Below are 54,741 nucleotides of genomic sequence, written 5' to 3'. Positions count from 1 at the left end.
GGGGAGCGGCGTAGGGAACACCGAGGAACTCCTGTGCTCCGTCCCGTGATTGACCGCGCAGGCCGCCTTGCGCCACGGTGACGACAGGGCGCGGTGAGCCGGCGGCGACCGACGCCGAGGGTGAGGGCGCGGAGGCCGCTGCCGGAAGCGCCGAGGCGAGCAGGGTCACCAGTGCGAGGGCCGTACCGAGCAGGGGTCTTGCCGAAGACAGCCGGTTGCCGGGCCTCTTCATCCGTCCTCCTGGAGTCGTGCGGGGTGAGTGCGTGCGTATGTACGTGTGTGCGGGGCGGGGCGGGGCCCGGGCGTGTGGTGGGGGGCCGGGGGCGGAGCGTCGGGCGCGCGCCGCCCCCGGCCGGTCCGCGGGTCCTACGGACGCAGCCCGGCGATCAGGGCCGAGGTCACGGCGTGGTCCACCGGTCCGGTGTTCCAGTCCGAGTTCATCGGGCTGACGGCGATCTTGCCGGCGGCCACCGCCTCGATGTCACCGCCCTTGGCGGCGGGCTTGAGGGCCACCTTCACGCCCACCTTCCAGGTGCCGTCACCCGCATCGGTGAAGTCCGGCTCCAGGAAGTTCTGCGGGTCCTGGAAGGTCGTGGCCACACCGGCGGCCGTACCCTTGCCGTCGGCGCCGACGATCGGGTGGTTGACGTTCAGGCCGACGCCCTGGGGCAGCAGGGGGCCGGAGCGTGCCCGGACCCGCAGCCGGTCGATGAGCTTGACCGCGAAATCGAGCGTGGGGCCCATGGCGTTGACCGTGGTGACCGGGTCGGGCGCGCTCAGGCCGCCGGTGCTCAGGGCGATGGCCGGCACGCCGCTCTCCAGAGCGGCGACGGCGCCGCCGACCGTACCGGAGTGGGTGGCCAGCCCGGCGACGTTCGGGCCGAAGTTGGTGCCGGAGACGACCAGGTCGGGAGCCTTGCCGGCGAACACCTCGGCCAGCCCGAAGGCGACGGAGTCGCCCGGAGTGCCGTCGACGGCCCAGACCTTCGGCTCGGGGTGCTTCACCGAGATCGTGGGGGCACCGCTCATCATCTTGGTGCCGGTACCGCTCTGGTTGGTGAGCGGGGCGACGATCGTGACGTCGTGCCCGGCGGCGGTCAGCCGCTCGAAGGCCTTGCGGATGCCGGGCGCGTTGTAGCCGTCGTCGTTGGTGAGCAGGATCCGCAGCGGACCGGCGGGCGCGGCCGCCGGCTGCGCGGCGGGCGCGGTCTGCGGCGCGGCGACCGCGGGTGCCGTGCCGGCCAGGGCCGGCGTGCACAGCATCAGGGCGGCCAACGGCAGAACTCGCTTGCGTCTCACAGAGTGCTCCTTCAGAGCGGAGGGAGGTGAGGGTGGGCGGAGGCGGTGCTGACCGGCGGGCGCGCGACCCTCGGCGCGCGCCCGCCGGAGTTGAGGCCGGGCCCGCCCGGTCCCACGGGACGGGGCAGGGGGCCCGGGAGAGGGGTCCCGGAGGGAGGGTCAGCGCACGCTGCGGATCGGGAGGATGGCGAGCGCGCCGATCAGGGAGAGGGCTCCGCCGACCAGGAAGAGCGGGGTGTAGCCGCCCAGCGTGGTGACGACGGCCGAGGCGACGAAGGGGGCGATGATCTGCGGTCCAGCGTTCGCGATGTTGAGGACGCCCATGTCGCGGGCGGCGTCCTCGGCCCTCGGGAGCACCAGGGTGACGAGTGCGGTGTCGACGGCCATGAAGCAGCCGAAGGCGAGACCGTTGAGCGCGCTGAAGACGAGCATGCCGGTCCAGGTCGGGCTGACCACGGGGACCACCATGACCAGGCCGGCGAGGGCGGCCGATACGCCGACGAACACCTTGCGGCGGTCCAGGCGGTCGGACAGCAGCCCGCCGAGCACGGTGGAGAGGGCCATCGCGACCATCGACACCGGGGTGAGGATGGCCATCGCGGCGGGCGGGGTGAGTCCGCCGGGCAGTGTGATGTGGTCGTCGAGGATGTACAGCTGGTACCCGACGACGGCGAAGTAGCCGAGAACCATCAGGGCGCGGCCGATGAAGGCCCAGCGGAAGTCGTGGTTGGCCAAGGCCGAGAGAAAGGCGGCCAGTTGGGCGCGCTTGGGCGCGGCCGACGCCTCGGCGGCGGGCTCGGTGCGCGGGACGTCCCGGCAGAAACCGGTGAGCAGCAGCGCGGATACGGCGACGATCGCGCCGAGGATCAGATAGCCGGTGAGCAGGTGCTCGGCGGTGTTCGAGGCGACGAGCACGCCGACCGTGCCGCCGATGGGCAGACCGAGTCCCACCAGCGCGGACGCGGTGCCGCGACGGGCGGCGGGGATCCGGTCCGGGACGATCGCGGTGACCGCGGCCTGGTAGATGTTCATGGTCGCCTGGATCAGGCACCAGCCGATGCCGACGAGCAGCGCGGTGTTCACGCTGCCGAGCAGGCCCAGAAAGACGAGCGAGGCCAGGCCGCCGCCCAGGATCCAGGGGTTGCGGCGGCCGCTGCGGTCGGAGAGGGCTCCGGCGATCGGGTTGAAGGCGGTGGCGAAGATCGCGCTGATGCCGCCGATCAGTCCGAGGACGGCGACCTTGTCATCGGGGGCGATCGCGGCGATCTGGGTGGGGAGCAGGACGGAGCCGACACCCATGTAGACGGCCATCAGTGCGGAGTTGGCGACCAGCAGCAGGGGCAGGAGCCCCCGCTGGCGGACGGGTTCCGGCTTCGGGGGTACGGGTGTATCTACGGCTTCGGGCGTGGCCATGACGACTCCTCGGGGGACGGAGCGGGGAGGTGGCGGTGCGTGGGGGGAGAGGGGCGCCCCGCGAGCGGAGGCCGGGCGGCGGTGTCACCGGGGGTGGGGCGGACGACCGCGGTTTACTTGATGTTGTTACACGTGTCACCAAGTGCGCTGGAGACTGTGTAGCACCCATTTCCGGGCTCCGCCAGAGGCTGCGGCGGGTCGTTGCGCAGATCGTGACCGACGGCGGGGCGGTGGTGAGATGACGTGTAACCACCGCGTTGAGGTCACTGCGCAGGGCCGATGTGTCGAAAAACCCTCTTGCACTTGTGGCGGCCGTCACGCATCGGCAATACTCCGTGCCGCACCGCGACGACCCCGTCGCCGGAGGGCGTCCTGCCCCGAGAGCGGGGCGCGGCTTCTGTGCAACGCCACAGCCCGTACGGCCCCACTCGCCCGCCGCGGCGAGCCGGCCGGCCCCCGGGACACCCTCCGGAGCCGCCCGCCGCGAGGCCCGTCGGCGCGGGCGTCCCCGGCTACAGCCGGGGCCCCGGCACGCCCCTCGGCCGTCGACGTCCCCGGCTACCGCTGGGAAGCGCCGCTCTGTGCCAGTTCGCTCGTCTGCCACGTGATCCCTGGGCCGGGTCACTCCTTGAACGCGGCCCGGCTGGCAGGGAGCCGCTTGGGTCGCGCCTCAAGGCGGGGTGCGCCCTTGGCGCATACGGCATACGGCCTACGGCATACGGCCTCCCGCATTCCGGCTTCCGCCTTCCCGGTTCCCGCCCGCCTGTTCGTCCTTCCGCTCTTCCCTCCCGTGCTGCTCTCCGTGCGGCCCCACCGCGCGGGGAGGTGGCCGTGAAAGGCTTGCCATGTTTTCCTCGCCGTCCGTCGTGCCGCCGTCCCGGCCGCCCCGTCCGTCCCCTCCGCCCCGGCATCACCTCCCTGCTGCCCCGCCGCGCCACGCGCTCGCCTTCGGGATCGGCCTGTTGCTCCTCGCGTTCCTGGTCGCGCTGCTGCTCCGGATGGACCAGCAGCCCTTCTTCCAGGAGCTCGACGACCGCTGGGCCGCCTCGGTGAACGATTCCGCCGCCGAGGGATCCGGCGGATCGGAGGGGTTCGGCGGGTTCGCCCTCTTCCTCGACCGGCTCGGCGGCCCGTTCGGCCTCGTCCTGCCGCTCGCGCTGATCGGCTGCCTCTGCGTCTACGGGCGCTGGCGCTCGGGGCTGTTCGTCCTCACGGCAGCCGTGGTCACCAACGTCTTCCTCGTCCTGCCGCTCAAGGCGCTGGCCGACCGCCCGCGCCCGCCGCACCCGTGGGTCCTGGTCAACGACGGCTCGTACCCCTCCGGCCAGGTGTTCACCTCGGTGACGCTCGTGATCGTGGTCGCGGTGGTGGTGTTCCCGCCGCGTGCGCGACGCTGGTGGTGGGCGATCGGCGCCTCGTACGTCCTCGCCATGATGGGGAGCCGTACCTGGCTGCACGCCCAGTGGCTCAGCGACACCTTCGCCGGCGTTCTCCTCGGCGCGGGAGCCTGCCTCGTGCTGTGGCGGGTCTTCGCGCCCTTGCTCAACGTGGAAGCGGAGCGAATGGCCTCGGACAGCCTGTGGACGTGAGGAGCAGCCCCGAGAGGCGTCTCAGTATATTGCGCAGTGTTGACGGGCGTTAAATTCACGCCATAATCTCGCTGTCATCGCGCATCCGGTGCGCCGCACTCAGGAAGGAACGGCACATGCCCCACTCCCCAGGTCAGGACCAGACGACGGTGGTGGACCTCCCCGCGGGGCGCCTGCGCGGCGCGACCGAGCGCGGGGTCGCCGTCTTCCGGGCCGTGCCCTACGCCGCACCTCCCGTCGGCGACCTGCGCTGGCGGCCCGCGCAGCCGCACACGGGATGGAGCGGTACGCGGGACGCCACCGCCGACGGCCCGAGCGCACCGCAGATGTACGTGGAAGGCGGCGACCCGGTGCTCGGTGGGCACGGGTCGCCGCCGTTCGACGAGGACTGCCTGACCCTCAACGTCTGGACGCCCGCTGCCGACGGCGCTCGACGTCCGGTACTCGTCTGGATCCACGGCGGCGGCTTCGTGTCCGGCTCCGGCTCCCTGCCCGGCTACTCCGGCGAGACCTTCGCGCGCGACGGCGACCTCGTCGTCGTGAGCATCAACTACCGCATCGGGCCGCTGGGTTACCTCTACACCGGCGAGCAGGGGGAGCGGGGGGAGGAAGGGGAGCAGGGTGAGGAAGGCGGAGGTGGCAACCCCTGGCTCTCCGACCAGCTCGCCGCCCTGCGCTGGGTGAAGGAGAACATCGCCTCCTTCGGCGGCGACCCGGACCTCATCACGGTCGCCGGCCAGTCGGGCGGCGCGGTCTCCACCGCCGCCCTCGCCGGACATCCCGAGACCCGGGGGCTGATCCGGCGGGTGATCCTGCAGAGCCCGCCCTTCGGCCTGGACCTTCCCGACCCCGCCGCCTACACGGAGCGCACCGCCGCCTACCTGGAGCTGGCCGGCGCCAAGGACCTGGCCGAGCTGCGCACCCTGCCCTGGCAGCAGCTGATCGGGGCGGCCGGCGGGCTCTTTGCGCAGACGATGCGGTGGGGGTACTGGCCGACGCCCTTCCTGCCGGTCGTCGACGGGGTCACCCTCAGGACCCACCCGGCGCAGGCGCTGCTGGACGGAGCGGCCGCCGGCATCGACGTCATGATCGGCTGGACGAGGGAGGAGGCCAACTTCGGGTTCGCCCTCGACGAGGGGTACGCCGCCGCCACCCGGGAGCAGGTGACCGACCGGATCGCGGAGACCTTCGGGAGCGAAGCCGCCGCCGAGGTGTACGCGGCGTACGAGCGCGCCCGGCCCGGGGCCCGTCCGGCCGACGTGCTGATGGACCTCATCACGGACGAGCTCTTCCGGGTCCCCGCCGTCCGGCTGGCCGAGGCCAGGGCCGCGGCGGGCCACCCCGTGTGGGCGTACCAGTTCGACCTGCCCACCCCCGCCTACGAGGGCCGGCTCGGCGCCGCGCACTGCCTCGAACTGCCCTTCGTCTTCGACAACTTCGACCAGTGGGCGCACGCACCCTTCCTGGCCGGACTCGCTCCCGCCGTCCGCGACGGCCTCGCGTACGCCATGCACCGGGCCTGGATCTCCTTCGTCCGCACCGGCGACCCGAACCATCCGGACCTGCCGCACTGGCAGCCGTACGACACCGGCCGGCGCACGACGATGCGCTTCGACTCCGTCGTCACCGCCCTCGACGACCTGGCGGGAGCCTCCCGCCTCCTGCACGGCCCCGCGCGCACGTCTGGGCGCACCTCCGCTCCCTTGACCTAACTCGTGTAACCTGAAAGGAAGGAGCAAGCAGCGCACAAGGAGCATCGAGGGACGTCATGGCCAAAGACACTCACGTCCCCACGTCGATCACCAGCGCCGACGTGGCCCGCCTCGCCGGGGTGTCGCGCGCCACGGTCTCCTTCGTGCTCAACGACACCCAGGGCCACCGGGTCAGCGCGAGCACCCGGGCCCGGGTGCTCGACGCGGCGCGGCAGCTCGGCTACGTGCCGCACGCCGCCGCCCGGTCCCTGCGCGCCGGCCGCAGCAACCTCGTCCTGATGCCCGCGTCGATCTCCGCGATCGGCCGCCTCGTCAGCGACTGGGTCGACGACCTGCACAGCGAGCTCGACCAGCTCGGCTACACGGCCGTGCTCCACGCGGGCCGCTTCGCCGACCCCGTCGACGCCGCCCGTGCCTGGGCCGAGCTGCGCCCCGCGGCCGTCGTCGCCCTGGACGGGGACCGCTTCACCCCGCAGGCGGCCGAGCTGTTGGGCCGCGCCGGAGTGCGCGGGCTGCTGGCCTTCGCGTCCCACCCCGTCGACGGCGTGCACACCATCGGTTTCGACCACAGCCACATCGGCGCCGCCGCCGCCGAGCACCTCATCGAGCGCGGCCGGACCAGGATCGGCGTGGTCATGCCGCAGGAGAGGGGCCTCGGCACCCTCGCGCAGCCGCGCCTCGCGGGCGCCGAGTCGGTCGCGGCCCGGCGCATGGCGACCGTCACCCCGGTGGAACTGGCCTATACGCGGGAGTCCGCGCGGGCCCTCGCCCAACGCTGGCCGAGCCTCGGGCTGGACGCCGTCTTCGCGTACAACGACGAGTACGCGGCGCTGCTGCTGCACGCGCTCCAGGCCGAAGGCATCGCCGTACCGGACGAGGTCGCGCTCGTCGGCTGCGACGACCTCGTCCTCTCCGCGCTCCAGCAGCCCGCGCTCACCACGATCCGCCTGGACATGCCGTCCGCGGCACGGATCGCGGACGCCGTCCACGAGCTGATCGAGACGGGGACGGCGACGCCGGTTTCGGCGGTGGAGGCCGTCCTGGTACCCCGCCTGACCTCGTGATCGAGGGGCACCCGGAGAAGCGGAGCCCCGGCCGGGGGTCAGACCTGCTGGTCGGACGGTGCGGTGGTGCTGCCGTGCGTTCGGCGTACGTGTTCCCGGGCGAGGGCGGGCTGGAAGAGCCACCAGACCAGCAGGCCGGCGCCCGCGCCCGCGGCGGCGCCGGCCACCGTGTCGGTGAGCCAGTGCGCGTGCAGCCAGGTACGGCTCCACATCATGGCCAGGGTGAACGCCGCGCCCCCGAACCACCAGGCCCGCCGCCGGGCGGCCGGGACCAGGAGCACGCCGACGGTGACGACGAGCAGCGCCGCCGTGGCCGCGTGCCCGGACGGGAAGGAGCCGTGATCGACGCGGACCAGGGGGTCGGCGGGGCGCGGCCGGTCCACCAGGTGCTTGAGCCCCTGGATGACGAGCATGTTGCCGCCGAGGTAGCCGACGAGCAGGAAACCGGCCGACGCCCAGCGCCTGCGGACGAGCAGCACGATCAGCAGGGTGAGCGGGAGGACGGCGCCGACCGGGCCGCCGAACCAGTTCAGGGCCGTGGCGGCGGCCAGGTACGGCCCCTCGTGGGGGCCGCCCATCCAGACCAGCCAGCGGTCGTCGAGCCCTTGGAAGGGCGGATGCGTGACGTCGGAGCGGACCACGAGGGCCGGTACCACGGCGGCCGCCAGGAGCAGGAGGGCCGCGACGAGGACTCCGCGGTCGCGGCGCGGGGGTGAGCCTGTTCCGGCGCGGCGGGCGGCTGCGCGGGAGCCGTCCGGTCTGTCGGGTCTGTCGTTCGGGGCGATGACCGGAGTGTTGGGCATGGCGGTGCCTCTCGCGGCCGCGGGAGTGCCCGCGGCCGTGTGTGCTCTTGAGGGAGGGGGGGGAGTGGTGGGAACGCGGGGGGTGCGGTCGGGCCGCACCCCCCGCGGTGGAACGCGTGCGCGGGACCGGCCGTCAGGCGCCCGCGCCGAGGTGCCGGGCCAGGAACGCCACGCTCTCCTCGACGATCGGCGTGATGTCCGGGGCCCCGAGGAAGATGTGGTCGGCGCCGTCCACGGGCTGCAGGGTGACCTCGCCCCCGGCGCCCCGCAGGGCCTCGGCGAGGACCTCGCTCTGGCTGTACGGGACCAGGCCGTCCCGGGTCCCGTGCACCAGCAGGAAGGGCGGCGGGGTCGAGTCCGCGGCGTACGTCACCGGGCTCGCCGTCCGGGCGGCCTCCGGGTTCTCCGCCACGGAGGCGCCCAGCAGGGCCTCGTAGGGATCGGGGAATTCTGTCCCGGACGGCATGGCCGGCATCGGGTGCGCGGCCAGGGCGACCAGGTCGGAGACGCCGTACCAGTCGACGACCGCGAGGACCCCGGTGTCGCCGGAGCCGACGCCGTGCGCGCCCTCCAGCGCCGCTGCCTGCGGGCTGTGGGGACCGACGAGTCCGGCGAGCGCCGCCAGGTGGCCGCCCGCTGACTCGCCCCAGACGCCGATCCGGTCCGGGTCGATGCCGAGGGTGTCGGCGAACCGGCGGACGTAGCGGATCGCGGCCTTCACATCGTGCAGCTGGGCCGGGAAGGGCGCTTCGAGGCTGTGCCGGTAGTCGATGGAGACGAGCGCGAGGCCGGCCGCCAGGACCGCCCCGTGCAGGAGGGCGGCGGGCACGGTCGGCGGCGGGTAGCGGCGGTCGCCGTCCAGCCAGCCGCCGCCGTGGATCCAGACGACCGCCGGGAACGGCCCCTCGCCCGCGGGCACCTGGACGTCGAGCAGGCGGGGACGGTAGCCGGGGGTGGTCGCGTACGTGATCCCGTCGAAGCGGCGCACGCCGTCCGCGCCCGTCACGGGCGGTACGGGGGACTGGTACGGCGGGGGCGGCCAGGTCATGTCGGCGATGTCGAACTCGGCGGGTGGGGATTGCGTCATTGCGGCCCTTCCAAATGCGGCGGTCCCGGCGGGGGCGGCGTGCAGGCTTCGCGTTGTATGTCCGAAATGCTTGCGCGAGTCACCGGGGGAGGCGTAGCTTGTTACACGTGTAATCAAGACTCTAGCGACGCATTTCCGCTGACTACAAGCCCAGGAGCGATCCGACTTCTGGAGCAGTGGCACGAGATACACCAGTGGACGCGCCGCCTTCCCCCTCCGGGAGTACGTCATGCTCACCACCGCCGGCTGTTCCGCCCCTCCCGCGGTCCGGAGCTTCGTCCACTGGGTCGCCGACCCCGTCGCCGCGAGCGTTCCGCAGGTCAGGGCCCGGGTGCGCGCCACTCTCGAAGGGTGGCGGGTCCCGTGCGGCGCGGCCGACGTCCTGTTGCTGGCCGTCAGTGAACTGGTCGGCAACGTCGTCCGGCACGCCGGAGTCGGCCGGATGCGGGTCGGGGTGGCCGTCGGCGGGGGCTGGCTTCGGCTGGAGGTCGCGGACCGGGGTGCGGGGCTGCCCCGGCTGCCCGCTCCGCGCGCCGAGATCGATCCGGACTCCGAAGGTGGGCGGGGGCTGCTGATCGTGCAGCTGATGACGGCCGAGCTGGGTGGCGAACTCTCCGTCATGGTCCACGAGTTCGGGAAGTCGGTCCGGGTGCGGATACCCGCGGCCTGAGCACGCCTTCGCGCGCGGTGTGCAGGGCGGTGGGCGGTACGACGACCCGGCGTCAACGGCGTCACCAAGCAGAAGTCGAACACCCGCCACATGCTCTTCCCCATCGCCCGCCTCATCGCCGACATCAGCTCCTGCATGACCCTGGAACCCGGCGACGTCATCGCGACGGGCTCGCCCTCCGGTGTCGGCGCCGGCATGGTCCCGCCGGAGTTCCTCACCCCCGGTGACACGGTGGAAGCCACCGTCGAGCTGATCGGCACCCTGACCAACCCCGTCGTCGACGCCCGCTGAGGAGCACCCCGTGGCACCCCGCACCTACCGCATCGGCCAGATCGTGCCGAGCTCCAACGTCACCATGGAAACCGAGGTCCCGGCGATCCTCCGGGCCCGCCAGGCCATCGCACCCGACGAGCGCTTCACCTTCCACTCCAGCCGGATGCGCATGACCCACGTGACCCCGGAACAGCTCAGGACCATGGACGCGGACTCCGACCGCTGCGCCCTGGAACTGTCCGACGCCCGGGTCGACGTACTCGGCTACGCCTGCCTGGTCGCCATCATGAGCATGGGCCTCGGCTACCACCGGACCTCCGAGCAGCGGTTGCACACCCGCACCGTCGAGAACGGCGCCCCCGCCCCCGTCGTCACCAGCGCCGGCGCCCCCGCCCCCGTCGTCACCAGCGCCGGCGCCCTCGTCCACGGACTGCACACCATCGGAGCCAAGAAGATCGCGCTGCTGGCCCCCTACATGCGCCCGCTCACGCGGACCGTCGTGGACTACCTCACGCACGAGGGCATCGAGGTCCTCGACTACGAGGCCCTCGAAATCCCGGACAACCTCGACGTCGCCGCCCACGACCCGGCCCGGCTGCCGGGCCTCGCGCGGGCGCTGGAGTACGCGGACGCCGACGCCGTGGTGCTCTCGGCCTGCGTGCAGATGCCGTCCCTGGGCGCCATCGAGGAGGCCGAACAGCTCCTGGGCAAGCCGGTCGTCTCCGCGGCGGTCTGCACCGCCCACCAGTTGCTCCGGGCCCTGGACCTGGACGCCGTGGCCCCGGGGGCGGGCCACCTGCTGTCGGGCAAGTACGCGCGGGCCCCCCTGCCGGGGTAGCCGACTCCGCCGCCGGGGCGGGGCTCAGCCCCGCGCCCCCGATCCCGGCAGGATGATCGTGACCCCGGCTCCCGCGGCCGAGCCCATCGCGGACAGGGCGGCAGGAGCCGCGTCCAGCGAGATCGTCGAGGTGACCAGCAGGTCCGGGCGCAGCGCCCCGCCCCGGACCAGCTCCATCATCGGCGGATACGCGTGCGCCGCCATGCCGTGGCTCCCGAGGACCTCCAGCTCCCAGCCGATCACCCGGTCCATCGGCAGGACCGCCGGGCCGGCCGCCGCCGGCAGCAGCCCCACCTGCACGTGCCGGCCCCGGCGGCGCAGGCCGCTCACCGAGGCCGCGGCCGTCACCGGGGACCCCAGCGCGTCGAGCGAGAGGTGAGCGCCGCCGCCGGTCAACTCCCGTACGACGGCGGCGGTGTCGGGGTGGGCCGTGGCGTCCACGCCGTGGACGGCACCGAACTTCCGTGCCAGCTCCAGCGCCCCCGGCGCCGTGTCGACGGCGATCACCCGCGCCCCGGCCGCCGCCGCGATCATCACCGCGGAGAGGCCCACCCCGCCGCAGCCGTACACGCTGACCCACTCGCCCGCCGCGAGCCTGCCCTGTGCCACCACCGCCCGGAAGGCCGTCGCGAACCGGCAGCCGAGCCCGGCCGCCGTGGCGTAGGAGAGTTCTTCGGGGACGGCCACCAGGTTCACGTCGGCGTGGTCCAGGGCCACGTACTCGGCGAAGGACCCCCAGTGGGTGAACCCGGGCTGTGTCTGCCGCGCGCAGACCTGCTGGTCACCCGCCGCGCAGTCGGCGCAGCTTCCGCAGGCGCACACGAACGGCGCCGTGACGCGGTCGCCGACCCGCCAGTTCGAGACGCCGGCCCCCACCGCCTCGACCACACCCGCCAGTTCGTGCCCGGGGACGTGCGGCAGCACGATGTCCGGGTCGTGCCCCATCCAGCCGTGCCAGTCGCTGCGGCACAGCCCGGTGGCCTCCACCCGCACCACCACCCCGCCCGCCGCCGGCCGGGGCTCCGGCACGTCCCTGACCTCGGCCTGCTCGCCGTACCGCTCGAAGACCACCGCTCGCATGGCTCCCGCCCTCCGCTCGACTGACCGGCACGCTACCCGTCCTCAGGGCGCTCCGTCCCCGGCCTTCGCGAGGGCCAGCACCCCCGTGCAGATCAGGGCGATGCCCAGCAGCTGGGGGAGCAACCACCAGCCCGATCGCAGGTGTTCCTCGTACAGGATCACGCCCAGCGCGATGCTGATGCTCGCGTCGCCGAGGGTCAGCGCGGGCTGCGAGGCGACCAGCGGCCCGCCCTGCATGGCGTGTTCGAGCAGCAGCAGGGCGCAGATCCCGCTCGCGCCGAAGGCGTACGTCTCCCAGGAGGTCAGGAACGTGCCGAGGCCGTCGTCGTCGAGGACGTGCACCGAGGACTTCATCAGGGCGGCGGTGAGCGCGTAGCAGACGGCGGTGGCCGCGCCGAGGCAGCCGGCCCGCGCGCGGCCGGGCGGGCGGCGCAGCCCGGCCGCGGCCAGCAGGGCCACGACGACGGCGCAGGCCGTCAGGGCCACCGCCCACCGCGCGGCCGGCACGTCCGTACGGTTGCCCTGGGGCGAGGCGGACACCAGCGCGATCCCGAGCCCCGCCACCACCCCCGCAACGGCCAGCCACAGCGCCCCCGGCAGCCGTTGACGCGTCACCAGCGAGGCGATCAGCAGGGCCAGCGGCAGCTCCAGCACGAACAGCGGCTGTACGAGGGCCAGCGCACCCGTGGCCAGCGCGAGGGCCTGCCCGACCCCGGCCGCGATCACGGCCAGGATCCCGCCGACCCACACGGGCCGTCGCAGCAGGTCGAGGACCAGGCCGAAGCGGAAGCCGTCGCTCTGCGGCACGGTGAGCGCCGCCCGCCGCTGGAGCACGGTGGCGAGCGCGTTGCTGAGCGCCGCGAACAGCGCGAAGAGGACCGGCAGGACGACGCCCATGCCCCGATCCTCACCGCGCCCCCTCCCGACCCCCGCCACGACACCGGCCCGGGCTCGTCCCACCCCGCGCATTCCCCCGTCCGGCCGCGCGCGTCCGCCCCGATCGTGCGCGGTCGGACCTACCAGGCCCGGTGCAGGCTCAACGGTGGCGGCGGTGGAGCTCCAGGGCGGCGACGACCGCCACGCCGAGGGTGATGTGCATGAGGGCCAGGGCGACGACGGTGCCGCCGTCGGCACCGGACGACAACGGGCCGGCAACCGACAACAGCGCCAGCCCGCCGCCCACGAACTGCGCGATCCGCAGGAAGACCGGCTTCCACAGGGCCAGCAGGAGGGCGGCGCCGGATCCGATGAGCAGCGGGACGACGGAGGCGCCGATGACGCCCCCGACCGTGATCGCGTGCTCTTCGCCGCCGTCGACGACGACGAGCGAGGCACCGGCCAGCTTGGCGACGGCAAGAACGATCAGATTGACCACGGCCGCGCCGGCCGCGCCGGTGGCCAACGCCTTCCACCAGACGAGGCCGGAGCGGCGGACCGAGGATGCGGTGGGAACGGCGGGGCCGGAGTTCGGAACGGCACTGCTCGACATGGGACTTCCTCCAACGTGTGAAGTGCCGCGCTGCCGTACGGCCGGCGGCATACGCAGAAGCCTCCAACCTGAACCTCACTTGAGGTCAAGCCGCGCCCGTCCCCCCGCTACAAGCCCAGCACGTACCACTGCTTCGCGGTTCGCCCCTGCACGTAGAGGTTCCGCCCCCGACCGACGCGCTCAGACGCGCGGTCGGCGGTGGTCCGCCGCTCGGCGCAGGGTCAGGGACGCGAGGGCCGCCGGGGCCTCCGCCTGGCCGCGGACGCCGGGGAAGGCGTTGATGTCGACGATCAGCGGGGTGCCGCCGCCGGTGTCGATGATGTCCACGCCGAAGACGTCCAGTGCGAACACCTCGCCCACCTCGCGCACCAGGTCGGCCCATCCGGGCGGCAGTTCCTCCAGGGACAGCGGCAGGTTGGGTCCCTGCCCGCCGGGGGAGAGCTCGGAGCGGCGCCGGGCCGCGAAGACGTGGTCCCCGATGGCCCACAGCTTGTGGTCCCAGCCGCTGTTGGGCGCGTACTCCTGCACCACCACCGGCTCCTGAGGCCAGGCCCGTGCCAACGCGCGCAGCGCCGAGGTGTCGTCGGCGCGGGCGACGAGGTCGCCCTTGCGGTTGTGCCGGCTCTTGACCACGACCGGGGCGGCGAGGGGGGACCCGGAGGCCCACGCCGAGAAGGGGCCGACGGTACGGGTCGCGGCGAAAGGGAGTCCGGCCCGCAGGGCGAGCCCGGCCATCTCCGTCCGGTCCTGGCACAGCGCGGTGGCCGCCGCGGAGTTCAGCACGGCCGCGCCCCGCCGCTCCAGCTCCCGCGCGAGCCCCACGGCGTGCGGAGTCCCCGACTTGAGCAGGTACACATCGGCCGGCCGCCGGGGCACCGGCACGGGCACGTCCCCCGGCGGGGTCGGATCGAGGGCTTCGACGACATGGTCCCGGGCCAGCAGCGCGGCGGCTCCCGCCAGCAGCGGATGCCCGGGGTCCGGCGTGATCAGGCCGATCCTCATATGCTCTCGCCCGCCCTCGCCGATGCCTGCGCCGGAATCGACACGGGCAGCGTCGGGAACGGCAGCGCCGCAGGTGTGGGTGCCGGCACCGGCACCGCCGCGGGCTGCGGGGAGGCCGCCGGCGGCTGCGCCGGGCCGCCCCTCCGCGCCAGGTCCAGCACCGCGCGGGCCACCCGCGCCGCCGCGTCCGGCACCTGACGGAAGCTCGGGAAGTCGTTCACGTCGACGACCACCGGCCCGTCCGGGCCCAGCAGCACGTCCACCCCGTACAGGTCCAGCCCGTAGACCGCCCCGACCTGGGCGGCGATCGCCGCCACCTCGGCCGACAGCGGCACCCGGCGCTCCCGCACCGAGGGGTCCGGGTGCAGCGGGGAGCAGCGCTCGGTCGCGAACAGCTCGCCGCCGACCCCGTACACCTTGATGTCCGTGCCCGAGTTGGGTACGTACGGCTGGGCGATCAGCATGCCCTCGCCCGCGAGCAAGGGGAGCATCGTCTCCAGCTGCTCCGGCGAGGACACCAGGCGCACGGCCCGTCCGGAGCTGCCGTCCGCCGGTTTGACGACGAGCGGGTACTCCGCCGCCGGTACCTCCCTGAGCAGTTCGGGGCAGGCCACCGCGTACGTGGTCGGCAGCGGCAGCCCCCGGCCGCGCCCGATGGCGGCGGCCAGCGCCTTGTCCCGTACGCCGCGGATGGACCGGGCGTCGTTGACGGTGGTCATCCCCGCCGCGGCGGCGGCTTCGAGCAGGATGAGCCCCGGTCCGCCGGAGACGGTCTTGAGCACCCAGGCGTCGTGCGCCCCCATGTCCACGGCCTCGGACATGCGCAGCAGCGAGCCGCCCGGCCGCACCACGTCCACCCGGTGCCCCCACGCCGTCAGCTGCCCGATCACCTCGTTCGGCATGCCGTCGTGGCGGTAGTGCTCCTCCACCAGGAAGCAGAGCCTCATCGACCTTCCCCATATTCCCCGGACGTCCGCCGATTCCGTCCGGCGAGTTGTGACGTCACAGGATGTCATGGACCGCAATGTGATGATCGGTCCGGCTGTGGGCTTCCTTGCTACGCTGCCCGTTTTGGATCAACGGGGAGGGATCGGGCATGGGCGATCGGTGGACGGGGCTGCTGCAGGGGCTCGTGGGGAACAAGGCCGCACCGGCGGACGTGTTGCTGCGGCTGCTCGGCCACGAAGACGAGCGGGTGCGGCGAGCGGTTGCGCGGCGCGCGGTTCTGCCTCAGGAGGTGATCGAGGCCGTTCTGGTCCACCCGGACCGCGGCGTCAGGGCGACCTTCGCCGAGAACGCCGGCGCCGACCCCGACCAGCGCGCCCGGCTGGTCGACGACCCGCACCCGTCGGTCCCCCTCCACCTCGCGATGGGCCCCATGGCCTACCGGCAGCGCGTGGCCCCGCTGCCCGACTGGGCGTACGAGCGGCTGCTGAACCATCCCAAGGCCCTGGTGCGCCAGGAACTGATCGCGTGGGGCGGGACGCCCGCCCACATCCTGGCGGGACTCGCGGACCACGGGGAACCGCTGTTCCGGCGGGCGGCCTGCCGGGCCTGGGACCGGCTCCCGGACGAGGCACGGGAGCGGCTCCTCCACGACGAGGACCCGGACGTGCGGCAGGCCGCGGCCCTGCAGGCCTGCCACGAGGACGAGGAGCGGACCACGTGGCTGGTCGACCGGCCGGCGGGCGCGTGGCAGTTGGGCGAGGTCCTCGCGAGGGGCCGGCTCACCCGGGAGCTCGCCGAACGCGTGATCGCGGAGGGCGAACGGCTCGCGGCGATCGCGTGCAACCCGTCACTCCCGCGCGACCTGGTGGCGCGGCTGGCCGTCGACCCCGACCCGCTGGTCCGGCTCCACGTCTCCGCCCGCCCCGAACTGAGCGAGTCCGAGCGAGCCGCCATCGACTACACGGTCGGCGCCGAGGACCGGCTGCCCGTCCTCGACTGGGTGTGGGAGCGCCGCGAGGACGCCGTGTTGCTGCGGGAGTGCGCCCGGTCCCCGCACACCTGGCTGCGGCGCAGCGCCGCGATCTGCCCCGGCCTGCCGTCCGACGCCGTCGAACTGCTCGCTCAGGACGAGGACTTCGCCGTACGCCTGCTGCTCGCCGAGTTCCACCCGGAGCCGCCGCCCGAGCTGCTCCTCGACCTCTACCTGCACGGCACCCACCGCGCCGTGGGCATGCTGGTCGTCCGGCCGGGCTTCCCCACCGCCGGGCTCGCCGCGCGCTTCGGTGACTCCGCGGACCCGGACCGCCGGCGCCTGGCCCTGCACGACCCCGGCCTGGAGCCGGAGCTCCTGGACCGGCTCAGCCGGGACCCGGAGACGCGCGCGTACGCCGCTCGGGACCCCCGGCTCCCCGTGACCCGGATCCGTGAACTGCTCGCCGATCCCGACCCGGAGGCCATGACGGCCGCGCTGGCGGCCGCGGCCAACCCGGCGCTCCCCGCCGACGACATGCGCCGCCTGCTCGACCGGGCCGGGGCGTGACGGAGCCCGGGAGCCGGACAGGCTCCCGGGCTCATCACACAGCGGCCCCGGTCACGCCGGAACCGACCCGGCCGGTCAGGCCGGTACGGACACGAACGTCCGGCCCGCCTCGTTCTCCACGAGGACGGCCTTGACGTTCGCCGGGTCCACCGCCGCCGAACCGTCCAGCGCCGCGCCCTTGCCCTCACCGTTCTCCTGGCCGCCGACGACCCAGCTGCCCGCGGTGGTGCGCGTACCGTCCTTGGCGACCACGACCAGCCGGCACCGCTCGCCCTTCGGCACTCCCGTGACCGCCGCGTGCAACCGCACCCACTTCGCCGCCGGTGTCATCTGCACCGTCATCCGCGCGCCCGTGCCCGGATCGGTCGCGGAGAGCAGCTTGGTCCCGGCGGGCGGCGGCGAGGGGTCCGCCGGAGCCGTCGGGGACGGCGGCGGGGGCAGGGCAAGGCCACCGGGATCGCCGCCCAGCTGCGTTCCGGCCCAGAACACGGCGGCCAGGGAGGCCGCCACGGCCAGTCCCGCGAACCCGGCGCGCCGGCGCTGCGCGCCGACCCGTTCGCCGCGCATCTGCCGCAGGGTGCGCTGGAGCAGCAGGTCCCCGCCCTGCGGCGGACCGTCGAGGAACGCCTCCTCGGGCACCTCGCCCAGTGCCGCTTCCATCTCGCGCAACGCGGCCAACTCCTCCCGGCACTGCACGCATCCGCTCATGTGTTCCTCGATCCGGCGGACCTCCTCGGCGTCCAGGACGCCGAGCACGTACGGGCCGAGCAGTTCCTCCTCGTGCCGCTGCCGGTTCATGCCACCACCTCACGCAGTCCGGCGGGCTGCTGGGGCGGCCTGCCCTGTCGTTTTCCGTCTCTGAAGCTGCTGTCACTCGAACGTTGGTCCCTGAAGACGTCGCGCAGGGCCTTGAGCGCGTAGTGCGCACGCGATTTGACCGTGCCCGCCGGAATGCCGAGGGTGTCGGCCGCCTCCGCAACGCTGAGCTGCCGGTAGTACAACTCCTTCAGGACGTCACGGTGTTCCGGCGACAGCTGGTCGAGGGCCCCCAGGACCGTCATGCTGTCCACCACCGCGTCGGCGTGGTCCGCCTCCACCGGGGGAGTGGCCGAGGCCCCGGAGACCTCCGGGGGCCGTGCCGCCTTGGCCCGGTAGCGGTCGGTGATGATGTTGCGGGCCACGGTGAGCAGCCAGCCGCGCACCGAACCCTTTCCGTTGACCAGGACTTCGGAATGCCGCCAGGCCCGGATGAGCGTCTCCTGGACGACGTCCTCGGCGGCGGCCCGGTCCCCGGTCAGCCGGGTGGCGTACGCGAGCAGGGCGTGACCGTGCTCCTCGTACACCGACTTGATCAGTGCCTCGTCGGTCGAGCCCCGCCGAGTGCGGGGCCACAGTGGTCCGGCCATCTCACCCTCTCCGTCTTCCTCGCTTGGTGGTGCGGTCGGAACACGCCACCGGCGCCCGCCCGGTTCACGTGACCTGCGTCACTCAGGTCCGGCAGGCGCGCCCCGCGTTGAGGCAGCCGACGACCTCGGCCATCTGCCGGTCGGTCATCGCGTTCACGAACATTGCGTGGTCCGTCTTCGGGCTGTGCCGCTGCTCGGGGAAGGAGTCGAGCGCCACGGGCACCCCCGCGGGGACCTCGTAGCCGAGGGAGACGCGCAGTTCGGGCACGGGGAAGAAGTCCGGCGGGCAGACCCCGTTCGTACCGGGGAAGCGCAGGTGCGAGCGGTGTCCGGCGCCGGCGGTGTCGATGCCGTTCCAGCAGCTGGGGAAGACCAGGGTGCGGGTGACCCGCTCGCCCTCGGGGCAGCGCGGGTAGCGCGTGGTCGGCCGGTCCGGGGAGCCGGAACACCCCCAGCGGGCCCGTACGTCGGCGTCGGTGCCCGCCGTGTACGCGACGGCGTCGCCCGTCATCCCGCGCAGGAAGCGCGGCATCGCCACCACCTTGCTCACCGGGCTGCCGCGGAACTCCACCAGGACCGAGACCTCCGGCAGGATCTCGCCCGCGTTCCCGTGCCCCGCCGAGTGCTCGTGCGGGCGGGTGCCCGGCCGGTCGAGCCGCCGCAGGACGGGCCAGTAGTACGTGGACCGGTCGCCGCCCGCGCAGCTCGTGGCGGCCGCGTCCAGGGAGGCATCGGTCGACATCGCGTCCGTGGACAGGTTTCCCACGTACGCGTGCGTGTGGTGGGCGCCGGCCCGCAGGCCCGGCGAGACCACCAGATTGTCCTCGTTGTAGTGCCCCTGCTCGTTGCGGCCGCAGTCCACCACCACCGAGCCGGTGGATCCGTCGGCACCCGGGGCGGGAGCGGCGGCCGGGGCGCGTGGAACATCACGTATGTCCACGTAGTCGGAGGGCGCCGGACGCCCGGCCACGGTCCCCCCGTGCGGACCGGCCGCTCGCGAGGCACCCAGCACCGCGGCGGTCAGTCCGCCCCCCAGGACCAGGCAGATGACGAGTGTGAGCAGTCGGCGTTCTTTCCCCATGGCGGTCACCGTTGCCGGTGGCGCGACCGTCGTCAACCTGGCATCCGCATGACGGTCCCGGCCCGGCCCGCGGCCACCGAACCCACCCGCCCCCACCAGCCCCTCAAGCCCCTTGAAAGGGGCTCCGGTTGTCCGTGGGGCCGCTTGCCCACCCGGGCCGCGGCCGCGCACAGTGAGCCGTATGACATCAGCCGCGACACCCGCCGAACTCCTGCAAGCATTCGCCCGCACCCGCGCCTCCCTCGACGGCGACGAGGTCACGTTCCGGTGGACCGGTGATGTCCACGCCTGGGCCCCGGGCGAGCCCTACCGGCGCCTCTTCGGCTTCGAAGGGCTCAATGTCGCCCGCCTCGTCCCGGACGAGGAGATCGGCGGCTACCAGCTGCTCTCCAGGGAGGCCGCGTTCTACCTGGACCCCCGGACCCGGGAGATCATGGAGACCTGGGAGGGCAAGCCGGTGGTCCACGTCTGGAACGATCCGGCCAACCAGCGGTGGCGGCCGTTCCCGGTGCCCGTGACCGAACTGGGCGACCAGGTCTGCTTCAGCCTGGAGATCCCGCTCGCCTACCCCTCGCCCCTGCCGGTCGAGGAATACCCGGCCCAGTCGGCCGACGACACCTACCGGGCGCTGGAGCTCTTCCAGTTCTTCACACCCCGGGCCGCGCTGGCCACCGACGCGGCGAGCGTGCCCTCGACGATGTCCTGGACGCGGATGTCCCCGTGGCTGCCCTGGATGGAACAGGGTGCGCGCCCCGGCGGCCTCACCTTCCACTGCCGCGGCCGCAAACTCGACGCGTACGCGCAGGTCCCCGAGCGCACCCGCGCGTACATCGCGGACCACCACCCCGAATTCGCCCACGCCCCGGAGAAGTGGAGCGAACCGAACGAAACCAGCTGGACCTACTACCGCAAGCTCTTCCCGCCGAACTGACCGCCGCCCGCCCCGCCCCGCACGCCGCCCCCTGCCGAGGGACCCCCGGGGGGTGCGGCAGGGGGCGGACAAGGGTTTTCCCCGTATCGAGTTCATCGCCGCGTTGCCTACTGTCTGCCCACCGGCGATCTTCCCCTGACGGGGCGGTTCACACGCCCACCCCACATGGCGTGTAGGCCCCACCGTCCGGGGAAGGGCCGGGAACGCCGTTGTCCCTGCCTCGCCGTTGCGGCCGGGACGACGTGGCGCGCGGCGGCGGCCGGGGCGAGACCGACCAACTCGCTTCCGGCCCCGCGGCCGCCGGAACCTCCCACACTGCACTGACCGGCCGCTCCGGCCTGCCCGGAAACGGCCCTCGAAGGGGAACACGTGCACGCAACCAGACGTCGGCTCATATCCGTGGTGGCCATGTCCGTCACCCTGCTCGCCGGCTCCGCCACGGCCTCCGTGGCCGTGGCCGTCGAGAACCCCGGCGCGGCACCGGCCGCCGCGGTCGCCGCCACGGCGCCCGTCCAGAACCTCATCGTCGGGTACAAGTCCTCGGCGACCGAGGCCAGCTCGAACACCGCGGCCGCCGACGACGCCGCCGCCAAGGGCAAGAAGGCCGGCAAGAAGGCGAAGTTCGACCGCCGCCTCGGCACCGGAGCCGCCCTGGTCAACCTCGGGGGGACCGTGGCCCCGGCCGACGCGGCCGACGTGATGGCCCAGTTCCGCGCCGACCCGGACGTCGCCTACGTCGAGCCGGACTCCCGCGCCTACGCCCAGGCCGTCACCCCGAACGACACCGAGTACGCCAAGCAGTGGGACCTCTTCGAGCCCACCGCCGGCATGAACGTGCCCGGCGCCTGGGACAAGACCACCGGCTCCGGCGTCACCGTCGCCGTGATCGACACCGGCTACGTCGCCCACTCGGACGTCGCCCCGAACATCGTCGCGGGCTACGACTTCATCTCCAGCTCCGCCGACGCCCGTGACGGCAACGGCCGTGACAACAACCCCGCCGACCAGGGCGACTGGAACGCCACCGACGGCGAGTGCGGCCTCGGCTCCAAGGCCAGCAACTCCTCCTGGCACGGCACCCACGTCGCGGGCACCATCGCCGCGGCCACGAACAACTCCAAGGGCGTCGCCGGCATCGCGTACGGCGCGAAGATCCAGCCCGTCCGCGTGCTCGGCAAGTGCGGCGGCGCCACCTCGGACATCGTCGACGCCATCACCTGGGCCTCCGGCGGCTCCGTGGCCGGCATCCCGGCCAACGCCACCCCGGCCAAGGTCATCAACATGAGCCTCGGCGGCCCCGGCGCCTGCGGCACCAGCTACCAGAACGCCATCAACGCCGCCGTCGCCCGCGGTACGACCGTGGTCGTCGCGGCCGGCAACAGCAACGCGGACGCGGCGAACTTCTCGCCCGCCAGCTGCAACAACGTGATCAACGTCGCCTCGACCAACCGCGCCGGCGAGCGCTCGTACTACTCCAACTACGGCGCGATCATCGACGTCGCCGCCCCGGGCGGTGAGACCCGCCGCGCCACCGACACGCCCGGCACCGTCACCACCCCCGAGAACGCCATCCTCTCCACGCTGAACGCGGGCACCACCACCCCCGGCGCCGAGATCTACAAGCCCTACCAGGGCACCAGCATGGCCGCCCCGCACATCGCGGGCCTGGCCGCCCTGCTGAAGTCGGCGAACTCCGCGCTGACCCCGGCGCAGATCGAGTCGGCGATCAAGACGAACGCCCGCCCGCTGGCCGGCACCTGCACCGGCGGCTGCGGCACCGGTCTCGCCGACGCCGCCGCGACCGTCGCCGCCGTCACCTCGACCCCGCCCACCCCGGCCTTCGAGAACGGCACGGACGTCACCATCGGTGACAACACCACCGTGGAGAGCCCGATCACCGTCACCGGCAAGACCGGCAACGCCCCGGCCGCCCTCAAGGTCGGCGTGAACATCGTCCACACCTACATCGGCGACCTCAAGGTCGACCTGGTGGCCCCCGACGGCACCGTCTACACGGTCCACAACCGGGCCGGCGGCAGCACCGACAACATCAACCAGGTCTTCACCGTCAACGCCTCCTCCGAGGTCGCGAACGGCACCTGGAAGCTGCGGGTGAACGACAACGCCGGCGGCGACACCGGCAAGATCGACTCCTGGAACCTCGCGTTCTGAGAGGCTCCCCCTCCACCAGGGGTCCGGCACCAACTCGGCCTGACGGGCCGATAGTACGGACCAAATGAATCCCCGGGCCTGCCGATACCGCGCGTATCGGCAGGTCCGCCGGGTTTTCGTGTGACGTGACTGAATTCTGCGTCACAATCCGGGTCCACCTGCCGTCCGACCTCGTATTCTCGCCTCTCACAGGAAGGGCACAGGAGCTGGGGACGGGAAGGCTGGTGGCTGTGCGTGGTGGCGGCGACGGGGAACGCTGACACGAGTGTCGGACACGGCGAACTCATCAAGGCGGTCGACCTTGCGCTGACCACGCACGGCCGGGCGCTGCTCACCGGACCCGCCGGCGCGGGCAAGACCGAGGTCGTCCGCGCCGTCGCGGCCGCGGCCGAGGCCCGGCGTGAGAGCGTTCTCCGCCTCGCCCCCGAGGCCGCCGACCAGTGGATACCCGAGGCGTCCGCCGCCGCCCTCCTCGCCTCCGTCCCCGCCGCCGCCCTCGACCAGCTCTCCGGCCCCCAGCGCACCGCCATCGCCCTGCTGCGCCGCGAGGCCGACGCCCCCCGCGCCGGCCGCGACCACATCGCGCTGCGCCTCGCCGTCGTCGAGGTGCTCCGCACCCTCGCCGCCCGCCAGCCCGTCCTGCTCGTCCTCGACAACGCCCAGTGGCTCGACGCGGAGAGCACCGACCTGCTCCGTTTCGCCCTGCGCCTCACTCCGCCCCGCGTACGGGTCCTGGTCGCCGAATGCGTCCAGGGCGGAGCCTCCGTCGGCGAACCCCTCTGCGGCCCCGGCGTCCCCGCGATCCGCGTCCCCCCGCTCGGCGCCGACGAGGTCGCCGAACTCCTCGTCCGCCACTGCCTCCCCGCCCGCCTCGCCGGCCGCATCCACCAGGCCAGCGGCGGCAACCCGCGCCTCGCCCTCGCCCTCGGCCACTCCCTCGCCGAAGCCGCCGAGGCCCGCGACAGCAGCGCCCACCACGCCGACCCGCTGCCCGTCTCCGGACAGGCCCGCGAGGTGGCCCGCCGGCTGCTCGCCGGGGTCTCCGCCCAGGCCCGCCGCACCCTGCTGCTCGCCGCCCTCGCCTCCCGCCCCACCACCTCCCTGCTCCGCCGGGCCGGCCGCCCCGACGCCGAGGCCGAGCTGGCCGAAGCGGAACGGGCCGCACTGGTCAGAGTCGGCGAGGACGGCACCGTGGAGTTCACCGCGGGCGCCCTCCTCACCGCCCTTGCCGCCGACGCGGGCTGGCCCGAACGCGCCGCCGGGCACGCGGCCCTGGCCGCCGCCGTCGACGACCCCGTCCAGGCCGTACGCCACCGCGCGCTGGCCGTGGACACCCCCGACCAGTGGCTCGCCGCGGAGATCACCGAGGCCGCCGCCGTCTGCCGCCGCCGCGGCCAGCGGGCCCTCGCCGCCGAACTGGGCCTGCTCGCCGCCGACCGTACGCCGTCCTGGCTGGCCGGCGAGGAACTGGCCCGGCTCGTCACGGCCGCCGAGGACGCCGGCTGGGCCGGCCGCGCCGACCTCGCACGCCGGGCCACCCGGGCCGTCCTGGCCCGAGACGCCTCGCCCGCCGACCGGGTACGGGCCCGGCTCGCCGTGATGGACGCCGCCGGGCAGGCCCTGGGCGCCCTCGACGAGACCTTCGCGTACGCCATGGACGAGGCGGCCGGCGACCCCTCGCTCCAGGCCGCCGTCCAGCTGCGGATCGCCTGGAAGCACAACCTCAGCGACGGCGACCCGGTCCGCTCCCGCGACGCGGCGGCCGAGGCCGGCCGGCTCGCCGCGCTCGGCGGCGACCAGACCGCCGAAGCCATGGCCCTGACCGTACGGGCCCGCATGGGCCGCATCCTCGGGGACACGGACGCCGAGGAGATCCTGGCCGAGGCACTCGCCCTGCCCGCGCCCGAGGTGCCGCTCGGCATGCGCAACGCCCCGCAGTACCTCGCCGTCCGGCACGCCCTCTTCGACGACCGTCTCGCCGACGCCCGCCGGCAGCTGATGGTCCTGCTCCCGGCGGTCCAGCGCACCGGCTCCGCCGAGGACGTCTTCGAGGTCCTGCGCAGCCTCACCGAGGTGGAGCTGCGCAGCGGCCGCTGCGAGGCCGCCTCCGCCCACGCCCGCCGGGCCCTGGAACTGACGATCGAGGCGGGCCTGTCACCCGGCCCCGCCTGGTACGTCGCCGCGATGGCCGAGGCCATGGGCGGCAGCTTCGCGCGCGCCGCCGCGTACGCCCGACGCGGCATCCAGGCCTCACAGGAGGAGCAGGACCAGGTCTTCCTCTCCCGCAGCCTGCACGCGCTCGGCCTGGTCGAACTGGCCACCGGAGAGGCGGCGAAGGCGGTCGCCACCCTGCGCCGCGTCGCCGCGCTGGAAGCCGCCCAGCAGGTGGTGGACCCCTCCGTCCTGCGCTGGCACGGGGAACTGGCCGAGGCGCTGATCGCCGCGGACGCGCCCGGCGAGGCCGCCGAACTCCTCGACCGCGTCCGTACGGTCGCCCTGGGTCTCGGCCGCACCGGGGTGGTCGCCGCCCTCGACCGGGCCCGTGGCCTGTGCCTGTCCGCCCAGGGGGAGGCCGACGCGGGCGTCCACCTGCTGGAGTCCACGGCGCGGCGCTTCGACGACCTGCAACTGCCCCTGGAGCGGGGCCGTACGCTGCTCGCCCTCGCCCGGGTGGAGCGCCGCAGACGCCGGCGGGCCCCCGCCCGTGCGGCGCTGCGGGCGGCGGCCGAGGTGTTCGCCCTGGCCGGGGCGGCTCCCTGGACGGAGCTCGCCAGGGAGCCGGCTCCCGGCGAGGGAGGCGGCGCGCAGGCGCCGGCGGCCGCGGTGCTGACCGAGGCCGAGACCCGGCTGGCCCTGCTCGTCAGCCAGGGCGCCAGCAACCAGGAGGCCGCGGCGAAGCTGTTCCTCAGCGTCAAGACGGTCGAGGCCCGGCTGACCCGCATCTACCAGAAGCTCGACGTCCGCTCGCGGGCCCAACTCGCGACCGCCCTGCGCACCCGCTGACCGCGCCGAGGCCGGCAGGGTCGGGGCTTGAGCGGGGCGGGGGCTGCCGACCGTGCGCAGAACCTGGCCGCGCTTGACCGCCACAGCGTCCCGGCGCGGGGTCACGGCGCTGGGGAGCCGGACACTGCGCAGCCCGGTCCCGGCCATTCCGTCACCCGGAACCTGAATGTCGCCCATCTTCGGTGCAGCATCGACAGCTCCTGCAGCGCGCCGTCCCGCCTGCCGCCCCGGACCTTCGAGCACTGGAGCGCACGTGAACCGACGCACTATCGCACGAGGTACTGCCGCCGCCGTGGCCGCTTCGGCCGCACTGGCCTTGTCGGCGCCGGCCGCGCCGGCCGCCGACACGCCCCGCCTCCCGACCGTCAGCCAGGCTCATACGGCTGCGGCGGCGGGCTTCGACGAGAGGGGCGCGAAGGTCGTCCACTGGGGGTGGACGCCTCGGGCAAGGAGTGGAAGAGCGAGGGCCTCGACGCCTCGGTCCCGGCCAACAACGACCCCGCGAACTTCGCCCCGCAGGGGGTCCGGCTGCCGAGGACCGCCGGGAAGGACGCGACCGCCGCCGGATGGATCTGCTCGACCTGGGCGCGGCCCACCGTGCTGGTCGGGAACTACCTGTCCTCGTCGAGCCACGAGATCTGCTCGGGGAGCTTCCTGTACCACTACACGCGCGGCCAGTTCCTGAGTTCGTCGTGGTCGGGGCCGAGGGCCTACACCGGGTGGGGCAAGAGCAACTTCGTGTACTCGCCGAACGAGGTCAACGACACCATCTGGACGATCGGCTGCCCCGGCGGCGGCACCTACAACTACGACTTGCAGGTGCAGACGCACCTGGTGGACACCCGCGGGGACCACGGAGGACCCTACGAGGTGGGCGCGATCGTCCGCGCCGCCTGCGGGACCTGATCGGAGGAGCTCGTGCTCGTCACCCTGGACCGGCTGATCGCCGGCCTCGCCGACCGCATCGCCCCGCCCACGGACGCCGGGACGTTCGGCTCCGGGGTGCCCGGGCCCGAGCCCTGGAATCCGAGGACGTGGGCGCGGGCGTACCGGCACGGCCACCGCCGCCGGGAGCAGCGCCGCACTCAGGGGCTCCGAGTACCGACCGCACGCCCGGCACCCCCACCCTCCTGAGGCGTCCGGACACACGGACAAGTGTGTCCGGACGCCGCGCGGGCGACCGTCCGCGGATCGGGGGATCAGCAGCCGAGGTTGTTGCCCGGGGTCACCCCCAGCAGCTGGGTGAAGCTCTGGTACTTCGAGATGCGGCTCTGGACCTGGGCGGGATTGCCGCCGTTGCACTCCAGGGACCCGTTGATGGAGCGGATGGTCTCGCCGAAGCCCGCGCCGTTCACCATGGCGGCGTGCGCGGTCATCGTGCCCGGGCCGTTCTGGGTGTTCCAGTACCAGAGCGCCGTCTTCATCGCGATGGCCGGATCCTGCTCCACGAGGTACGGGTTGGCGAGGAGGTTGATGCCCAGCGCGTCACCGGCCGCCTTGTAGTTGAAATTCCAGCTGAGCTGGATGGGGCCGCGGCCGTAGTACGCCGCCTGCCCCGCCGGACAGCCGTACGGCTGGCTCGCGTCGCAGTAGTGGGGGTAGTTGGCGGTGTTCTGCTCGACGATGTAGACGAGTCCGCCCGTCTCGTGCGAGACGTTCGCGAGGAAGGCCGCGGCCTCGCGCCGCTTCACGGTGTCGTCCCCGGTGTTGGCGAATCCGGGGTAGGCGGACAGCGCGGCGACCAGGCCGTTGTACGTGTAGAAGGAGTTCCGGTTCGGGAACATCTGGTTGAACTGGGCCTCGGAGACCACGAATCCGGACGGATTGCCGGGGTCCGGATCCTGGCCACCGCCGCCACCACAGGCGCCCTGGTCCGACCAGACGCCCCACTGCCCGGTGGTGCCGGGCGTCTCGCCCTGGGTCCACCACTTGGCCTGCCAGTTGTGTCCGGCGTACGAGGCGCTCATGCCGTTCGTGTAGACGGCGGACGAGGCCCAGGCGCCGGCGCAGGGGGCCGCCGCGGAGGCGGGGGAGGAGGGGAGGGCGATGGCGAGGCCGACCGTGACGGCCGCGGCGGCCGCCAGGGAGAGGGCGCGGCGGCGAAGCGCACGTATCACGTAACTGCTCCTTCGGTGGGGGGAATTGCCGTGGGGGGCAACTGCGCCCACTGAAGCGAAAGTGGTCTGTACCTGTCAAGGTCTAGACCAAATGAAACGCGCCGGTGTCACGCGTGACGCGTGACACCGGCGCGAAGCCGCTTCGGTCAGCTGCCGGCGGAGAGGTTGCCGGAGAGGACCGGGATGTTGCTGGCGATGTGCGAGATCGCCTCGTCACCCTTCGCCTGGGTGGAGTTCTCGGCGCACTGCTGGTTCTGCGGGTTCGACAGGACGTTGACGTCCTGGACGCCGATGTTGGCGATGACCGCGAACAGGGACTGGGCGTTGACCTTGGCCGGCAGGCCGATGCAGAGCTTGTTGAGGGAGCCCTGGACGGCGCTGAGCTGCGGGCTCATCTTGCCGTGGGTCTCCTGGTTGCCGTAGATCTGCGCGGCGCCGTTGCCGTTGACGGTGCTGACGCCCTCGTCGTTGCCGATGGCCATGGCCGGTGAGGCGACTGCGGCACCCGCGCCGAGCACGGAGGCGGTGACGGCGGCGGTGGCCATGAACTTCTTGAACATGTGGGGGATCCTTCTGTCGCACTGTCGCATGAGATAGCTGCCCTCGGCGGGACGAGCTGATCAACTGCCGACAGTGCCAGGAGTTATCCTCCCTCACCCGGGTGGCCCAATGGCGGGTGGAGTCGCCCGGTCCCGCCGCCGCGGCGGCGAGACGGAGCTCCTCGGATCCGAGGGTCAGCCGGTCTTGCGGCGGACCTTCTTGTTCTTGCCGCCGGGGCCGCTGCTGGCACCCTGGACCTTCGCCCGGCTCTGGTGCGCCTGCTGGGACTGGGCATTCGCCGCGTTGCGGTCCAGGGCCTCCCGGAACTTGCGCTTGGCCGCATCGGCCGGGGATTCGTCCTCCGGGGCCTGCGAGGCTTGCGGGGTGTCTGTTTCGTCAGCCATTCGTCCTCCTGGGGTGATCAAGCCGTTTCAGTCTGTCAGGTGGCGTGCCCACTGACCAGCGAGTTCACCTCGCCCCCAAGGGTAGCTTGGAGGGGTCATAAGATTTGGTTATGGGGTCATAAAGCGAGACCGGGTGCTGGGTTAGGCTTACCTTCGTTTAGGGTTCCCTTTGATCCACCTTGCCGTCGCTCGAAGGGAACCCCTGCCATGCCTCGCCCTCTGCGGGTAGCAATCGTCGGTGCCGGCCCCGCCGGTATCTATGCCGCCGACGCGCTGCTGAAGTCCGAGGCCGCCGTCGAGCCCGGTGTGTCCATCGACCTCTTCGAGCGGATGCCGGCGCCCTTCGGCCTGATCCGGTACGGCGTCGCCCCCGACCACCCGCGCATCAAGGGCATCATCACCGCCCTGCACCAGGTGCTCGACAAGCCGCAGGTCCGCCTCTTCGGCAACGTCGACTACCCGAACGACATCAGCCTCGACGAGCTGCAGTCCTTCTACGACGCCGTGATCTTCTCCACCGGTGCCACGGCCGACCGCGCGCTCACGATCCCGGGCGTCGAGCTCGACGGTTCCTACGGCGCCGCCGACTTCGTCTCCTGGTACGACGGCCACCCGGACGTCCCGCGCACCTGGCCGCTGGAGGCCGAGAAGGTCGCCGTCCTCGGCGTCGGCAACGTCGCCCTCGACGTCGCGCGCATCCTCGCGAAGACGGCCGACGAGCTGCTGCCGACCGAGATCCCGGCGAACGTCCACGACGGCCTCAAGGCCAACAAGGCGCTCGAGGTCCACGTCTTCGGGCGTCGCGGTCCCGCCCAGGCCAAGTTCAGCCCGATGGAGCTCCGGGAACTGGACCACTCGCCCAACATCGAGGTCATCGTCAACCCCGAGGACATCGACTACGACGAGGGCTCCATAGCCACCCGCCGCGCCAACAAGCAGGCCGACATGGTCGCCAAGACCCTGGAGAACTGGGCGATCCGGGACATCGGCGAGCGCCCGCACAAGCTGTTCCTGCACTTCTTCGAGTCGCCCGCGGAGGTGCTCGGCGAGGACGGCCGCGTGGTCGGCCTGCGGACCGAGCGCACCGAGCTCGACGGCACCGGCAACGTCAAGGGCACCGGCCGGTTCACCGACTGGGACGTCCAGTCCGTCTACCGGGCCGTCGGCTACCTCTCCGACGAGCTGCCCAAGCTCCCGTGGGACGTCGACTCCGGCACCGTCCCGGACGAGGGCGGCCGCGTGATCGAAGCCGGCGCCCACCTGCAGTCGACGTACGTCACCGGCTGGATCCGGCGCGGTCCGGTCGGCCTGATCGGCCACACCAAGGGCGACGCGAACGAGACCGTCGCGAACCTGCTCGCCGACCACGCGGAGGGCCGCCTGAGCGCTCCGGCCACGCCCGCGCCGGAGGCCGTCGAGGCCTTCCTCGCCGAGCGCAGCGTCCGTTTCACCACGTGGGAGGGCTGGCACCGGCTCGACGCGGCCGAGAAGGCCCTCGGCGAGCCCCAGGGCCGCGAGCGCGTGAAGATCGTCGAGCGCGAGGGCATGCTCGACGCGAGCGGGGCGTAGCGAAAGGGGGCCGGGACCCGGACGGGTCCCGGCCCCACCGCGTGGCGCGGTCCCGCCGGCGGCCGTGGCCGTACGGGCTGTCCGGGCAACGGGACGGGTCCCAGGCCGGTGCGGGCGAGGGGCGGGCTCTCAGGAGCCCTGGGTCCGCTCCAGTACGCCGCGGACGAAGGCCGCCTGCCCGGCGTGCTGGAGGTCGTCGGCCAGTACGCTGACCAGCCGCACCCCGAGGGTGACCGGCGGGTCCCAGCGTTCGTCGACCACCCGGTCCAGATCGGCGGCGGCGAGCCCGCGGACGAACCCGAGGCTCTGCTCGTGCACCGCATCGAAGTACTCCAGCAGCAGCTCGCCCGAGTCCACCCGGACGGTGCCCGCCTGGCGCGCCGAGTGGCCGTACCCGGTGGCCCCGGCGGGCAGCGGCAGGGCGAACCGGTCAGCCCAGCCCCCGCCCTGCCACAGCTGCTCCAGGCCGGCCGCGTCGGCGATGTGGTCGTCCTGGATGCGGGTCAGGTGCCATACCAGCCAGGTGATCGAGTTCGCCGCCGGGTCGACGCGCGCGTTCAGCAGCTCCGCCGGGACCCCGTCCACGGTCTCGTGCACGATCTCCCGGATGCGTCCGAACCCGTCGGCGATGACGTCCGTAGCCTTCATGCACCCACCATGCAAGGCCCGGCGGTCCCCCCGCCGCGAACGACACGCGGCAGGGGGACCGCCGGGCCGGCGGTGCGGGTCGGTCAGCGGGTGGCTTCCACGGCCTCGGAGCGCAGGGCCGCCTCGTCCTTACCGGCCGTCTCCGCGGTCTCGGTCTTCCCGGCCTTCTCGTTCTGTTCGGCCGCCCCGGGCTGCGCGGACGCCGCCACGGTGCCGTGACCGCCCCGCAGGCCGATCCAGCTGATCACCGCGACCAGCGCGAAGGCCACGGCCCCGATCCCGAAGGTGAGGGTGAAGCCGGACTCGGCGGGCAGCGGGGGCACGCCCGCGGGCAGGTGCTCGATGGTCTTCGAGGCCAGGATCGTGGTGACGACGGCGCTGCCGATCGCACTGCCCGTGGAGCGGGAGATCGAGTTGATGCCGTTGGCGATGCCGCTCTGGTGGTGCGGGACGCTGGACATGATCACGGCGGGCATGGCCGCGTAGCCGAAGCTGACGGCTGCGCCGACGACCAGTCCGGCGCCGATCACCGACAAGCTGTGCTGGTGGTCCAGGACGAGCCAGGCGAAGCCGGCCGCGCCGAGCGCGGCGGCCAGCCCCAGCGCCACGCGCGGACCGCGGTGGCGCACGATCTGGCCGCCCACGGGCGAGGCGAGCAGCGAGACGATGGCGCCGGGCAGCAGGAACTGCACGGAGGCGCGCAGGATCGACGCGTCGAAGCCGTAGCCGGTGAGCGCCTCGGGCATCTGGACGAGGTACGAGACGCCCAGGAAGTTCGCGAACATGCCGAAGCCGACGAGGACGCCGGCCAGGTTGGCCATGAGCACCGGGCGGTGGACGAACATCTTCATGTCGACGAGCGGCTCGCGGACCTTGCGCTCGACGAGCACCCAGACCGCGGCCATCACGGCGGCGCCGGCGAAGCTGCCCAGCGTACGGCCGGAGGCCCAGCCCCACTCGTGGCCCTGGGAGATCGGCAGCAGGAGCAGCAGCAGGGCGAGGCCGAGGGTCAGCGCGCCGAGGAAGTCGGTGCGCCCGCCGGTCTTGTGCCGGGTCGCGGGGACCAGGAAGACGACCGCGAGCAGGGCCAGCAGGGCGAAGCCGGTCGCCATCCAGAAGGCGTTGCGGTAGTCCGCGTCCGACCCGGAGGTGAGCAGCCCGGTCGCGACGAGCGCGAGGCCGCTGCCGAACGCGAGCGTGCCGCTGACCAGCGCCATCGCTCCCGGCAGCTTCTGCGGCCGGACCTCTTCGCGCAGGACCGAGAGGGCCAGCGGGAAGATCGCGGTGGCGGCGCCCTGGAGCACCCGGCCCAGGATCAGCAGGGGCAGCGAGGACGCCAGCGCGGCGATGACGGAGCCGACGACCATGACGCCGAGCACGGCCACCAGGGTGGGCTTCTTGCCGTGCTGGTCGCCGAACCGGCCCAGGAGCGGGGTGAAGACGGCCGCCGACAGCAGGGTGGCGGTCGTCACCCAGCTCACGTTCGCGGTCGAGGTGCCGAGGTCGTCGCGGATGAGTCCCAGGATCGGGACCGGCAGGGTCTGCATCATCGACACGACCATGGCGGCGAGGCTCAGGGCGAAGACGATGACCGTCTCGTTCCGGGGCCCGGAGGCCGGGGTGGCGGGGGAGGGGGTGCTCATGGCTGGGGGGACCTTCTTCGTGTTTCGGAGCTGAAGAGCTTCGGAACGCAGATGTTTGACTTCCTCAAGTAACTCGACTGACGGTAGACCTCGATAGTTAAGGTGGTCAAGTAAACAATTGATAATGTCAAACATCCTGAGTACGCTCCAGGTATGAGCGACACCGCCACGCACACCCCCACCAAGCTCCAGCTGCTGGAGCTGCTCGCGGCCATCGGCACGGCCCAATGGCGCGAGTTCGCGGCCGCCGCCGCCCAGCACGGCCTCACCTCCACCCAGGCGAGGGTCCTCGCCCAGCTCGACGGCCCCGTGCCCATGCGCGGCCTCGCCACCCTGCTGGTGTGCGACGCCTCGAACGTGACCGGCATCGTCGACCGCCTGGAGGCCCGCGAGCTGGTGCGCCGGGAGCCGGACCCCGCCGACCGCCGCGTCAAGAACGTCGTGGCCACGGACGCCGGCCGCGAGGTCATCCGCCGGGTCCGCGAGGAGATGCAGGACATGCACGGCGCGCTCGACACCCTCGACGAGGACGAGAGCGCGACGCTCTACGCCCTGCTGGGCCGCCTGCGCCCCTCGATGGAGAAGGGCGCCTGAACGGCGTCGGCTGAACGGCGAGGGCTGAACCGTGCCGCCTGAACGGCGAGGGCCGAACGGCGTCGGCTGAATCGCGTCGACGTCGTCCGCGTCCCGAACTAGCCTCGACCTCCATGAACACCCTGCAGACGATCAATGACGTACCCGTCCTGATGTGCGCGGCCGAGGGCGAGGTCATCGCGGGCGAACGCGATGCCCTCGACTGCATCGGCGACGCCTCCTACCAGGGCGCCCAGTGGGTCGTCATCCCCGCCGAACGGTTCGACGACGGGTTCTTCCGGCTGAGCACCCGGGTGGCCGGGGAGATCATCCAGAAGTTCGCCCAGTACCGGGTCGGCATCGTCGTCCTCGGTGACATCTCCCGCCACACGGCATCCAGTTCGGCGCTGCGCGACTTCGTCCGCGAGTGCAACCGCGGGAGCCAGACGTGGTTCCTCGCCGACGCCGGGGAACTCACCGCGCGGCTGACCGGGCCGACCGCGTGAGCGGCGGCGACGGGCTCCGCCTCCTGCGGGCGGCCGACCGCGGCGCGACCCCGTGGAAGAACGGCGGCGGAGTCACCCGCGAGATCGCCGCCCGGCCCGAGGGTGCCGGCACCGGGGACTTCGCCTGGCGGGTGAGCCTCGCGGAGGTCGCCGCCGACGGGCCCTTCTCCTCCTTCCCCGGGGTCGACCGCACCCTCACCCTGGCCGAGGGTGCGGGCATGGACCTCGCCGTGGCCGGTGTCCGCCACCTCGTGGACGAGCGGTTCGCGCCGCGCGACTTCGCCGGGGACGAGCCGACGGACTGCCGGCTCCTCGACGGTCCGGTGGTCAACTTCAACGTGATGTACCGGCGGAGCGAGACCCGCGCGGAGACCGCCGTCGTACGGGGCGTGCTCACGCTCGCCGTGCCGCCCGGGGAGACCCTGCTGATCGTGGCCCTGGACGGGCCGGCCGCGGTGCACCGGCCCGGTGACGGCCCCGGCCGCGTCGCGGAGCTGGCTCGTTACGACGCCGCCCTGCTGACGGGCGGGCCGGACCTGGTCCTGCGTACGGCCGGGCGCGCGGCGGTGGTCCGCTTCGGTCCCGCTCGGGCGGCGGACACTGTCAGCACGTAGTCCCCGGGGCCTCGGCCCGCGCCCGCCCCGGAGTCCCCGGAGCCTCCGGGTGCGGGCGCGGCGCCGTCGGGCGCCCCAGCAGTACGCCGGTCAGCGCGAGCGCCAGGCCGCAGAACTGCAGCGGGCCGAGGGACTCCCCGGAGACGGCCGTGCCCAGCAGGACGCCCGTCACCGGATTGAGCAGGCCCAGCAGTCCGACGGTCCCGGCGGGCAGGTGCCGCAGCCCCGCGAACCAGGCGGCGAAGGCCACCGCGGTCGCCACCACGGTCACGTAGCCGAAGCCGGCGAGCGCGGGGCCGTCCAGTCGCGGCGGGGCCCCCTCCACGGCGACCGCGAGGGGGAGCAGGAGCAGCCCGCCGCCCAGGAGCTGCCAGGCCGTCGACGAGAGCACGTCCACCCCGGCGCCCCACCGCTTGGCCAGTACGTAGCCGAGCGAGGCCATTCCCATGGCGGCGGCCGAGGCGAGCACGCCGAGGAGGTCGAGGGGTGCGCCCGGGGTCAGCAGCATCAGGCAGACGCCGCCGACCCCGACGCCCGCACCGGCCAGGTGTCGCAGGCCCGGCCGCTCGGCCAGCAGCGCCCAGGCGAACAGCATCATCACCAGCGGAGCCGTCGCCATGACGGTCGAGGCCACGCTGGTCGGCAGCCGCTGCGCGGCCAGGTACACCAGCGCGAAGAAGCCGCCCATGTTGAGGACGCCGAGCAGGGGCGCCCGCCACCACCAGCTGCCGCTCGGCAGCCGACGGCCCGCCGCGAGCAGCAGCAGCCCGGCCGGCAGGGCCCGTATGACGCCCCCGTAGAGCGGGTGGCCGGCGGGCAGGAACTCGCGGGTGACGAAATAGGTCGTGCCCCACGCCACCGGGGCCATCGCCGTGACCAGTGACCACCGCAGATTGTCTTCCATGGAAGATATAATACCTTCCATGGAAGCTAACGCTATGCTGTTCCCGTGAAAGCCCAGCCCAAGGACCACGTGGCCCGCATCCAGGACGAGTGGGCCCGCGAACGGCCCGACGTCGACGTCAGTCCCCAGGGCGTGATCGGGCGGCTGCACCGGCTCGGCCTGCTCTTGACCGACCGCCTCGCCCTCGTCTACCGCAAGTACGGCCTCGGCGAGGGGGAGTTCGACGTCCTGGCCACCCTGCGCCGGGCGGGGGAGCCGTTCGAGCGGGCACCCGGAGAGCTCGCCGCACACACCATGGTGACGACGGGTGCCATGAGCAAGCGGATCGACCGGCTCGAACGCGACGGGCTGGTCACCCGCCGCCGCTCGGCCGCCGACGGCCGGGGCCGGGTGGTCGCGCTCACACCGGCCGGACGGGACCTGATCGACCAGGCCTTCGCCGAGCACATGCGCAACGAGCGGAGCCTGCTGGACGGCCTGACACCGACGGAGGCCGCGCAACTGGAGCAGCTCCTGACCACCTGGCTGGCCAAGGTCGAGCCGCCGCTGCCGGGACCCTGAACGGCCGGATCGACGAGACACCCCCTAGCGCGGGCGGACGCCCAGCTTCACCCACTTCGCCGTGCTGGGCACGCCCTTCGCGTCGAGCAGGAAGAGCATGTAGTACCCGGGCGGGGCGTCGGCCGCGCTCGGCGGGGTCCGGAGCCCGAGCGTGGAGCCGTGCACGCCGGTGATCCGGAGGTCCAGGTGGCGCTGGCTGGTGTTGACCGAGTGGGTGACAGTGGTCGGTGCCAGCAGCACGGCGCGCTTGACGTCCTTCGCCGTCGAGCTCGTGACCTGGAAGGCCGTGTCGTGGCCGAGCTCGCCCGCCGGTGCCCGGTCGAGCGCCGGGCGGGCGCCCCGGTGCAGGTAGGCGGGCTCGTACAGCTCGACGCTGCCGTCCATCCCGTCCTTGATGTCGGGGTCGTTGGCGATCTGCTGGAGCTCGTCGCCGGTGACCATCATCCGCCCGTCCGGCAGGACCAGGGCGTTGGAGTGGTAGCCGCGGGGCAGCCGCTGGGCCGGACCCAGCTTCCAGTGGCCGCGCGCGTCGCGCAGCTCGATCTGCCGGTACTTCAGGTCCGCCTTCGGGTTGAAGGGTCCGTTGCCGTAGTCCCGGGTGTCCAGGGCGCCGTTCACCGTGAGCAGGGTGCCGTCCGGCAGGATCAGGGTGCCGTCCTGGGTGCGGCCGAAGGCCCTCGGCTCCTCGATGCTCCAGCGGCCGCCGGACAGCCGGTACGTGAGCGGGTCGCGCGGGTCGCCGCCGAGCACCAGGACCGAGTCCGGGCCGCGGAGGCCGGCCGGCAGCGGCACGGCCGAACCGTAGCCCCGGAAGTCGGCGGGCCGCCGGGGCAGGTCGGTGCGCACGTCCTTGACCGGATCGAACAGCCACTGCTGGTCGGCGTCGCGGCCGAGTCCGTAGATCTTCCCGTCCCGCAGGGAGAAGAGGTGCGGATAGTCGTTGCGGAAGGGGGCCTCGGAGCGGAGCCGCTCCGCGGGAACGCTCACCGGGATGTCGAACGGGCGCCAGGGTACGGGGCGCCCCAGTGCGGGGAAGCGCTCCACGACCGGAGTCGGGGTACCCGTACCGCGCTCGGACTGGCCGGACATGATGATCTGGCGGCCGTCCGCCCCGGTCACGACGGAGGGGTACCAGCGGCCGACGGCCATGTCGCGGTTGCGGAACCAGGTCTCGGTCCACGGGTCGAAGACGAAGGACAGCTTGGCGCCGCTGCCGCCCTTGCCGCCGACGTTGCCGCCGAAGACCCCGACCATGCCGTTGGGGAGGTAGGAGTGCCCGGCGCAGAAGAACGGCGCCGGGCGTGGGGCGTAGGTTCCGTCGGGCATCAGCACCACCGGCGGCGGTACGTTCTTGAAGGCCCGGGCGCCGGTGCCCTTGGCGGGGTCCCAGAGGTAGGCCCGGCCGGCGTTCGTCCGCCCCACCGTGTTCGTGGGGCCGGTCTCCTTGGTGGGATCGGCCTCCACCCGCTCGAAGGAGAAGAGCAGCACCTTGCCCGTCGGCAACAGGGCCACGTGGACGCCGAAGTCGGGGGAGGGGAAGAACTCGGTGAAGCGGCCGAACCGTGCCGCGTCGAAACCGGCGTTGACCTTGCGCTGGGACGCCTCCAGCGAGGTCAGGCTCGCCGTGCGCTTCGACTGCGGATAGCCCTGGGTGCCCTTGGCGGCCTGGCGCAGCCGCGCGTGCGCGCGGGCGTGCTCCTCGCCGAGCACGACGGCCTCGTCGCCGCCGGTGTGGTGCGGTGAGGCGAAGGCGAGCGCGTGTCCCGTCGCCGTGACGGCCAGGGCGGTGGCGAGCGCCAGCGCCGCCCGGGCGGCGGACCGTCGTACGCGGGACATGGGACTCCTCACCGCAGGGCCTGAAGGATCTCGCCGATATTAGGACAAGAGGGACTTGTTGGCTGGTGCGACTCGGTGCTCCGCGTCGGCTGCGGCCGTTCGGCGGACCGGTATGGGTAGGTTGATCGTTTCTGCGGTGAATCGTTTCGGCCATCGAGGTGAGACCGCGTACCCGTCGGCCGTCCGGTGCCGCCGCCGACGGCTATCCATGACGGTGTGATCAAGTCGCTCCGTACCGGATTCACCGCAGCCGCCGTGACCGCAACACTCGTCACGCTGACCCCCACGGCCGGGGCCTCCCCCTCGGCGCCCACCGACAAGGTGACCGTCGACGTCGCCTCCGTCAACGGATCGGGCTGCCGCCCAGGCAGCGCCGCCGTCGCGGTGGCGCCGGACAACTCGGCCTTCACCGTCACCTACAGCGAGTACCTGGCCCAGGCCGGCGGTGGCGCCCCCGCCACCGAAGGCCGCAAGAACTGTCTCCTCTCCCTCCAGGTGCACGTCCCCCAGGGCTACACCTACGCCGTGGCGAAGGTCGACTACCGGGGCTACGGCAACCTGCAGCAAGGCGCGATCGGCACCCAGAAGGCCAGTTACTACTTCCAGGGCATGAGCCAGACCGCCCAGCGCACCCACAAGTTCAACGGCCACTACGACGACAACTGGCAGGCGACCGACACCACGGGCATCGAAGCCCTCGTGTTCGCGCCCTGCGGCGAGCAGCGCAACTTCAACATCAACACCGAACTGCGCGCCGAAGTGGGCACCTCCGACCCGTCGCAGACCAGCTTCATGGCCCTCGACTCGACGGACGGCGGCATCAACAGCGTCTACCACTTCTCCTGGAAGCAGTGCCCCGTGCGCCGCTGATCCCGGACGTCCCGCCGCTCGGCCCGGCCGCCGGGCCCGCTGTCACGCGGGCCGGCGGCCGGGCCGACGGCATGGCGCATGCACCGGCCCGGTGCGCCGCGTCAGGCCGACGCGCGCCGGACCAGCGACGTCGCGGTGATCACCGGACCGACCGCGGCCCGCTCCTGCGGACTCCCGTCGAGGGTGCGCATCAACAGCTGCGCCATCATGCGCCCCATCCCCTCGATGTCCTGGCGGATGGTGGTCAGCGGCGGGTCGGTGCCCTCCGCCACGGACTCGGCGTCGTCGAAGCCCACCAGCGCCACGTCCCCCGGAACCGTCCGGCCCCGCTCCCGCAGCACCCGTAGCGCGCCGGTGGCCATCAGATCGTTCCCGGCGAAGACGGCGTCGATCCCGGGGTCGCGGTCCAGCAGTTCGGCCATCGCGCGGGCCCCGCCCGCCGGGGTGAAGTCCCCTTCGGCGAACAGGTCGGGGGCATCGCCCGGGAGCACGTCCCGGTAGCCGCTCAGCCGGTCGGCCGCCGAGGTCTGGTCGAGCGGACCGGCGATGTGCGCGATCCGCCGCCGGCCCTGCGCCAGCAGGTACCGTACGGCGTCCCGCGCGCCCCCGCGGTTGTCCGCGTCGACGTAGGCCACGCCCTCGTTCTCGCCGGGGCCGGTGGTCCAGCCGGGGCGGCCGCCGTAGACCGTGGGCATCCCGATGCGCCGGGTGATGGCGGGCAGCGGATCGTCGGTGTGCAGGGAGAAGGCGAGGGCCCCGTCGACGTGGCCGCCGGCCAGATAGCGCTCGATGCGGTCGTAGTCGCACCGGTCCTCCACCAGCAGCAGGACCAGCTGGGCGTCGTGGGCGGTCAACTCCTTGCTGATGCCGCGGACCTGGTGGGAGAAGAAGGGGTCCGAGAATATCCGGACCTCGGGCTCGGCGATGATCACCGCGACGGCTCCGGTGCGGCGGGTGACCAGGGTGCGGGCCGCGGGGTTGGGGACGTACCCCAGGTCGCGGATCGCCTCGCGCACCCTCTCCACCAAATGCGCGCGGACGCCGTCTCCGCCGTTGACCACGCGGGAGGCGGTGGCCCGGGACACCCCGGCGAGCGCCGCGACGGCCTCCAGGGTGGGACGGTTCCCGGGATGCGGTTCGGGCACGGGTGTTCCTCCAAAATGATCACTAACGGTGCACAGCAGGGTAACCGCTACGCCCGACAGCCCGAACGCCCTCGCGGCCCTGCCCGACGCCCTGTCGCGGACCGCGGAGCTCAAGGGGGCCGTGTGGTCGGCCGGCAAGACCCTCCTCGACCGGGCCCGCGCGGCCGGGGTGGTCCGCGCCGACCTGGCCCCGGCCGACCTGGTACCGCTGATGTGCGGCATCGCGTACGCCGTGCACGTCCACGGCGGCAGTCCGGAGGGGCGGACCGACGCGGCGCACCGCTACCTGACCGCGCTGCTGGAGGGTCTGAAGACCGCGTAGCCGGAGGGTATGAAGACCGCGCAGCCGAACGGCTGAGCCGACCGTCAGGTCCGGCGATCCGTCCGCTCCTCGGAGGGCAGCAGGTCCTTGGCCCTGCGCTCCATCAGGATCGGCAGGTAGGTGCGCACGCGTGCGTACCTGAGCTCTTCGTACGCCGTCCGCACCGAGCTTTCCACCAGATCGGCGTCCAGCTCGGGGTGGGCCTTCATCAGCCGCTCCACGACATGACGGATGGTGAGGGCATCGTGCGACTCCGCCATCACACACCTCGGCCTTCCGTCGGAGACAGCCCTTCTTCAGTCTCGCGGAGCGGCCGCGCCCCCGGAAGTCGATCTTCCGCCGCTTTGCCGCGCCCTTATCCCGTCATCCCGTCATCCCGTCTCGTTCCTGTTCCCGTCAGGCGTCGAAGCGGCGGCGCGAGGCCTCGATGTGACCGAAGTACCGGTGGGTCCAGTCGCACAGTCCGTCGATCGTCGCCCGCAGGGCCTGGCCCGGCTCGGTGAGGGTGTACTCGACCCGCGGCGGGACGGTGGGGTGCACGGTCCGCTCGAGCAGCCCGTACCGCTCCAGCATCCGCAGGTTCTGGGTCAGCATCTTGTGGCTGATGCCCTCGACCTCGTCACGCAACGTGCTGAAGCGCAGGGTTTGCTCCCCCAGGGCTTCGATGATCAGGAGCGCCCACTTGTTGGCGACGTCCGAGAAGATCTCCCGCCCCAGCGAGTCCGCCCGCCTCAGGTCCGCCTCGTCGGGCGAGCCCGTGAACTGCTTGGTCACCATCAGGTTCCCCAGTCACCAAAAAGTGCGTTCTTCCATGTCAGAGACCACTCTCCTACGGTTCCTGAGTAACCACAAGAGAGCGGGTGCGGGGTGGTTCGAGGGAATCGAGCTCACGCGCGCCCATGCAATGGAGGCGGACAGCATGGCCATCACCCTGGTGAACCCCAAGGGACTGCCGGAGATCGACGCCTACCGGCAGGTGTCGATCGCGACCGGGTCGAAGCTCGTCTTCATCGCCGGACAGGTCGCCTGGCACGCCGACGGCGTCACGGTCGGTGAAGGCGACCTCGCCGCACAGGTCGAGCAGTGCTACCTCAACGTCGGCACCGCCCTGGACGCGGTCGGCGCCTCCTTCGACGACGTGGCGAAGCTGACCGTCTACGTCGTCGACTGGACCCCCGACAAGATGCCCCTGCTGATGGAGGGGATCACCCGGGCGGCCGCGAAACTGGGTGCCGCACCGGTCCCGCCGGCCTCGCTGCTGGGCGTGGCGGCGCTGGACGTACCCGAGCACCTGGTCGAAATCGAGGCCACCGCCGTCATCGACTGATGCTCCGCCGGGCGGGAGACGTAGACAGCGTGGCTGCCGGGGGTCTCGGTGACGGTCGCGCCGGCGCGCTCGGACATGGCGCGCTGAGCGGCCGGCGGGATCATCCGGTCGTCGGTGGCGACCAGGTACCACGACGGCTTGGTCTGCCAGGGCGGTGCGGAGACCGCCCCGTCGAGGGCGTCTGACGCCCCAGGGGACCTGGGAGTCGGCCATGAACGCGGCCGTCGGTTCGGGGACATCGGAGGCGAAGGAGGCTGCGAACCGGTCCCGGTCCAGGAGCAGGCGACCGTCCGTGGGTGGCAGGGTGGCAGGGTGGCAGGGTGGACGGGACCGGCGCACCGGGTGCGGGGTCCGCGATCAGCGAACCGACCGACTCGCCCTTGTCTGGTGCGAACGCGGCGATGTACGCGAGCGCGGCGACGCCCGGGTGGTTGCCGGCCTCGGTGATGACGACCCCGCCGTAGGAGTGGCCGACCAGCACGGCCGGACCGTCGAGGTCGTCGAGGACCTGGTGGGTGGCGGCGACGTCGCCGGCCGGCGACAGCGTCGGGTTCTGGACGGCGGCCACCCGGTAGCCGTCGGCGGTCAGGTGGTCGTAGACCCCCCGCCAGCCCGATCCGTCCACGAAGCCACCGTGTACGAGCACGATGTCCTGATGGTTGCCATGTGCGTCTCCGGTCCGGAGGGCCAGGCCCGGCGCCTGTCCGGCGCCCTCCATACAAGCCGTACGCGCAGGCGGGGAACACGCAGAGCAGCACGCAGAGTTGTGCCGCGGTCGGCAGGCGGCAGGCGGCAGGCGGCCATCAGATCGGCAGGCGCAGTCCCGCGACGAGGAGGGCGACCAGGCGGCGGGCGTCGTAGCGGGGGTCGCTCTCGGCGCCGATGCAGAGGTTCCCGACGCCGCGCAGGAGCTGGTACGCGTCGATGTCGGACTGGATCTCACCGGAGGCGGTGGCAGCGTCGAGGAGCTGGGCACACGCCGGCACGAGGCGTTCGAGGAAGTAGGCGTGCAGCGCCTCGAAGCCGGTGCCGTCCCCCTGCATCGCGGCGGCCAGGCCGTGCTTGGTGACCAGGAAGTCGACGAAGAGGTCGACCCAGAGCCCCAGCGCGGCATGGGGGGTCGGGCTGGTCGTCAGCAGGGCCGGGCCGGCCTCGGCGCAGGCGTCGACCTGGTGGCGGAAGACGGCGATGACGAGGTCCGCCCGGGTGGGGAAGTGGCGGTAGATCGTGCCGATCCCGACGCCGGCCCGGGCCGCGATGTCGCGTACCGGCGCTTCCACGCCCGAGGCGACGAAGGCCGCGGCGGCCGCCTCCAGCAGGGTCTGCTGGTTGCGCCGGGCGTCCTTGCGCTTGGAGTTGGCTGAGCTTCCCGGGCTCTGGCCGCTGTCGTTCACCGCGGTACTCCTTCCGAACTGCTCTTGCGATACGGAACCGTGTTCCGTATCGTTAACGGAACGCGGTTCCGTTTCATTCATGATGGCAGAACCGGGAGCGTTTGACCACGTCGCTGTCCGTGAGGGCACCGAACGAAAGGCACTTCCATGTCCGAATCGAAGACCGCGAACGCGCAGAACACCGTGGGTGCGCCCACCACCGTGATTTCCGCGAAGCCGGTCGTCCTGCCCGTTCCCGGCCGCGGCGAGGACCTTCAGGTCCGCGTCTCCGCCCCCGCGACAGGCGGCGATCTGCCGATCATCGTCTTCTCGCACGGCCACGGCTCGTCGATGAACGGCTATGCCCCACTGGCGGACTTCTGGGCTGCCCACGGCTTCGTGGTCCTCCAGCCCACCCACCTCGACTCCCGGACGCTCGGCCTCTCCGCCGAGGACCCCCGCACGGCACGGATCTGGCGCATCCGCGTCGACGACCTGGGACGCGTACTGGACGGACTCGACACCCTCGAAGCCTCCCTGCCCGGTCTCGCCGGGCGCCTCGACCGCGACCGCATCGCCGTCGCCGGCCACTCGTGGGGCGCCCAGACGGCGAGCACACTGCTGGGCGCGCGCGTCTTCGACTCCGACGGCGTCCCCGGCGAGGACATGTCCGACCCCCGCATATCGGCGGGCGTGCTGCTCGCCGTCCCGGGGCTGGGCGACGACCTGACCCCGTTCGCCGTCGAGCACCTCCCCTTCATGAGGCCGTCCTTCGGCACCCTGACCACACCGGCCCTCATCGTCGCCGGCGACCACGACGACTCCGCCCTGTCCACGCGCGGACCGGACTGGTTCACCGAGGCCTACACCCACAGCCCGGGAGGCAAGGGCCTGCTCACGCTGTTCGGCGCCGAGCACTCGCTCGGCGGCATCCCCGGATACGAGGCGGCCGAGACCACCGACGAGAGCCCGGCACGCGTCGCTCTGATCCAACGACTCACCACGGCCTTCCTGCGCAGCGCCCTCCACCCCGAGGACACTGCCTGGAAGGCGGCGGCGACCGCGATGGCGGAAGCCCCCGACCCGCTGGGGGAACTGCACACCAAGTAGGCGGCCCGGCCCACCTCCAGGACCGCCGGAAGAAGGGAGAGACGATCGTGCACCTGGCGGGGCCCATCCCCGGCCCCTCCGTCCCCGGCGCTCGGCAGTAGGGTTGCCCGGGTGGATACTCCTTCGCTCCCGCGTTCCTTCCGGCTGCTCGTGACAGGCGGGGGGACCGGCGGTCACACCTATCCGGCCCTGACGGCGGTCCGTACCCTGCAGGGCCGCCTCGCGGCGACGGGCGGCACGCTGGACGTCCTGTGGATCGGTACCGCGGACGGCCTCGAGGCGCGGGTCGCCCCGGCGGAGGGGATCGCGTTCAGGACGGTGGCGACGGGGAAGATCCGCCGCTCGTCGAATCCCCTCAAGATGCTGTCCGCCGCGAACGTGAAGGACATGGCGCGCGTGCCGCTCGGTGTGGCGCAGGCGCGGTCGATCGTGTCCGAGTTCGAGCCGGATGTCGTGCTCGCGACGGGCGGGTACGTCGCGGTGCCGGCCGGGCTGGCCGCGCGGCTGTGCAGGCGTCCGCTGGTCCTGCACGAGCAGACGGTCCGGCTGGGGCTGGCCAACCGGAAGCTGGCGAGTTCTGCGACGCGGATCGCCGTGTCCTCCGACTCGTCGCTGGCCTTGCTGCCCGCCGAGGTACGGGACCGGGCGGTCGTCACGGGGAACCCGGTGCGGCCGGAGGTGCTGACCGGCCACCCGGACAAGGCGGTTCAGGCGCTGGCCCTGTACGGGTTCGACCGGCGGCTGCCGACCGTGTACGTCACCGGCGGCGCGCAGGGCGCGCAGCAGATCAACGGAGTCGTCCGGGATGTGCTGCCCTGGCTGCTGAGCCACGCGAACGTGATCCACCAGTGCGGCCCGGCGAACGTGAACGAACTCCGCGACGCCGCCGCCGGCCTGGACCCCGTCCTCGCCGGGCGGTATCACCTGACCGGTTTCGTCGGGCCGGAGCTGCCCGATGTGCTCGCGCTGGCCGATGTGGTGCTGTCGCGCAGCGGGGCCGGGACGATGGCGGAGCTGACCGCGCTCGGGAAGCCGGCCGTGTTCGTGCCGCTCGCCACGTCGGCGGGGAACGAGCAGGCGCACAACGCCCGGCACCTGGCCGACGCGGGAGCGGCCGTCGCCCTGCTCGGCGATGTCACGCCCCAGGCCCTCGGCGATGCGCTCGGCCCGCTTCTGACCGATCCCGGCCGGCGGACTGCGATGGCGGAGCGGGCGAGGGCGTACGGGCGGCCGGACGCCGCGGACCGTCTCGTGGACGTCATCCTGTCCGCGGCGACCGGCGCGCCTCGGGGCTGACGTCCGCCGCAGGTCTCCCGGGTCCGCCGCTTCATCGGGTGGCCACCGGAGGGTGTGTCGGTTGCGGCGGGCAGAACCGGTCCCATGAGCCTCCACTACGAAGTCGTCTTCGCCTGCTTCCTCCGGGATGACACGCCCGACCTGGTGGTGGCGCTGCGATGGCACCTCGGCCTGGCCGTCGAGTGGCCGGCGGAGCTCGACCCGGAGGAGGACGCGTATCCGGTGCTGTCCCTGGACCCGGACAGCCGCCTGCCGGGAGGGGATCGGGCGTCCCTGCGACGCCACTCCCGCGGCTTCTCGGCGGCCGGTTCACCTTCCGGGACGGCGAGTTCGAGCCGCTGAAACCCGCGGGCTAACGTCCGCCGGGGGCGGTCAGTGTGTGGAGTCGGGCGCGTACGGCGGTCAGTCGGATGCGCAGTCGCTGCGCTGGCGTGGGCGGCAGGCTGCGGGAGCTGCCGCGCGCGTAGTACCGCTCCACGTAGTACTGGCCACCGCTCAGCACGGTCGTGACGGCGATGTACCAGAGGGTGGCGACCATCAGCAGCGGGATCACCTGGTAGTTCTGGTTGTAGACCAGCTGAACCGAGTACAGCAGGTCGTGGACGGCCAGCACGCTGACGATGCTGGTGCCCTTGAGCGTGCCGATCAACATGTTCCCGGCGGTCGGCACGATCGACCGCATCGCCTGGGGAACGACGATCCGGCGCAGGGTGCGGCGCCTGCTCAGGCCGAGCGCCTGCGCGGCCTCGGTCTGGCCGGAATCCACCGAGAGGATGCCGCCGCGCACCACCTCGGCGGCGTACGCGGACTCGTGCAGGGTCAGGCCGATGACGGCGGTGAGGGTCGGCCCGAGCAGGTTCACCGTCTTGATGGTGAAGAGCTGGGGGCCGTACGGGATGCCCAGGCCGAGGGTGGGGTACAGGGCGCCGATGTTGAACCAGAACAGCAGCTGCACCAGCAGGGGCGTGGACCGGAAGACCCACACGTAGCCCCAACTCAGCGTTCGCAGGACCGGGTTGGCGGAGAGGCGCATGACCGCCAGCACGGTGCCGAACAGGAAGCCGAGCACCATCACCGCGCCGGTCAGCCACAGGGTGAGCAGGAGCCCGTCGAGCACGGCGGTGGTGGTGAAGTACTGCCCCACCACGTCCCATTGGAAGGCCTCGTTACGGACGACGGAGACCAGCACCATCGCGAATACCAGCAGGGCGGCGACAGCGGAGAGCCGCAGGCAGATGCGCCGGCGCGGCACGATCGGCGGCAGTTCGGTCCCGGGGATGCTGTGCGCCCGCGAGTGCTCCGCCGGGCGGGCGTCCGCCCTGGCGGGAGCGGTGGGAGTGGCGGGAGCGGTGGGGGCAACGGTGGTGTCGGATGCGTCGGAGACGTCGGGCGGGGTGGGCATGGGGAGGCTCTCCAAGGGAGGGGCGCGGGCGTGGACGACCACCCGGCGGCACGGCGCGCGGCAGCCCGGCGCGGGCTCCGTACGCATGCGCTGCTGCCGGGAACGGGTACTCATGTCGTCACGCTCGCCGCGTCCCTCAACGCGGCGGAGGGGCTTCCGTGTGGGGGAGCCGCTCCGTCGTCGATCGTATGTGCCCATGGCCCCGCCGTGTCAACCACGTCAGACCCGGCCGGCCGGGTCTGACGGGTCGGCAGGAGCCGTCCGTCATCTGGGCCGTTGCTTGACGAAGAGCCGCATGTACTGCTCAAGTAGTCGTATGAATGCCCATCAGCGCCTGGTCTCGCGCGACTACATCGACTTCGGTCGGGTGTGGTCCGCGGCATGTTGCGCCTGATGCGGCAGTGGGCTGTCTGATCGGCCCTTCCCTCCCTCGGTGACCCCGTCGCGGGCCGAGATCTCCCTTGGCGTGCGCTGCCGCCACCCCGATTCTCCCGACGCCCCGCGTCGTCACGCCCGTACCACCCGTGTGTGAGTTCGTGACGTTCCGATGTCCTGATTCCTGGCTTCCGGCATCTGGTTTCTGGTTTCCGATGTTCGGACGGTCCGTCAATTTTCTTTGCAGCAGCGGCTGTTCCGTCATGCCCGCATGCGCATTTCCCGTCAGCGCTTCCGAAAGGCCATCCCATGCCCGTGGAATTCCTCGGCATCGCCGCGACCAACGACGGCTCCGAAACCACCGCGCGATCCGGCGCCGCCTTCGACAAGGACTACACGCTCCGGCTCGCCCGGGCGCACGAGGACCACGGCTGGGACCGCGTGCTCTTCGCCTACGGCTCCGGATCCCCGGACCCCGCGCCGGCGGCCGCGTACATCGCGAGCCGGCTGGACCACCTCCGGATCCTGCTCGCCCACCGGCCCAACGTCTCGTACCCCACCTACGCCGCCAAGACCTTCGCCACCCTGGACCAGATCAGCGACGGCCGCCTGACCGTCCACTTCATCACCGGCGGCAACGACCACGAGCAGGGCCGTGAGGGGGACACCCTCACCAAGGACGAGCGCTACGCCCGCACCCGCGAGTACATCCGGATCGTCAAGAAGATCTGGACCACCCACGAGCCCTTCGACCACGAGGGCGAGCACTACCGCTTCCACGACTTCGTCAGCGACGTCTTCCCCGTCCAGCAGCCGCGACCGAACGTCTCGTTCGGCGGCTCCTCGCCCGCCGCGTACGCCGCCGGCGGCGCGGAGGCCGACGTGTACTGCCTGTGGGGTGAGCCGCTCGCGAAGACCGCCGAGCAGATCGAGGCCGTGAAGGCCGCCGCGAAGGCAGCCGGACGCACCGACGTGCCCCGCATCCAGGTCGCGTTCCGCCCGATCATCGCCCCGACCGAGGAACTGGCCTGGGAGAAGGCCCACCGCACGGTGGGCGCCATCAAGCAGCGGCGGCAGGCAGGCCTCGTACGGCACCACCGCAACGGAGTCCTGGAGGCCGCGGCGCCCCAGAACACCGGCTCACAGCGGCTGATCGCCATAGCCGAGGCAGGGGAGCGCTACGACCGGGCGCTGTGGACCCCGACCGCCGCCGCCACGGGCGGCGCGGGCAACTCCAACGCCCTGGTCGGCACGCCGGAGACGGTCGCCCAGGCACTGCTGGACTACTACGACCTCGGCGTCGACATCCTCTCGGCCCGCGGCTACGACCTGCTGGGCGACGCCGTCGACTTCGGCCGGCACGTGATCCCGCTCGTCCGCGAGGAGGTCGCGAAGCGCGAAGCCGAACGCGAAGCCGAGCGCGACGCCGCGCACCCGGCCCACGACCCCCACCAGCCCCTCGCGGCGGCGCGCGGGTGACCTCCGCAGCACGCACGCCCCGCCCCGGCACGCACGCCCCATCCCGGCGCCCCGCCCCGCCCCGGCACCACGCCCCGCAACCGAAAGGCCTTCCCGCTGTGAACCTCCCCGGGAACGGGACCCGCACCCGTCTGCGCACCGCCGCAGCCCTCACCCTCCTGCCCCTCCTGGCACTGACCGCCTGCGGCTCCGGTGGCGGCGCGGCCCCGGCCGTGGCGGGTGCCCAGGTGACCTCCGCACCCGCCGACGACCCCGTCGCCGACGTGCGGACCGTGGACTCGATCGCCGCCCTGCTGCCCGCCGAGGTCCGCAAGGCGGGCACCCTCCGGGTCGGCAGCTCGGTCGGAGCCCCTCCCGCGGCGTTCTACCCGAACGGACAGGACAAGCCGCCCGCCGGCCAGGACATCGACATCGCCGACGCGGTGGCCAAGGTCCTCGGCGTGAAGCTGGAGCGCCAGGACGCCTCCTTCGAGACGATCCTGCCCGCGCTCGGCAGCGGCAAGTACGACTTCGGAACGGGCAACTTCGGCGTCACCACCGAACGCCTGAAGACCATCGACTTCGTCACCTACATCAACGACGGGCAGGGGTTCGCCGTCAAGACGGGCAACACCACCCTCACCACGCAGGTCTCGGACCTCACCCAGCTGTGCGGACTGACCATCGGCACCGGCGCGGGCACGACGTTCGAGAAGACCCTCACCGCGCAGAAGGGCGTCTGCGCCGCGGCCGGCAAGAAGCCGTACGAGGTCAAGGTCTTCTCCGAGACCGGGGCCGTCACCACCGCCCTCCAGCAGGGCCGGATCGACGTCGTCATGTCGACGATCAACGGCCTGCGCCACCAGGCGGCACAGCCCGCCGCCCAGACCGCGTTCCTCGGCGAATACCACCGCCTCGACGTCGGATTCGCCTTCAAGAAGGGATCCCCGCTCACCCCCGCCCTCCAGGCGGCCGTCAACGAGCTGATCAAGAACGGTACTTACGCGCGGATCCTGAAGAAATGGGGCACCACCGCCTCCGCGATCGACACGTCGCAGATCAACCCGGCCGAGCACACGTGAAGGGAGAACCCGTGAGCGACGTCATGGTCGACGTGCGCGGCGTCCACAAGAGCTTCGGGACGCTGGAGGTGCTGCGTGGCGTCGACCTGACGGTCCACGCAGGTGAAGTCACCGTGATCCTCGGCCCCTCCGGCTCGGGGAAGTCCACGCTCCTGCGCACCATCAACCACTTGGAGAAGGTCAACCGCGGCTGGATCAGTGTGGACGGCGATCTCATCGGCTACCGCAGCTCACGAGGCAAGCTGTACGAGCTGAAGGAGAAGGAGGTCCTGAGGCAGCGCACCCGCATCGGGTTCGTCTTCCAGAACTTCAACCTCTTCCCGCACCTGACCGTGCTGGACAACCTCGTCGAGGCCCCGCTCTCCGCGCTGCGCCGCCCACGGCAGGAGGCGGAGGCGACGGCCCGCCGACTGCTGGACCGCGTCGGCCTCTCCGACAAGGCCGACGCCTATCCGCTGCAACTGTCCGGCGGGCAGCAACAGCGCGTGGCCATCGCCCGCGCGCTCGCCCTCGAACCCAAGGTACTGCTCTTCGACGAGCCGACCTCGGCGCTCGACCCGGAGCTGGTCGGCGAGGTCCTGGACGTCATCAAGGACCTCGCCCGCGCCGGCACCACCATGATCGTCGTGACGCACGAGATCGGCTTTGCCCGGGAGGTCGCCGACACCGTCGTGTTCATGGACGCCGGAGCCGTCGTCGAACAGGGGCCGCCCGCGGCCGTCCTGGACGACCCGCGGCACGCCCGTACCCGCGCCTTCCTCTCCAAGGTCCTCTGACCCGGATCAGGACCTGCCCCGGGTCAGGACCTGCCCCGGCCGCTTCGGCCGAGCCGCCAGGACAGGTGGGCTCCGAGCAGTTCGGCACGCTCTTCGGGTGCGGTGTCACGCAGGACCATACGCAGCGTCAGAAGATCGCGCAGACCGCGGAAGAGGTCGGCCCGCGGGTGCTGCCGGCCTCGGACAAGGCGGCCCAGCAGTGCGAGGACCACGGGTGCGCCGACAGCGGCGGCCAGCACGTGGTCGTGATCGATGATGCTCATGGCAGTTCTCCTCGGGATCGTGGCCGATCGGATCCGGGAAAGGTCCGGCCGTGCCTGTCGGACCATGGGAGCCTTTGCCACGGGTGTTCATCCGCGGGCGTGAACAAGGGTGAACGGGAAGAATCCGTGGGGGAGCGATGGCCGACGGGGAAGTACTGGCTCCGCAACAGGCACTGGCACGTCTCGGCACCTTGCTCAGGGACGCCCGGCAGGCCCGCAAGTGGGCGCTCAGGGAACTGGCGTCGCGGGCGGAGATCGCCGTGGGAACGATCAGCCAGGCCGAGCAGGGAAAGACCACGCCGAACTTCGTCACCCTTGACGCACTCCTCACCGCTCTGGGCATCGAGGGAGAGGAGCGCGCGGAGCTGGAGGGCCTGCGGGACCGGGCCGAACCCCGCACCCGCCCCGTCCGGGCCCGGGCGGAGACGCAGAACCGCCTGCTCCACGACTACGTCGCCGCGGCCCGGGAAGTCGCGCGACACCACCCCCACCCCTTCTTCCTGCCCGGCGCCGCACCGTCTCTGACCGACGTCCACTGGGCTCAGCAGGCAGTCCCGGTGGATCCGAACAGCCCCGATGACGGGAACCCGGCAGCACTGCTCGGTGGCGGGCAGAGACCGCTGCCCACCACTGAGGCCCTGGCCGAGCAGCAGGTGTGCGTGATCACCGCTGGGCCGGGGGGCGGGAAATCCAGTCTGCTGCGCATCTGGCTGGACCAAGGCCTCAACCGCTGGGCCGATGCCCAAGCGACGGAAATGCCCGTCCTGGTACCGGCGGAGTCCCTGGTCAAGCACACGTTCGGCAAGGCTCTCGCCACGGCCGTGAACGAGCACCTCAGGCCGCACGGCCTTCTGGACGACGTCCCCGCGGAGCTCTTCACCCGCCCGCCGCGGGCCGGGGCGCGCTGGCTCGTACTGGTCGACGGATTGGACGAGGTCACCAGCGCGACAGCACGCCGCGACATCGTGGGCGCCCTGGCCGCTCTGACCAAGAGCCACAACGCCCACCTGTTCCGCTTCGTCATCGCCGCCCGCCCGCTGGCCACCCACGAGTTCCGGGCTCTCGGCCCGGATGTGGCCTGGTACCGCCTGTTGCCCTTCAGCCCCGAGGACGTCGAGCAGGTGGCCTGCCGCTGGTTCGGCGCCCTCGGGCTGCCCGAGCCAGAGCTGGCAGCCGAGCGCTTCACGCGGGATCCGGCGTTCCGGCGGATCGCCGACCTCGCCCGCACGCCCCTGATGGCCGCGATGCTCTGTCAGCTCCACGCCGACTCACCCGAAAGGGAGTTGCCCACCAGTCGCGGCCAGATCTATCGGCAGTTCACCGAGCGGCTGCACGAGCGCCAGTGCGCCGCCGCGTCACCGGACACCCGTCTCCGTCACGCCGGCCTGGAGCGGCACGGACCCGCCGTCCTCGACCGAGCCGAGCACACCCTGGAGAGGCTTCCCGAGCTCATCGGCCTGCTCGCCGCCGAACGCCGACGGGACGAGACGGTGTCGGCGGTCAGCCTCCTGGAGTCACAGCCCGCCGCCCGACGCCCCGCCACGGTGCCCTCGGGCGAATGGCGAGCGTTCCTGGAGGCGAGCCTGCTGCGCAGCGGACTGTTGACCCTCAGGGCGGGCAGGATCGTCTTCCTCCACCAGACGCTGCTCGAATACTGCGCCGCCCGCCACGCGAGCCCGCAGGCCCGCACGGCGGAACTGGCCCGCCTGCTGGCGAAGGGCTGGTCCCGGCACTGGGTGTTGCCTCAGATGGATGTCAGCAGCCGATTGCTGGGGCTCCGGTACTGGAACCCACCGGGCCGGGAGGAGGAGTCCTACTTCGGCTTCCTTCTCGACGACGGTGAGCACGACGCCACCGCGGTGATCAAAGAGCTGGAGCGCCTCGCGAACCGGGGCGGACTGGTGGGATGCGAATTCCTGGCCGATCAGCACGCTTTGGGTACGCAGCTGCCGGCATCGGTCATCCGCGCCGTGACCGACACCCTGCTGAGGCTGTGCCGGATCGGCCGTTTCGAGCTCTGGCGGGCCAAGGTGGCGCGAAGCCGGCGGATCGACGACGACTCGGATCCCGACATCGAGCGCATGTTCGCCCGAATCCTGTCCAGCTTCGCGATCGACGACCGGGTGCAGGCCGCCACTACGCTGCTGCTCTTGAGGGACAGGCGCGGCCTGGAGATTCTGACCGAACTGGCCCGCTCGCCCTACCTCTCCGGCGTGTGCGGGCCGGCGGTCGCCGCACGGCTGGCCGCGGCCGGTGACAAGAACGGGGGCGAGATCCTGGCCGCTCAGGCCGAGGACACCGGCCTGGAGGCGGGGAAGCGGCTCAAGGCCGCCGGATTCCTCGCGGAACTGGGCGACGACCGCGGGGTGGAACTGCTCACCCGGCTCGCCCACGACGCCGACGTGACCCACCGCCAGCGAGCCGAGGCGGCCCTCTGGCTCGCCGATCTCCACCACCACGCCGCCGAGAAGCCGGCCCACCCGAACGCGGACAACCAGCCCGCGGCCCCCCTCGACCCCGTCGGCCAGGACACGCTGGTCGCCTTCGCGTACGACCGTACCTGGCGCGGCTCCTCCCGGCTCAGGGCCGTCCGGCTCCTGGCCGGCGTCGACGACACGCGCGCCCGCGAGGTCTACGCGGAGCTGTCCAACGACGCCACCCTGCGATGGTGGCACCGCCTGCGCGCCCGCCGAGCCGTGGCCGGGCGTGCAAACGACCAGGGCCGACTGGGTGCCATCGGCTAGGCCCTCTCCGGGCTAGGGCCTGTCTTTTGGATCATGCCGGGCCCGCGGCGTCTGGCACCGCACCTCGCTGCGTTCTCGTCGGTCGTCGATGCTCCGCATGGACTCCCTCCTCGGCCTTGCGATGCACGGCACCAGACGCCGCGGGCTGATCCGGCCTGATCCAAAAGACAGGCCCTAGGTGTCCAGGGAGGTCTTCCGCTGCCGGTTGAGGGGAAGTCTGCCGAGTACGACCGCCATGCCGCAGGTGTTGGTGAGGGCCGAGAAGACCAGGCCGGCCGCGATCCCCGCGGACAGCAGCTGGAAGGCCGGGTGGACGAGGAGGCCGAGGGCCAGGCCGAGGAGTACGACGGATCCCGCGGTGAAGCGGACTTGGCGCTCCATGGCCCAGACGTTCCGCGGACGGCCTTCCGGGTACTGGAGCCGGTGGCCCTCGGCCGCCCAGGCGGTGGTGCCGCCGGTGAGGGTCGAGGCGTCGATGCCGTGGGAGGCCAGGGTGGCGACGGCGTTCTCCGACCGGGCGCCGGAGGCGCACACCACCAGCAGGGGCTTGTGTTCGGCGGCGTTCCGGAGATCCGTCAGCGCCCGCCCGATGCGGTCGAGGGGGATGTTGAGGGCGTCCGGCAGGTGGCCGGACGCGAACTCGCCCGGGGTGCGGACGTCGACGACGGTCAGTTCGTGGTGGCGGGGGAACGCCTCGGTCACACTCAGGGCTGCGGAAACACTCATGGCGGATCGTGGTCCTTGGCAGAGGGGACGGTGGTGTCAGCCCGGCGGCCGCGGGCTGTCCGCGGCCACGCGGAAGCCGATGTTGCCGGTGGAGCTGTCGGGTGTGTTGGAGCTGCGGGCCGCGACGCGGTAGCGGTTGCAGTACGAGTCGTGGCAGAGGTGGGAGCCGCCGCGCATCACGCGGCCGGCGCCGGGTGCGAACCGGTCGGCGCACCATTCCCATACGTTGCCGACGGTGTTGTAGAGGCCGAAGCCGTTGGGGCGGAAGGACTTCGCCGGCGCCGTGCCCTCGTAGCCGTCCTCCGCGGTGTTGAGGGTGGGGAAGTCGCCCTGCCAGATGTTGCACATGTGCCGGCCGCCGGGGGTGAGGTCGTCGCCCCACGGGTACCGCTTCTGCCGGAGGCCGCCGCGGGCCGCGTACTCCCATTCGGCCTCGGTGGGCAGCCGGGTGTCCGACCAGGCGCAGTACGCCTGGGCGTCGTTCCAGGAGACGTGGACGACGGGGTGGTCGCGGCGCGCGATGACGGACGAGCCGGGCCCCTCGGGGTGACGCCAGCTCGCACCGGGGACGGCCCGCCACCAGGGGACGGCCGCCACGGCGGGGGACACGGCGGCGACCTGATCGGACAGGAAGCCGCCGAAGACGAAGGAGACGCCGAAGTGTTCGGCCTCGGTGACATGGCCGGTGGCTTCGACGAAGGTCGCGAACCGGGCGTTGGTCACCGTCGTCGGCGCGATGCGGAACGGATCGACGCCGACCTCGCGTACCGGCCCTTCGCCGTCGGCCGGGAAGGAGTCCGGGTCGTCGGTGCCCATGAGGAAGCGCCCGCCCGGCAGGTCGATCAGCCGCCCGGCGGCCCGCCCCGCCGCGGCGGCGGCCGTCGGCCGCGGTGCCGGGGAGAGCGCGACGGCGGTGGCGTCACCGGAGCCGGGAGTGCAGCAGGAACTCATGGCGGCTCCGTCGGCGCGGGTGGTGGGGAGCGGCATTCCACACCCCGGCGCACCCAGGAGGGTGACGGGCTCTCGGGGAGCCATGGTCGTCACCTCCTGGGGTTGCCGGGCTACGGGGTTACTTGGCGCCGAGGCCGGCGTCGGAGACCTCGGGCTTGCCTGCGGCCTTGAGGACCTTGTTCAGGAGCGTGAGGTCGTAGATGCCG

55 protein-coding genes and 1 pseudogene (1 of these 56 only partly in view) are annotated in these 54,741 nt (G+C 72.6%); 27 read left to right on the top strand and 29 right to left on the bottom strand.

Annotated elements, in window-relative coordinates; translation table 11 throughout:
- From ACFYZ4_RS00280 to ACFYZ4_RS00270, 3 genes are all read right to left on the bottom strand, one after another.
- On the bottom strand, positions 1-232 hold the start of the coding sequence (locus ACFYZ4_RS00280) for a carboxylesterase/lipase family protein (protein ID WP_390782534.1). 1,391 nt of this gene lie to the left of the window's left edge; the window shows 232 of its 1,623 coding nt (coding positions 1-232); it begins with the start codon at positions 230-232; its stop codon lies off the left edge, out of view.
- 134 nt (positions 233-366) lie between these two features.
- On the bottom strand, positions 367-1,299 hold the full coding sequence (gene surE / locus ACFYZ4_RS00275) for a 5'/3'-nucleotidase SurE (protein WP_390782533.1): 933 nt from the start codon (positions 1,297-1,299) through the stop codon (positions 367-369).
- A gap of 159 nt (positions 1,300-1,458) precedes the next feature.
- On the bottom strand, positions 1,459-2,712 hold the full coding sequence (locus tag ACFYZ4_RS00270) for an MFS transporter (protein ID WP_351296958.1): 1,254 nt from the start codon (positions 2,710-2,712) through the stop codon (positions 1,459-1,461).
- 962 nt (positions 2,713-3,674) lie between these two features.
- Here ACFYZ4_RS00270 and ACFYZ4_RS00265 point away from each other — a divergent pair.
- The 3 genes from ACFYZ4_RS00265 (at position 3,675) to ACFYZ4_RS00255 (ending at position 7,077) form a co-directional block, all read left to right on the top strand.
- Entirely contained in the window at positions 3,675-4,301 is a 627-nt protein-coding gene (locus ACFYZ4_RS00265) for a phosphatase PAP2 family protein (RefSeq protein WP_390782532.1), read from the top strand.
- Between the two features lie 116 nt (positions 4,302-4,417).
- Complete coding sequence (locus ACFYZ4_RS00260; protein WP_390782531.1) at positions 4,418-6,013, top strand: carboxylesterase/lipase family protein; 1,596 nt, start codon at positions 4,418-4,420, stop codon at positions 6,011-6,013.
- Between the two features lie 56 nt (positions 6,014-6,069).
- Positions 6,070-7,077, top strand: a complete 1,008-nt coding sequence (locus tag ACFYZ4_RS00255; protein ID WP_390782530.1) for a LacI family DNA-binding transcriptional regulator — start codon at positions 6,070-6,072, stop codon at positions 7,075-7,077.
- Positions 7,078-7,115: 38 nt separating this feature from the next.
- On the opposite strand, the gene ACFYZ4_RS00250 is transcribed toward ACFYZ4_RS00255, so the two are convergent.
- Together ACFYZ4_RS00250 and ACFYZ4_RS00245 are read right to left on the bottom strand one after the other, a co-directional pair.
- Positions 7,116-7,880 carry a phosphatase PAP2 family protein gene (locus ACFYZ4_RS00250; protein WP_390782529.1) on the bottom strand — a complete coding sequence of 255 codons (765 nt, stop codon included), beginning with the start codon at positions 7,878-7,880 and terminating at the stop codon, positions 7,116-7,118.
- A gap of 133 nt (positions 7,881-8,013) precedes the next feature.
- Positions 8,014-8,967, bottom strand: a complete 954-nt coding sequence (locus ACFYZ4_RS00245) for an alpha/beta hydrolase fold domain-containing protein (RefSeq protein ID WP_390782528.1) — start codon at positions 8,965-8,967, stop codon at positions 8,014-8,016.
- A gap of 229 nt (positions 8,968-9,196) precedes the next feature.
- Here ACFYZ4_RS00245 and ACFYZ4_RS00240 point away from each other — a divergent pair, with 229 nt between their 5' ends.
- From ACFYZ4_RS00240 to ACFYZ4_RS00230, 3 genes and pseudogenes are all read left to right on the top strand, one after another.
- A complete protein-coding gene (locus tag ACFYZ4_RS00240) occupies positions 9,197-9,637 on the top strand; it encodes an ATP-binding protein (RefSeq protein ID WP_351296941.1) in 441 nt (146 codons plus the stop codon).
- 63 nt (positions 9,638-9,700) lie between these two features.
- Positions 9,701-9,928, top strand: a pseudogene (locus tag ACFYZ4_RS00235) (fumarylacetoacetate hydrolase family protein); the annotation flags it as partial.
- Positions 9,929-9,992: 64 nt separating this feature from the next.
- A complete protein-coding gene (locus ACFYZ4_RS00230) occupies positions 9,993-10,748 on the top strand; it encodes an Asp/Glu racemase (RefSeq protein WP_390782894.1) in 756 nt (251 codons plus the stop codon).
- A gap of 24 nt (positions 10,749-10,772) precedes the next feature.
- On the opposite strand, the gene ACFYZ4_RS00225 is transcribed toward ACFYZ4_RS00230, so the two are convergent.
- The 5 genes from ACFYZ4_RS00225 to ACFYZ4_RS00205 form a co-directional block, all read right to left on the bottom strand.
- A complete protein-coding gene (locus ACFYZ4_RS00225; protein ID WP_390782527.1) occupies positions 10,773-11,828 on the bottom strand; it encodes a zinc-dependent alcohol dehydrogenase family protein in 1,056 nt (351 codons plus the stop codon).
- Positions 11,829-11,870: 42 nt separating this feature from the next.
- Positions 11,871-12,725, bottom strand: a complete 855-nt coding sequence (locus ACFYZ4_RS00220) for a DMT family transporter (RefSeq protein ID WP_390782526.1) — start codon at positions 12,723-12,725, stop codon at positions 11,871-11,873.
- A gap of 139 nt (positions 12,726-12,864) precedes the next feature.
- Positions 12,865-13,317 carry a DUF6069 family protein gene (locus tag ACFYZ4_RS00215; RefSeq protein ID WP_390782525.1) on the bottom strand — a complete coding sequence of 151 codons (453 nt, stop codon included), beginning with the start codon at positions 13,315-13,317 and terminating at the stop codon, positions 12,865-12,867.
- Positions 13,318-13,497: 180 nt separating this feature from the next.
- A complete protein-coding gene (locus tag ACFYZ4_RS00210) occupies positions 13,498-14,319 on the bottom strand; it encodes a RimK family alpha-L-glutamate ligase (RefSeq protein WP_390782524.1) in 822 nt (273 codons plus the stop codon).
- Positions 14,316-15,266 (bottom strand): RimK family alpha-L-glutamate ligase, encoded by a 951-nt coding sequence (locus ACFYZ4_RS00205; RefSeq protein ID WP_390782523.1) that lies wholly within the window; start codon positions 15,264-15,266, stop codon positions 14,316-14,318. Before ACFYZ4_RS00205 ends, ACFYZ4_RS00210 begins: the two co-directional genes overlap by 4 nt.
- Before the next feature lie 149 nt (positions 15,267-15,415).
- On the opposite strand from ACFYZ4_RS00205, the gene ACFYZ4_RS00200 reads away from it, so the two are divergent.
- Complete coding sequence (locus ACFYZ4_RS00200; RefSeq protein WP_390782522.1) at positions 15,416-16,807, top strand: hypothetical protein; 1,392 nt, start codon at positions 15,416-15,418, stop codon at positions 16,805-16,807.
- A gap of 75 nt (positions 16,808-16,882) precedes the next feature.
- On the opposite strand, the gene ACFYZ4_RS00195 is transcribed toward ACFYZ4_RS00200, so the two are convergent.
- The 3 genes from ACFYZ4_RS00195 to ACFYZ4_RS00185 form a co-directional block, all read right to left on the bottom strand.
- The gene (locus tag ACFYZ4_RS00195; RefSeq protein WP_384350492.1) at positions 16,883-17,605 is read right to left on the bottom strand and encodes an anti-sigma factor family protein; all 723 of its coding nucleotides are present in this window, start codon (positions 17,603-17,605) and stop codon (positions 16,883-16,885) included.
- Positions 17,602-18,213: a sigma-70 family RNA polymerase sigma factor gene (locus ACFYZ4_RS00190; RefSeq protein WP_351296917.1), complete on the bottom strand. Its 612-nt coding sequence runs from the start codon at positions 18,211-18,213 to the stop codon at positions 17,602-17,604. Before ACFYZ4_RS00190 ends, ACFYZ4_RS00195 begins: the two co-directional genes overlap by 4 nt.
- Before the next feature lie 82 nt (positions 18,214-18,295).
- On the bottom strand, positions 18,296-19,294 hold the full coding sequence (locus ACFYZ4_RS00185) for a DUF1996 domain-containing protein (protein ID WP_384350489.1): 999 nt from the start codon (positions 19,292-19,294) through the stop codon (positions 18,296-18,298).
- A 181-nt stretch (positions 19,295-19,475) separates the two neighbouring features.
- On the opposite strand from ACFYZ4_RS00185, the gene ACFYZ4_RS00180 reads away from it, so the two are divergent.
- From ACFYZ4_RS00180 to ACFYZ4_RS00160, 5 genes are all read left to right on the top strand, one after another.
- Positions 19,476-20,225 carry a DUF1838 family protein gene (locus ACFYZ4_RS00180; protein WP_351296911.1) on the top strand — a complete coding sequence of 250 codons (750 nt, stop codon included), beginning with the start codon at positions 19,476-19,478 and terminating at the stop codon, positions 20,223-20,225.
- A 408-nt stretch (positions 20,226-20,633) separates the two neighbouring features.
- Entirely contained in the window at positions 20,634-22,397 is a 1,764-nt protein-coding gene (locus ACFYZ4_RS00175) for a S8 family serine peptidase (protein WP_390782893.1), read from the top strand.
- Positions 22,398-22,631: 234 nt separating this feature from the next.
- Positions 22,632-25,400 (top strand): AAA family ATPase, encoded by a 2,769-nt coding sequence (locus ACFYZ4_RS00170; RefSeq protein WP_390782521.1) that lies wholly within the window; start codon positions 22,632-22,634, stop codon positions 25,398-25,400.
- A 432-nt stretch (positions 25,401-25,832) separates the two neighbouring features.
- Entirely contained in the window at positions 25,833-26,306 is a 474-nt protein-coding gene (locus ACFYZ4_RS00165) for a hypothetical protein (protein WP_390782520.1), read from the top strand.
- Positions 26,307-26,318: 12 nt separating this feature from the next.
- Entirely contained in the window at positions 26,319-26,534 is a 216-nt protein-coding gene (locus ACFYZ4_RS00160; protein ID WP_390782519.1) for a hypothetical protein, read from the top strand.
- A gap of 65 nt (positions 26,535-26,599) precedes the next feature.
- Here ACFYZ4_RS00160 and ACFYZ4_RS00155 read toward each other — a convergent pair whose 3' ends face one another.
- From ACFYZ4_RS00155 to ACFYZ4_RS00145, 3 genes are all read right to left on the bottom strand, one after another.
- A complete protein-coding gene (locus ACFYZ4_RS00155) occupies positions 26,600-27,517 on the bottom strand; it encodes a glycoside hydrolase family 19 protein (RefSeq protein ID WP_384350480.1) in 918 nt (305 codons plus the stop codon).
- A 146-nt stretch (positions 27,518-27,663) separates the two neighbouring features.
- Positions 27,664-28,077, bottom strand: coding sequence for a rodlin (locus ACFYZ4_RS00150; protein ID WP_351296902.1), 414 nt, complete (start codon positions 28,075-28,077; stop codon positions 27,664-27,666).
- 174 nt (positions 28,078-28,251) lie between these two features.
- Positions 28,252-28,461, bottom strand: coding sequence for a DUF5302 domain-containing protein (locus tag ACFYZ4_RS00145; RefSeq protein WP_351296899.1), 210 nt, complete (start codon positions 28,459-28,461; stop codon positions 28,252-28,254).
- A gap of 207 nt (positions 28,462-28,668) precedes the next feature.
- Here ACFYZ4_RS00145 and ACFYZ4_RS00140 point away from each other — a divergent pair, with 207 nt between their 5' ends.
- Positions 28,669-30,030, top strand: coding sequence for an FAD-dependent oxidoreductase (locus ACFYZ4_RS00140; RefSeq protein WP_351296896.1), 1,362 nt, complete (start codon positions 28,669-28,671; stop codon positions 30,028-30,030).
- 129 nt (positions 30,031-30,159) lie between these two features.
- On the opposite strand, the gene ACFYZ4_RS00135 is transcribed toward ACFYZ4_RS00140, so the two are convergent.
- Complete coding sequence (locus ACFYZ4_RS00135; protein ID WP_390782518.1) at positions 30,160-30,678, bottom strand: DinB family protein; 519 nt, start codon at positions 30,676-30,678, stop codon at positions 30,160-30,162.
- Between the two features lie 83 nt (positions 30,679-30,761).
- Positions 30,762-32,321 carry an MFS transporter gene (locus ACFYZ4_RS00130; RefSeq protein ID WP_390782517.1) on the bottom strand — a complete coding sequence of 520 codons (1,560 nt, stop codon included), beginning with the start codon at positions 32,319-32,321 and terminating at the stop codon, positions 30,762-30,764.
- A 153-nt stretch (positions 32,322-32,474) separates the two neighbouring features.
- Between ACFYZ4_RS00130 and ACFYZ4_RS00125 the strand changes: the two genes are divergently transcribed.
- The 3 genes from ACFYZ4_RS00125 (at position 32,475) to ACFYZ4_RS00115 (ending at position 34,014) form a co-directional block, all read left to right on the top strand.
- Positions 32,475-32,915: a MarR family transcriptional regulator gene (locus tag ACFYZ4_RS00125; protein WP_351303969.1), complete on the top strand. Its 441-nt coding sequence runs from the start codon at positions 32,475-32,477 to the stop codon at positions 32,913-32,915.
- Between the two features lie 113 nt (positions 32,916-33,028).
- Positions 33,029-33,400, top strand: coding sequence for a DUF4180 domain-containing protein (locus tag ACFYZ4_RS00120; RefSeq protein ID WP_390782516.1), 372 nt, complete (start codon positions 33,029-33,031; stop codon positions 33,398-33,400).
- Positions 33,397-34,014, top strand: a complete 618-nt coding sequence (locus ACFYZ4_RS00115) for a HutD family protein (protein ID WP_390782515.1) — start codon at positions 33,397-33,399, stop codon at positions 34,012-34,014. The genes ACFYZ4_RS00120 and ACFYZ4_RS00115 overlap by 4 nt, the downstream gene beginning before the upstream one ends.
- Here the strand turns inward: ACFYZ4_RS00115 and ACFYZ4_RS00110 are convergent.
- Complete coding sequence (locus ACFYZ4_RS00110; RefSeq protein WP_390782514.1) at positions 34,004-34,918, bottom strand: EamA family transporter; 915 nt, start codon at positions 34,916-34,918, stop codon at positions 34,004-34,006. The two genes, ACFYZ4_RS00115 and ACFYZ4_RS00110, sit on opposite strands and share 11 nt — an antisense overlap.
- A gap of 69 nt (positions 34,919-34,987) precedes the next feature.
- Here ACFYZ4_RS00110 and ACFYZ4_RS00105 point away from each other — a divergent pair, with 69 nt between their 5' ends.
- Entirely contained in the window at positions 34,988-35,479 is a 492-nt protein-coding gene (locus ACFYZ4_RS00105) for a MarR family winged helix-turn-helix transcriptional regulator (RefSeq protein ID WP_390782892.1), read from the top strand.
- 24 nt (positions 35,480-35,503) lie between these two features.
- On the opposite strand, the gene ACFYZ4_RS00100 is transcribed toward ACFYZ4_RS00105, so the two are convergent.
- The gene (locus tag ACFYZ4_RS00100) at positions 35,504-37,315 is read right to left on the bottom strand and encodes a galactose oxidase-like domain-containing protein (RefSeq protein ID WP_390782513.1); all 1,812 of its coding nucleotides are present in this window, start codon (positions 37,313-37,315) and stop codon (positions 35,504-35,506) included.
- A gap of 216 nt (positions 37,316-37,531) precedes the next feature.
- Here ACFYZ4_RS00100 and ACFYZ4_RS00095 point away from each other — a divergent pair, with 216 nt between their 5' ends.
- Positions 37,532-38,185, top strand: coding sequence for a DUF4360 domain-containing protein (locus tag ACFYZ4_RS00095; RefSeq protein WP_384350182.1), 654 nt, complete (start codon positions 37,532-37,534; stop codon positions 38,183-38,185).
- 101 nt (positions 38,186-38,286) lie between these two features.
- On the opposite strand, the gene ACFYZ4_RS00090 is transcribed toward ACFYZ4_RS00095, so the two are convergent.
- On the bottom strand, positions 38,287-39,330 hold the full coding sequence (locus tag ACFYZ4_RS00090; RefSeq protein ID WP_384350185.1) for a LacI family DNA-binding transcriptional regulator: 1,044 nt from the start codon (positions 39,328-39,330) through the stop codon (positions 38,287-38,289).
- Positions 39,331-39,358: 28 nt separating this feature from the next.
- On the opposite strand from ACFYZ4_RS00090, the gene ACFYZ4_RS00085 reads away from it, so the two are divergent.
- The gene (locus ACFYZ4_RS00085; protein WP_390782512.1) at positions 39,359-39,652 is read left to right on the top strand and encodes a hypothetical protein; all 294 of its coding nucleotides are present in this window, start codon (positions 39,359-39,361) and stop codon (positions 39,650-39,652) included.
- 44 nt (positions 39,653-39,696) lie between these two features.
- Here ACFYZ4_RS00085 and ACFYZ4_RS00080 read toward each other — a convergent pair whose 3' ends face one another.
- A complete protein-coding gene (locus ACFYZ4_RS00080; protein ID WP_390782511.1) occupies positions 39,697-39,912 on the bottom strand; it encodes a three-helix bundle dimerization domain-containing protein in 216 nt (71 codons plus the stop codon).
- Positions 39,913-40,048: 136 nt separating this feature from the next.
- Positions 40,049-40,429, bottom strand: coding sequence for a helix-turn-helix domain-containing protein (locus ACFYZ4_RS00075; protein WP_351597548.1), 381 nt, complete (start codon positions 40,427-40,429; stop codon positions 40,049-40,051).
- 142 nt (positions 40,430-40,571) lie between these two features.
- Here ACFYZ4_RS00075 and ACFYZ4_RS00070 point away from each other — a divergent pair, with 142 nt between their 5' ends.
- Positions 40,572-40,979, top strand: a complete 408-nt coding sequence (locus ACFYZ4_RS00070; protein WP_384350192.1) for a RidA family protein — start codon at positions 40,572-40,574, stop codon at positions 40,977-40,979.
- 100 nt (positions 40,980-41,079) lie between these two features.
- Here the strand turns inward: ACFYZ4_RS00070 and ACFYZ4_RS00065 are convergent, their stop codons facing one another.
- The gene (locus tag ACFYZ4_RS00065) at positions 41,080-41,625 is read right to left on the bottom strand and encodes an alpha/beta fold hydrolase (RefSeq protein ID WP_390782510.1); all 546 of its coding nucleotides are present in this window, start codon (positions 41,623-41,625) and stop codon (positions 41,080-41,082) included.
- 157 nt (positions 41,626-41,782) lie between these two features.
- A complete protein-coding gene (locus ACFYZ4_RS00060; protein WP_390782509.1) occupies positions 41,783-42,373 on the bottom strand; it encodes a TetR/AcrR family transcriptional regulator in 591 nt (196 codons plus the stop codon).
- 147 nt (positions 42,374-42,520) lie between these two features.
- On the opposite strand from ACFYZ4_RS00060, the gene ACFYZ4_RS00055 reads away from it, so the two are divergent.
- From ACFYZ4_RS00055 to ACFYZ4_RS00045, 3 genes are all read left to right on the top strand, one after another.
- Positions 42,521-43,462 carry an alpha/beta hydrolase family protein gene (locus ACFYZ4_RS00055; protein ID WP_390782508.1) on the top strand — a complete coding sequence of 314 codons (942 nt, stop codon included), beginning with the start codon at positions 42,521-42,523 and terminating at the stop codon, positions 43,460-43,462.
- Positions 43,463-43,573: 111 nt separating this feature from the next.
- Positions 43,574-44,758, top strand: coding sequence for a UDP-N-acetylglucosamine--N-acetylmuramyl-(pentapeptide) pyrophosphoryl-undecaprenol N-acetylglucosamine transferase (locus tag ACFYZ4_RS00050; RefSeq protein ID WP_351300730.1), 1,185 nt, complete (start codon positions 43,574-43,576; stop codon positions 44,756-44,758).
- 84 nt (positions 44,759-44,842) lie between these two features.
- Positions 44,843-45,100: a hypothetical protein gene (locus tag ACFYZ4_RS00045; RefSeq protein ID WP_390782507.1), complete on the top strand. Its 258-nt coding sequence runs from the start codon at positions 44,843-44,845 to the stop codon at positions 45,098-45,100.
- 10 nt (positions 45,101-45,110) lie between these two features.
- Here ACFYZ4_RS00045 and ACFYZ4_RS00040 read toward each other — a convergent pair whose 3' ends face one another.
- Positions 45,111-46,160: an amino acid ABC transporter permease gene (locus ACFYZ4_RS00040; protein WP_390782891.1), complete on the bottom strand. Its 1,050-nt coding sequence runs from the start codon at positions 46,158-46,160 to the stop codon at positions 45,111-45,113.
- Between the two features lie 684 nt (positions 46,161-46,844).
- Here ACFYZ4_RS00040 and ACFYZ4_RS00035 point away from each other — a divergent pair.
- The 3 genes from ACFYZ4_RS00035 to ACFYZ4_RS00025 all read left to right on the top strand — a co-directional run bounded on the left by ACFYZ4_RS00035 (position 46,845) and on the right by ACFYZ4_RS00025 (position 49,851).
- Positions 46,845-48,014 carry an LLM class flavin-dependent oxidoreductase gene (locus tag ACFYZ4_RS00035; RefSeq protein ID WP_390782506.1) on the top strand — a complete coding sequence of 390 codons (1,170 nt, stop codon included), beginning with the start codon at positions 46,845-46,847 and terminating at the stop codon, positions 48,012-48,014.
- 98 nt (positions 48,015-48,112) lie between these two features.
- Positions 48,113-49,075 (top strand): ABC transporter substrate-binding protein, encoded by a 963-nt coding sequence (locus ACFYZ4_RS00030; RefSeq protein WP_390782505.1) that lies wholly within the window; start codon positions 48,113-48,115, stop codon positions 49,073-49,075.
- A 23-nt stretch (positions 49,076-49,098) separates the two neighbouring features.
- Positions 49,099-49,851 (top strand): amino acid ABC transporter ATP-binding protein, encoded by a 753-nt coding sequence (locus ACFYZ4_RS00025; RefSeq protein ID WP_351300762.1) that lies wholly within the window; start codon positions 49,099-49,101, stop codon positions 49,849-49,851.
- A 23-nt stretch (positions 49,852-49,874) separates the two neighbouring features.
- Here the strand turns inward: ACFYZ4_RS00025 and ACFYZ4_RS00020 are convergent, their stop codons facing one another.
- Complete coding sequence (locus ACFYZ4_RS00020; RefSeq protein WP_351300718.1) at positions 49,875-50,114, bottom strand: hypothetical protein; 240 nt, start codon at positions 50,112-50,114, stop codon at positions 49,875-49,877.
- Positions 50,115-50,251: 137 nt separating this feature from the next.
- Between ACFYZ4_RS00020 and ACFYZ4_RS00015 the strand changes: the two genes are divergently transcribed.
- Positions 50,252-52,858, top strand: a complete 2,607-nt coding sequence (locus ACFYZ4_RS00015; RefSeq protein ID WP_390782504.1) for an NACHT domain-containing protein — start codon at positions 50,252-50,254, stop codon at positions 52,856-52,858.
- A 174-nt stretch (positions 52,859-53,032) separates the two neighbouring features.
- Here ACFYZ4_RS00015 and ACFYZ4_RS00010 read toward each other — a convergent pair whose 3' ends face one another.
- Both ACFYZ4_RS00010 and ACFYZ4_RS00005 read right to left on the bottom strand, forming a co-directional pair.
- Positions 53,033-53,584, bottom strand: a complete 552-nt coding sequence (locus tag ACFYZ4_RS00010; protein ID WP_390782503.1) for a rhodanese-like domain-containing protein — start codon at positions 53,582-53,584, stop codon at positions 53,033-53,035.
- Between the two features lie 36 nt (positions 53,585-53,620).
- A complete protein-coding gene (locus ACFYZ4_RS00005) occupies positions 53,621-54,535 on the bottom strand; it encodes a formylglycine-generating enzyme family protein (protein WP_390782890.1) in 915 nt (304 codons plus the stop codon).
- Positions 54,536-54,741 lie beyond the last annotated feature (206 nt).

Source organism: Streptomyces sp. NPDC001513 (assembly GCF_042894695.1).
In the GTDB taxonomy this organism is placed as follows: domain Bacteria; phylum Actinomycetota; class Actinomycetes; order Streptomycetales; family Streptomycetaceae; genus Streptomyces.
The sequence above is the reverse complement of the archived record's forward strand: the minus strand, read 5'-3'. Positions and strand labels throughout refer to the sequence as shown.

Coding starts and splice junctions, on each gene's coding strand:
- ACFYZ4_RS00270 (WP_351296958.1), bottom strand. CDS start 2,712: ATGGCCACGCCCGAAGCCGTAGATACACCCGTACCCCCGAAGCCGGAA.
- ACFYZ4_RS00260 (WP_390782531.1), top strand. CDS start 4,418: ATGCCCCACTCCCCAGGTCAGGACCAGACGACGGTGGTGGACCTCCCC.
- ACFYZ4_RS00255 (WP_390782530.1), top strand. CDS start 6,070: ATGGCCAAAGACACTCACGTCCCCACGTCGATCACCAGCGCCGACGTG.
- ACFYZ4_RS00250 (WP_390782529.1), bottom strand. CDS start 7,880: ATGCCCAACACTCCGGTCATCGCCCCGAACGACAGACCCGACAGACCG.
- ACFYZ4_RS00245 (WP_390782528.1), bottom strand. CDS start 8,967: ATGACGCAATCCCCACCCGCCGAGTTCGACATCGCCGACATGACCTGG.
- ACFYZ4_RS00240 (WP_351296941.1), top strand. CDS start 9,197: ATGCTCACCACCGCCGGCTGTTCCGCCCCTCCCGCGGTCCGGAGCTTC.
- ACFYZ4_RS00230 (WP_390782894.1), top strand. CDS start 9,993: ATGGAAACCGAGGTCCCGGCGATCCTCCGGGCCCGCCAGGCCATCGCA.
- ACFYZ4_RS00225 (WP_390782527.1), bottom strand. CDS start 11,828: ATGCGAGCGGTGGTCTTCGAGCGGTACGGCGAGCAGGCCGAGGTCAGG.
- ACFYZ4_RS00220 (WP_390782526.1), bottom strand. CDS start 12,725: ATGGGCGTCGTCCTGCCGGTCCTCTTCGCGCTGTTCGCGGCGCTCAGC.
- ACFYZ4_RS00215 (WP_390782525.1), bottom strand. CDS start 13,317: ATGTCGAGCAGTGCCGTTCCGAACTCCGGCCCCGCCGTTCCCACCGCA.
- ACFYZ4_RS00210 (WP_390782524.1), bottom strand. CDS start 14,319: ATGAGGATCGGCCTGATCACGCCGGACCCCGGGCATCCGCTGCTGGCG.
- ACFYZ4_RS00205 (WP_390782523.1), bottom strand. CDS start 15,266: ATGAGGCTCTGCTTCCTGGTGGAGGAGCACTACCGCCACGACGGCATG.
- ACFYZ4_RS00200 (WP_390782522.1), top strand. CDS start 15,416: ATGGGCGATCGGTGGACGGGGCTGCTGCAGGGGCTCGTGGGGAACAAG.
- ACFYZ4_RS00195 (WP_384350492.1), bottom strand. CDS start 17,605: ATGAACCGGCAGCGGCACGAGGAGGAACTGCTCGGCCCGTACGTGCTC.
- ACFYZ4_RS00190 (WP_351296917.1), bottom strand. CDS start 18,213: ATGGCCGGACCACTGTGGCCCCGCACTCGGCGGGGCTCGACCGACGAG.
- ACFYZ4_RS00185 (WP_384350489.1), bottom strand. CDS start 19,294: ATGGGGAAAGAACGCCGACTGCTCACACTCGTCATCTGCCTGGTCCTG.
- ACFYZ4_RS00180 (WP_351296911.1), top strand. CDS start 19,476: ATGACATCAGCCGCGACACCCGCCGAACTCCTGCAAGCATTCGCCCGC.
- ACFYZ4_RS00175 (WP_390782893.1), top strand. CDS start 20,634: ATGTCCGTCACCCTGCTCGCCGGCTCCGCCACGGCCTCCGTGGCCGTG.
- ACFYZ4_RS00150 (WP_351296902.1), bottom strand. CDS start 28,077: ATGTTCAAGAAGTTCATGGCCACCGCCGCCGTCACCGCCTCCGTGCTC.
- ACFYZ4_RS00145 (WP_351296899.1), bottom strand. CDS start 28,461: ATGGCTGACGAAACAGACACCCCGCAAGCCTCGCAGGCCCCGGAGGAC.
- ACFYZ4_RS00140 (WP_351296896.1), top strand. CDS start 28,669: ATGCCTCGCCCTCTGCGGGTAGCAATCGTCGGTGCCGGCCCCGCCGGT.
- ACFYZ4_RS00135 (WP_390782518.1), bottom strand. CDS start 30,678: ATGAAGGCTACGGACGTCATCGCCGACGGGTTCGGACGCATCCGGGAG.
- ACFYZ4_RS00130 (WP_390782517.1), bottom strand. CDS start 32,321: ATGAGCACCCCCTCCCCCGCCACCCCGGCCTCCGGGCCCCGGAACGAG.
- ACFYZ4_RS00125 (WP_351303969.1), top strand. CDS start 32,475: ATGAGCGACACCGCCACGCACACCCCCACCAAGCTCCAGCTGCTGGAG.
- ACFYZ4_RS00120 (WP_390782516.1), top strand. CDS start 33,029: ATGAACACCCTGCAGACGATCAATGACGTACCCGTCCTGATGTGCGCG.
- ACFYZ4_RS00110 (WP_390782514.1), bottom strand. CDS start 34,918: ATGGAAGACAATCTGCGGTGGTCACTGGTCACGGCGATGGCCCCGGTG.
- ACFYZ4_RS00100 (WP_390782513.1), bottom strand. CDS start 37,315: ATGTCCCGCGTACGACGGTCCGCCGCCCGGGCGGCGCTGGCGCTCGCC.
- ACFYZ4_RS00080 (WP_390782511.1), bottom strand. CDS start 39,912: ATGGCGGAGTCGCACGATGCCCTCACCATCCGTCATGTCGTGGAGCGG.
- ACFYZ4_RS00075 (WP_351597548.1), bottom strand. CDS start 40,429: ATGGTGACCAAGCAGTTCACGGGCTCGCCCGACGAGGCGGACCTGAGG.
- ACFYZ4_RS00070 (WP_384350192.1), top strand. CDS start 40,572: ATGGCCATCACCCTGGTGAACCCCAAGGGACTGCCGGAGATCGACGCC.
- ACFYZ4_RS00055 (WP_390782508.1), top strand. CDS start 42,521: ATGTCCGAATCGAAGACCGCGAACGCGCAGAACACCGTGGGTGCGCCC.
- ACFYZ4_RS00045 (WP_390782507.1), top strand. CDS start 44,843: ATGAGCCTCCACTACGAAGTCGTCTTCGCCTGCTTCCTCCGGGATGAC.
- ACFYZ4_RS00040 (WP_390782891.1), bottom strand. CDS start 46,160: ATGCCCACCCCGCCCGACGTCTCCGACGCATCCGACACCACCGTTGCC.
- ACFYZ4_RS00035 (WP_390782506.1), top strand. CDS start 46,845: ATGCCCGTGGAATTCCTCGGCATCGCCGCGACCAACGACGGCTCCGAA.
- ACFYZ4_RS00025 (WP_351300762.1), top strand. CDS start 49,099: ATGGTCGACGTGCGCGGCGTCCACAAGAGCTTCGGGACGCTGGAGGTG.
- ACFYZ4_RS00020 (WP_351300718.1), bottom strand. CDS start 50,114: ATGAGCATCATCGATCACGACCACGTGCTGGCCGCCGCTGTCGGCGCA.
- ACFYZ4_RS00015 (WP_390782504.1), top strand. CDS start 50,252: ATGGCCGACGGGGAAGTACTGGCTCCGCAACAGGCACTGGCACGTCTC.
- ACFYZ4_RS00010 (WP_390782503.1), bottom strand. CDS start 53,584: ATGAGTGTTTCCGCAGCCCTGAGTGTGACCGAGGCGTTCCCCCGCCAC.
- ACFYZ4_RS00005 (WP_390782890.1), bottom strand. CDS start 54,535: ATGAGTTCCTGCTGCACTCCCGGCTCCGGTGACGCCACCGCCGTCGCG.